The sequence below is a fragment of the Massilia sp. UYP32 genome (assembly GCF_050434365.1).
GTDB classification, from domain to species: Bacteria; Pseudomonadota; Gammaproteobacteria; order Burkholderiales; family Burkholderiaceae_D; genus Telluria; species Telluria timonae.
The window spans coordinates 1-54,829 of sequence record NZ_JBNDIK010000004.1 but is presented as its reverse complement, the minus strand read 5'-3'; the positions used below and the strand labels follow the sequence as shown (position 1 = coordinate 54,829).

Here is a 54,829-nt window from a genome sequence, read left to right as displayed (position 1 = left end):
AAGCCGGCCGCCATGATCGAAGCGGCCAAGACCGCCTCGGCCACCACCAACACCAAATAAGGAGCGCATCATGAACAAACTGATGCTCGCACTTGCCGTTTCTCTCGCATTCGCGCCGGCGGCCTACTCCGCCGACGTCAAGACGCCGTCCGGCATGCCGGCCTATGGCCAGGAAAAATCGATCCCGGCGCCGAAGATCGCCAAGCAGACCCTCTCCAATGGCCTGACCGTGTGGGTCGTGCCGCGCGAGGGCCTGCCGCGCGTGGACTACGTGCTGGCGCTGCGCGGCGCCGGCTTCGCGGCCGACGCGCCGAACCAGAGCGGCTTTGCCGCCATGCTGGCCGGCATGCTCAACGAAGGCACCGCCAAGCGCGACTCGCGCGCCATCGCCGAAGCGGCCCAGGGCATGGGCGGCGAAATGGCGGCCAGCCCGGCCGCCGACGGCATCATCCTGTCCGCCAACGCCCTCGCCTCGCAGGCGCCGGCCATGCTGAACCTGATGGCCGAGATCGCGCGCCAGCCATCCTTCCCCGAGAACGAAGTGGCGCTGGCCAAGGCCAATGCGCTGCAATCGCTGCGCGTGTCCGAGACCCAGCCGGGATTCCGCGCCGAGCGCGCGATCAAGAAGGCCGTGTATGCCGACCACCCGTATGGCCGCACCGACCCGACGGTCGAGTCGATCAACGCCGTCAGCGCCGAAATGCTGCGCGCCGAGCACGCGAAGCGCTTCCGTCCCGACCGTGCGCTGCTGGTGGTCACCGGCCGCATCAGCGAGGCTGAGGCCATGAAGCTTGCCAGGGCTGCCTTCGGCGACTGGAAGGCCAGCGGCGCAGCCCTGCCCGACACCCCGGCAGCCAGCGCCGGCGTCAAGCCGGCGCGCATCCTGCTCAAGCGCGACGGCAGCGTGCAGTCGACCTTGCGCCTGGGCAGCCCCGGCATCGCGGCCAGCGCGGCGGACCAGATCCCGCTGCGCCTGACCAGCACCATCCTGGGCGGCGGGTTCTCGAGCCGCATTAACACCAATCTGCGCGAGGAAAAGGGCTATACCTATGGCGCCTCGGCCGGCGCGCGCATGAGCCGCGCGGGCGGCATGATGGTGGGCGGCGCCGACGTGCGCAATGAAGTCACCGGCGCTTCGCTGGAAGAGTACTTCAAGGAATACAAGCGCCTGGGCGCCGAGCTGGTGCCGGCCAAGGAAATGGACATGAACAAGCGCTACGTCGCGGGCGGCTACCTGCTCAGCAACCAGCTGCAGCGTTCGGTCGCCAGTACCCTGGCCGCCAACTGGCTGGTCGGCCTGCCGCCGGAATTTTTGGGCGAATACGTGCCGCAGATCCAGAAGGTCACGCCGGAGCAGGTGCGCACCGTGGCGCGCAAGTATTTCGCGCCCGAGAACCAGTCGATCGTGGTGGTCGGCGATCCGTCCAAGCTCGAGGAACAGCTCAAGCCGTATGGCGCGTTCACCGTGACGGACAAGTAATCCAAAGGCACATCCTGGCCCGAAGGCCCCGCGACCCTCGCGGGGCCTTTTTTATGGGTTGTCAAGACCGGGACCCGGGTCCATCCTTATGCTGCAGCCTTGCATACAAGGAGTGAGACATGGCAACGCGCTACTACATCACGCTTGGCGCCTCGACCACGGCCGGCGGCACCGTGACCTCGGCCAGCTCGCTGCTGGCGCTCGATGGCGTGAAGGTCGCGCTCGAAGGCGACCAGGTGTCCTGCCCCGTCTGCGGCACGACCGGCATCATCGGCCTCGACGGTCCGCGCCTGCCGGCGCGCCACGACGGCCGGCAATACGCCCTCGACGGCGACCTGTGCCTGTGCCGCTGCGATCCGCCGCCGCGGCTGGTCGCGGTGCAGCACCTGTGCGGCCAGTAACCGACGCTAGTCCGGCACGCCCAGGATCACGCTCGAAGCCTTGAACAGGGCGGTCGCCGCCGCGCCCTCGGCCAGCTCGAGCGCATCCACGCTTTCATTGGTGATGGTGGCCGCCACGCTGCCGCCGCCCGCCAGCGCGATCACGACCTCGGAGTTGACCGCGCCGCGCATCAGCCGCGTGACCTGGCCCTGCAGCCGGTTGCGCGCCGACAGCCGCGCGCCGTCGCCGGCCGTCATCACGATCACCGACGACGATTTGATCAGCGCGAAGGCCTGCCGGCCCGGCGCCAGCCCGAGATTCTCCGCGCTCTCGCGCGTGACGATGGCGACGATCGTCTGCCCGCCCGCGATCTCGAGCTCGACCTCGTCGTTGACGGCGCCGCGCGCCACCCGGGCCACCGTGCCGAAGAACTGGTTGCGTGCGCTGGTCCTCATCTTGAACCTCGTAAACAGTGCCAGGTCGTCGGCCACGTCGCCGGCCTGGCGGTTGAGTCGGTCGAGAAAGTCATGGTGCACCTGCTCGATCATCCTGAAATTGTCCACCAGCTGCCGGCCACGCGCCGTGAGCCGCGTGCCGCCGCCTCCCTTGCCGCCGGTGACGCGCTCCACCAGCGCCTCGCCCGCGAGATTGTTCATCGTGTCGATCGCATCCCAGGCAGCCTTGTAGCTCAGGCCGACCGCCCTGGCCGCACCGGTGATGGAGCCGAGCTGCCCGATCGCCGCCAGCAGTTCGACCCGGTTGCCGCCGCCGAGGTTCTCGCCGCCGACCGTCATCCAGACCTTGCCATCGAGGCCGATGCGCTTGTCATCTGTGCTCATCTATTGTCGCCTGCCGCTTCGTTATATACTTAAGTAAATAGCGCTTGCTCATCAGACCAGCAGGCTACCACGATGTTCCCATCCTCATCTGGAGAAATGACATGAAACGCCTTGCCAGCCTGATCGCCGTACTGACCGTCGTGGGGACGGCGCACGCCGGCGAGGTGCAGGTCGCGGTCGCCGCCAACTTCGCCGGCCCGATGGAAAAGCTGGCCGCCGAGTTCCAGCGCGACACCGGCCACAAGGCCGTCGTCGCCACCGGCGCCACCGGCAAGTTCTACGCCCAGATCCGCAACGGCGCGCCGTTCGAGGTGCTGCTGGCGGCCGACGACGACACCCCGGCCAGGCTGGAAACCGAGGGCCACGTCGCGGCCGGCAGCCGCTTCACCTACGCGGTCGGCCGCCTGGTGCTGTGGTCGGCCAGGGGCGGCGTCGTGGATGCCGGCGGCAATGTGCTCAAGACCGGCAGCTACCAGCACCTGGCGATCGCCAATCCGAAGACCGCGCCGTACGGCGCCGCGGCGGTCGCCACCCTGCAGAAGCTCGGCCTGTACGAGAGCGTGCAGTCGCGCATCGTCCAGGGCGAGAACATCGCCCAGGCCTGGCAGTTCGCCAGCACCGGCAATGCCGAACTGGGCTTCGTGGCCCAGGCCCAGGTCTGGCGCGACGGCAAGTTCACGTCGGGTTCGGGCTGGATCGTCCCGGCCACCATGCACGCGCCGATCCGCCAGGACGCGGCGCTGCTGGCCAAGGGCGCCGGCAACCCGGCGGCCCGGGCGCTGCTGCAATACCTGCGCACCGACAAGGCGAAAGCCCTGATCCGCACCTTCGGCTACGAAGTCTGAACGGATGCTGGATGGTTCGGATCTCGCCGCGATCTGGCTGACGCTCAGGCTGGCCACGGTCGTCACCCTGCTGTTGCTGGTCTTCGGCACGCCGCTGGCCTGGTGGCTGGCGCGCACCCAGTCCAGGCTGCGGCACGCGGTCGGGGCGGTGGTCGCGCTGCCGCTGGTGCTGCCGCCGACCGTGATCGGCTTCTACCTGCTGCTGGCGATGGGCCCCGACGGTCCGCTCGGCCAGTTGACCACGGCGCTGGGCCTGGGCACGCTGTCCTTCACCTTCACCGGCCTCGTCATCGGTTCGGTGTTCTATTCGCTGCCCTTCGTGGTGCAGCCGCTGCAGAATGCCTTCGAGGCGGTCGGCACGCGCCCGCTGGAAGTGGCGGCCACGCTGGGCGCCACGCCCTGGGACGCCTTCTGGTCGGTGGTGGTGCCGCTGGCGCGGCCCGGCTTCGTCACCGGCGCCATCCTCGGCTTCGCCCACACCATCGGCGAGTTCGGGGTGGTGCTCATGATCGGCGGGAACATCCCCGACAAGACGCGCGTGGTCTCGACCCAGATCTACGACCACGTGGAAGCGATGGAATACGCGCAGGCCCACTGGCTGGCCGGCGGCATGCTGGTGTTCTCGTTCGTGGTGCTGCTGGTGTTGTACACGCTGTATCCGCAATCTGTCAGGGGGACGCGCCGATGAGCGGCATCCGCATCAAGGCAAGAATCGATCGGGGCGCTTTCACCCTCGACGCCGACCTCGACCTGCCGGACCACGGCGTGAGCGCGCTGTTCGGCCATTCCGGCTCGGGCAAGACCACGCTGCTGCGCATCCTGGCCGGACTGGAACGGGCGCCCGGCGCCGTCATCGCCGTGGGCGACGAAACCTGGCAGGACGATGCGCGCGGCGTGTACGTGCCGACCCACCGGCGCGGCATCGGCTACGTGTTCCAGGAGGCGAGCCTGTTCGACCATCTCGACGTGCGCGCCAACCTGGAGTTCGGCCTCAAGCGCCTGGCGCCGGGCGCGCGCCGCTTCGAGCTCGGGCCCGTGACCGAACTGCTCGGCATCGGACACCTGCTGGACCAGCGCCCGGCCACGCTGTCGGGCGGCGAACGCCAGCGCGCCGCGATCGCGCGCACCCTGCTCGCCTCGCCGCGCCTGCTGCTGATGGACGAGCCGCTGGCGGCGCTGGACATGAAGCGCAAGCAGGAAATCCTGCCCTATCTCGAGCGCCTGCACGACGAGCTGGCGCTGCCGGTGGTCTATGTCAGCCACTCGGCCGACGAAGTGGCGCGCCTGGCCGACTACCTGGTGGTGCTGGAGCAGGGACGGGTGCTGGCCAGCGGACCGCTGGCCGACACGCTCGCGCGGCTCGACCTGGCGGCGAACTTCGAGGACGATGCCGGCGTGATGATCGAGACCGTGCTCGCCGAACGCGACGCCGACGGCCTGTCGCACCTGGCGTTTCCCGGCGGCGTGCTGCTGGTCGGTCGGCGCGACGCCGCCATCGGCAGCCGGGTGCGCTGCCGCATCCATGCGCGCGACGTCAGCCTGGCGCTCGAGCGCCCGCGCGGCAGCAGCATCACCAACATCCTGCCGGCCGTCGTCGATGCGGTGGGTCCGTCCACGACGCCGGGCCAGGTGCTGGTGCGTTTGAAGATCGGCGCGACCGTGCTGCTGGCGCGCATCACCGAGCGCTCGCGGCGCGAGCTGGCGGTGGAGCCGGGATGTGCGCTGTGGGCGCAGGTGAAGGCGGTGGCGCTGCTGGCGTGATCGTCGTTCCCTGCGTGGCGGATCAGCCGCCCCGCAGCGCCGCTTCGAGGTCCGACAACTCGGCCGGCTTGACCAGGTGCGCGTCGAAGCCCGCCTCCTGGGCGCGGCGCCGGTCTTCGGGCGAGCCGTAGCCGGTGTGCGCCACCAGGCGGATGTGCGCCAGCGCCGGATTGCCCTTGATGCGGCGCGCGACCTGGTAGCCGTCCACGCCCGGCAGGCCGATGTCGAGCACGATCACCTGCGGCTTGTGGCGCAGCGCCAGCGTCTCGATCTCGCCGGCGTCGGCCGTGGTGACCGGCTGGTAGCCCATCTCGGCCAGCAGGAAGCCCATCATCTCCATGGCGTCGACGTTATCGTCCACCAGCAGCACGCGCATGCCGGATGCGTTGGCGTCTTCGGCTTCCTGCGGCGCGGCCACGGGCGCGCCGGACGCGGCGCGCAACAGCGGCAGTTCGATCGTGAAGGTGCTGCCCTGGCCGACGCCCGGGCTGGCCGCTTCCAGCCGGCCGCCATGCAGCTCGGCCAGGTGCGACACCAGCGACAGGCCGATGCCCAGCCCCTCCGGCGCGCGGTCCGGCGGCACCGCGGCCTGGGCGAACATGCCGAAGATGCGCGGCAAGTTGTCGGCATCGATGCCGATCCCGTTGTCGCGCACCGAGATGCGCACGCGCTGGCCAGCTCCCTCGCCGCTCACTTCCACGCCCAGGATGATCGCGCCGCCGGCCGGCGTGAACTTGGCCGCATTGTGCAGCAGGTTGCCGACCGACTGGGCCAGGCGCACCGGGTCGCCCGTCACCCACAGGTCTTCCTGCGGCTGGCGCACGTCCAGGCTGTGCTCGCGCGCGGCGATCAGCGGCGCCGCGGTCTCGATCGCCTGCGCGATCACGCCCTTCAGGTCGACCTCTTCGTTGCGCAGCACGATCTTGCCTTCGGAGATGCGCGCCACGTCCAGCAAGTCGTCCACCAGGTGTGCCAGGTGGTCGACCTGGCGCGTGATCACGTCACGCGCGCGCGCCTGGCGCTCGGCCGCGCCTTCGCCGCTCGCGCCCAGCAGGGCCGCCGCGTTGCGGATCGGGCTCAGGGGATTGCGCAGCTCGTGCGCCAGGGTGGCCAGGAACTGGTTCTTGTTGCTGTCGGCGGTGCGCAGCAGCGCTTCCATTTCCTTGCGCGCCGTGATGTCGCTGCTCATGCGCGCCACCCGGTACACCTGGCCGCGGACGTCACGCACCGGGAACAGGCGGTCGCGCACCCAGCGCAGCTGGCCGTCGGCGCCATGGATGCGGAATTCCTCGTCGTAGTGGGGTTCCTCTGCCAGCCGCTCCCAGCGGCCGGCCAGGCGCGCGCGGTCGTCGGCATGCACGGCGTGGAGCCAGCCGGTCGGCTCCTCGCGCAGCGCCTCGGCGCTGCTGCCCCACACCGCGGCATAGGCCGGGCTGACGTAGACCAGCCGGCGGCCCGGCACCGAAAACATCCAGAACACGTCGTCGATATTGTCGGTCAGCTGGCGGAAGCGCTCTTCGCTGTCGCGCAGGTCGACCTGGATGCGGCGCATGCGCAGCAGCGCGTTGACGTTGGCGATCAGTTCATCCGCCTCGATCGGCGCCGCCAGGTAGTTGTCGGCGCCGCCCTCCAGGCCGCGGATCTTGTCGGCGCGGCCGGTCAGCGCGGCCGAGGTCTGCAGCACCAGCACGCTGCTGCTGTCCGATTCGGCCTTGATGCGGCGGCACACCTCGATGCCGTTGATGTCGGGGAGCTTGACGTCGAGCAGCACCAGCGCCGGCATGTGGCGCTTGACCATCTCGAGCGCGTCGGTGCCGTTGGCGGCTTCGATGACGTCGAAGCCGGCGCTCTGCAGGATGCGGGTCTTGGCGTAGCGGGCACCGTCGTTGTCGTCGACGTTGAGAATCTGGGTCGGATGACTATTCATGATGCGGTTCCATCAGGATCCATGGTCGGTTGCGGCGATGTGTGTGGCGGCGTGCGCGGCAGGGTCAGCGTGAACGTCGTGCCCACGCCCAGCGTGCTCGATACGTCGACCCGGCCACCTAACAGGTCGGCCAGCTTGCGGCACAGGGGGAGGCCAAGGCCGGTGCCCTTGCTGCGGCGCTGCAAGGGGTGCTCGATCTGGCTGAACTCCTCGAAGATCAGCTGCAGGTTGTCGGGGCTGATGCCGATGCCGGTGTCGGCCACCGCGAAGGCGATGGTGTCGGCTTCCGGATCGTGCGCGGCGAACACCAGCACCGAGCCCTGCTCGGTGAACTTCAGCGCGTTCGAGATGAAGTTGCGCAGGATCTGCGAGATCTTGCCTTCGTCCGAATGGAACGGCTCGTCGATGCCGGACGGCTCGAAGATCAGCTCCACGCGCGCCTCGTCCACCAGCGGGCGCAGCATGCCCTTGAGGGCGCGGAACAGGTTCTCGACCACCACCGGCTCGACGTGGGTCTCGACCCGCCCGGCCTCGATCTTGGCCAGGTCGAGCAGGTCGTTGACCAGTTCGGACAGGTCGCTGGCGGCATCGGCGATGAATTTCACCTGCCGTTCCTGTTCCTCGGTCAGGTCGCCGTCCATGCGGTCGAGCAGCAGCTGGGCCAGCGCGCGGATCGACGACAAAGGCGTCCTCAATTCGTGGCTGGTGTTGGACAGGAAGCGCGATTTCATCTCGTCGGCGCGGCGCAGGCGCTCGGCCTTGTCCTCGATCTCGGCGTACAGCGCCACGATGCCGCGGTTGGTGTCTTCCAGTTCGCGCGTCAGCGACAGCAGGTCGTCCTGGCGTTCGCGCAGCTCGGCCAGGGTGGCCAGCAATTCCTGGTTCTGCAGCTGCAGCTCGTGCACCGGGTTCGACACCGGGCTGTCGGCCAGGCGCGCGCCGATCTCGGCCAGGCGGGCCGAAGTGACGTGTTCGTGGCGCGGCAGCGCCTTGCGCACCGTGATGGTGGAGGCGCCGGCATCGCCCGGATCGACCTCGCAGGCATCCATCAGGCGGTGCGCGGTGATGATCGCCAGTTCGCGCAGCGACTCGGTTTCCGGTCCGCCGGCGCCGGCCGGGCGCGCTCCGCCGCTGACCAGCACCTCGAGGTGCTGGCGGCCATCGTTCTCGCGCAGCTGGAACAGTGCGCGTCCGCCCGGGCCCTGGTGGCAGGCGCCGCGCGCCACTTCCGAGACGGCGGTGCCGATGCGCACCTGGTCCTGCTGCGAAAAGCCCAGCAGCGCCGAGATCTGGCGCGCGCGCTGGCGCACCAGCACCACGTCCTGGTCGCTGTCCAGGCCGACGCTCAGGATGCGCATGGCGCGGCTCATGCGCGCCCCGCCAGACGGCGCACCACCAGCACCATCGCGTCGTCGCGGCCGCGGATGTAGTCGCGCATCAGGATCGCCGCGATCAGGGCCGGGCTGCGGCCCTGCAGGCCCGGGTATTTGTCCAGGTCCCACCGGGTTTCGATGCCGTCCGAATGCAGGATGCACAGCGCGCCGGGGCCGAACGGCACCGCGAACTCCTGCACCTTGCGCACGTTGTGGCCGACGATGCCGTTGTGCGACACCAGCGCGCGGCGCGTCTCGTCGATCGCCACCGCGCCGATATTGCCGACGCCGGCGAAGCGCAGCTCGTCGGCCGCGAAATCGATGCGGGCGACCGCCAGCGCCGCGCCGCGCGTGGGCCGCAGGGCCTCATGCGCCGCATGCACCAGCTCTCCCGCCGCGACCGGGCCGCGCTCGTCCAGTGCCCCGATTGCCGCATTGGCCGCGCGCGCCGCGTCCGGACCGTGGCCCAGGCCGTCGGCCGCGAGCAGGGTCGCGCCGCCGCCGGCGCAGGCGACCGCCCAGCCGTCGCCGCACACGTCCTCGCCCCGGATCGGACTCCACAGCGCGCCGACTTCGACCCCGCACGGGTCGGGGCTGGGCACGTCACGCCACAGGCGCATGAAGAAGGCGGCGCCGTCGCCGCGCGTCGAATACACGTCGAATTCGTCGGACAGGCGGTGCAGCGCGCCCAGGCCGGTGCCGGCGGTGCCGGCGGTCGAGACGCCGTCGACCAGGCTGCTGGCCAGGTCGACAATCCCGGGACCCTTGTCGAGCGCCAGCACGTCGACCCCGATGCCGGCGGGCGACTGCGCCGGGCCGACGTGGATCTGGCCTTCGCCGGCGTGCTTGAGGATATTGGTGGCTGCTTCGGTGATGATCAGGGCCAGCTGGCCGGCGCGGGTCTCGTTGAAACCCAGCGACTCGGCCAGCTTCTGTCCGGCGCGGCGCACGGCGGCGACGTCGCTGGCGTGGGATACGGCGAACACGTGCTGCGGTGACTGGGAACTGATCAGCGCTTCCATTTGACGATCAGCACCGCGGTGCCCTCCTTCGCACGGCTGTCGATGTCGAACTCGTCGACCAGGCGCTTGGAGCCGCCCAGGCCCAGGCCCAAACCGCCTCCGGTAGTAAAGCCATCGCGCAGGGCGCTGTCGATATCGGGAATGCCCTGCCCGGCATCGACGAACAGCAGGCCGATGCCCTTGCGCAGGCCGTCGTCGAGCGCGTCGAGGTGGACTTCGCCGCCGCCGCCGTACTTGATGGTGTTGCGCGCCAGTTCGCTGGCGGCCGTCACCAGCTTGGTCTGGTCGACCAGCGACAGCGCGAGCGCCACGGCGCGTTCGCGCACCTGCTTGCGCAGGCCCACCACGTCCTCGTCCGAACGCAGCGGCAGGGTCAACCGGCCGGTGCGCTGCTGGCGGTGATGGTCGAGCAGATGCGTCTCGAACAGGACGGCATCGGTATGCGCGTCGACCATTATCTGTAGCTCTTTCCGAGCAGGGCCATGCCCTTCTCGACGTTCAGCGCGGTCTTCACGCCATGCAGCGTCAGGCCCAGCTCGACCAGGGTGATCGCCACCGCCGGCTGCATGCCGACCACCACGGTGCGGGCGTCGAGCACGCGCGCCATGGCGGCGGTGTTGCTGATCATGCGGCCGATGAAGGAGTCGACCAGGTCGAGCGCCGAGATGTCGATCAGGACCCCCTTGGCGCCGTCGCTCACGATGCGCTCGGTCAGGTCGTCCTGCAGCTGCATGGCGAGACGGTCATGCATGTCGACCTGGATCGTCACCAGGAGCAGGTCGCCCATGCGCAGGATCGGAATGCGTTCCATGGCGCTGGCCTCAGGCGTGCTTGATGGTGATCGAGGCGCCGGTGCGCTCGAGCGCCACCAGGAAGGCGTCGGCCAGGGTGGCCTTGGTGATCACGTCTTCCAGGTTCACGCCCAGGTGCACGATGGTCTGCGCGATCTGCGGGCGGATGCCGCTGATGATGCAGTCGGCGCCCATCAGGCGCGCGGCGGCGATGGTCTTCATCAGGTGCTGGGCCACCAGGGTGTCGACGGTCGGCACGCCGGTGATGTCGATGATGGCGATCATGGCGCCGGTGTCGACGATCTTTTGCAGGATGTTTTCCATCACCACCTGGGTGCGGGCCGAGTCCAGGGTGCCGATCAGCGGCAGCGCCAGGATGCCGTTCCACAGCTTGACCACCGGCGTGGACAGCTCCAGCAGCTCCTGCTGCTGGCGCACGATGATCTGGTCCTTGGTCTTCTGGAACACCTCGATGGTGTACAGGCCCAGCTTGTCGAGCAGGGTGTTGACGATCCACGATGCCGCGGCCAGGCCTTCGGCGTCGCCGGCGAATGCCGCCTGCAGGCGCGCGAACAGCGGCTGCTTGAGCGAGAACACGAAGGTGGCGGTCTCGCTCGGGGTCGAGCCCGACTTGGCGCGGGTCGACGAGATCTCGGCCAGCAGGTCGCGCAGTTCGTCCCACGAACGGTGGTCGATGTTTTCGAGTTCGCCGCTGCGGGTGGCAGTGGCGAAGGCTTTCAGGAAGTGGTTGCAGTGCGAACGCAGTTGTTCGCGCGCGGCGGCGTTGCTGCGCACGCTCAGCGCTTCGAGCTGGGAGAGCCATTCGGCGCCGATCGCGGCCTCCTGGTCCAGGATTGTCTGGCTGATGCGATCCGCGTAATCCTTCATGCTCATCTGTCTTATCCCTTGAAATGGTGATTGGCGCCGCGCCTGGGGCCGCTTTCCGCCGCCGGCGCGGACAAATTTCTGTTAAACATCCAACTATACCATTTTCATATAGAGCAATACGTGGCGCACGGTTGTCTATGGGATATTTTCACTGTTTCGGCGAAAAAACGCGCGCACGAATGGCAAAGAAGCCCGCGCGGGTCGCGCGCGATGCGTCCATTCATATAAAACCGGCAACAAAAGCAGCGTCAGGACGGTCGACGACAATACCCCGCCAATCACCACCGTGGCCAACGGCCGCTGGACCTCGGCCCCGGTGCCGACCGCCAGCGCCATCGGCACGAAGCCGAGCGAGGCGACCAGCGCCGTCATCAAGACCGGCCGCAGGCGCGCCAGCGCCCCCTGGCGCACCGCGTCCGGCAGCGCCATGCCGTCCTGGCGCAGGCTGCGGATGAAGGAAATCAGCACCAGGCCGTTGAGCACGGCCACTCCGGACAAGGCGATGAAGCCGACCGCCGCCGAAATCGACAACGGGATGCCGCGCGCCCACAGGGCCGCCACGCCGCCGGCCAGGGCGAACGGGATGCCGGTGAACACCAGCAAGCCGTCGCGCACATTGTTGAACACCAGGTAAAGGAGCACGAAAACCAGCAGCAGCGAGGCGGGCACGATCAGGCGCAGGCGCTCGGCGGCCTTGGCGAGGTGCTCGAACTGGCCGCCCCAGGCGATCCAGTAGCCGGGCGCGATGCGCACCTCCCGCGCGATGCGCTCCCGCGCATCGGCGACAAAGGAGCCGATGTCGCGCCCGCGCACGTTGGCGCTGACCACCACCCGGCGCTTGCCCTGCTCGCGACTGAGCTGGTTGGGGCCGGGCGCCACCTCGAAGCTGGCGATCTCGCCCAGGGCGATGAAGCTGCGCATGCCTTCAGCACTGCCGGGCAGCGCCACCGGCAGCCGGCGCAGCGCGTCGATATCTCCGCGCACGGCTTCCGGCAGGCGCACCACGATGTCGAAGCGGCGGTCGCCCTCGAACAGGGTGCCGGCGGCGCGGCCGGCGGTGGCGGTGGCGATCATTTCCTGGACGTCGCCGATGTTCAAGCCCATCCTCGCGGCGCGCTCGCGGTCGACCCGGATCTGCAGCATGGGCAGGCCGCTGGTCTGCTCCACCTGCACCTCGCTGGCGCCCGGCACCCGGCGCAGGGCGGCGGCGATCTCGCTGGCGGTGGCGCCGAGCACGCCCAGGCCGTCGCCGAACAATTTGACGGCGACGTCGCTGCGCACGCCCGAGATCAGTTCGTTCACGCGCAGCTGGATCGGCTGGCTGAATTCGTAGTTGTTGCCGGGCAGGCCTTCGAGCGTCGCGCGGATCGCGCTTTCGACTTCGGCGCGCGAACGCCTCGCGCCTTTTCCAACCCTTGGCCACTCCTTCTCGGGCTTGAAAATGATGTAGCTGTCGGCCACGCTGGGCGGCATCGGATCGGACGCGATCTCGGCGGTGCCGATGCGGGCGAACACGCGCGCGATCTCGGGGAATTCGCGCATCAAGACGGTCTCGATCTGCTGCTGCATCCTGACCGACTGGGTCAGGCTCGTGCCGGGCACGCGCATCGTCAGCACCGCCATGTCGCCCTCGTCGAGATTCGGCGCGAACTCCGTGCCCAGGCGCGTGGCCATCAGGGCGGCAAGCGCGATCACCACCGCCGCGAACACCAGCATCACGGCGCGGTTGGCCAGCGCATAGTCGAGCGCCGGCGCATACCAGCGCCGTGCCGCGCCCATCACCCGGCTTTCCTTTTCCGTCACCGAGCGGCCGATGAACAGCGCCACGGCGGCCGGCACGAAGGTCACCGACAGGATCATCGCGCCCAGCAGCGCGAACACCACGGTGAAGGCCATCGGGTGGAACATCTTGCCCTCGATGCCGGTCAGGGCGAAGATCGGCAGGTAGACGATCATGATGATCAGCTGGCCGTAGATCAGCGGCCGGCGCGCCTCGCGCGCCGCCTCGAACACCTCCGCAAAGCGCTCCTCGCGCGTGAGGATGCGCCCCAGCCGGTGCTGGGCGGCGGCCAGGCGCCGCACGCAGTTCTCGACGATCACCACGGCGCCGTCGACGATGATGCCGAAGTCCAATGCCCCCAGGCTGAGCAGGTTGGCGCTGACCTGGTTAGCCACCATGCCGCTGAAGGTGAACAGCATCGACAAGGGGATCACCATGGCGGTGAGCAGCGCCGCGCGCAAGTTCCCAAGAAAGAAGAACAGCACCGCCACCACCAGGATCGCGCCCTCGACCAGGTTCTTGCGCACCGTGGCGATGGCCCGCTCGACCAGGACGGTTCTATCGTAGACCGTGACGGCCTTGACGCCCTTCGGCAGGCTGCGGTTGATCTCGAGCATGCGCGCGTCGACCGCTTTCGACACCGCGCGGCTGTTCTCGCCGATCAGCATCACCACGGTGCCGAGCACCACCTCCACGCCATTCTCGGTGGCGGCGCCGGTGCGCAGCTCCTGACCGATCGTCACCTCGGCCACGTCGCGCACCCGCACCGGGATGCCGCGGATGCTGGTGACGACGATATTGCCGATGTCGTCGATCGACGCGGCCTGGCCCGGCGCGCGCACCAGGTACTGCTCGCCTTCGCGCTCGATGTAGCCGGCGCCGACGTTGCTGTTGTTGCGCTCCAAAGCGTTCACGATATTGGCCAGTTCAAGGCCATACGACGACAGCGTGGCCGTGTTCGGGGCCACCAGGTATTCCTTGTCGAAGCCGCCGATCGAATTGATCTCGGTGACGCCCGGCACGGTGCGCAGCTGCGGCTTGATGATCCAGTCCTGGATCTCGCGCAGGTCAGTGGGCGTATAGGGCGTGCCGTCCGGCTTCTTCGCGCCCGGTTCGGTCTCCACGGTCCACTGGTAGATCTCGGACAGGCCGGTCGCGATCGGACCCAGGGTCGGGACGACCCCGGCGGGCAGCCCTTCGCGCGCATCCTGCAGGCGCTGGCTGACCAGCTGGCGCGCGAAGTGGATGTCGGTGCCCTCCTCGAACACCACCGTCACCTGCGACAGGCCGTAGCGCGACAGCGAGCGGAACTGTTCAAGATTCGGCAGGCCCGACAGCACCGCCTCGACCGGATAGGTGATGCGCTGCTCGGTTTCGAGCGGCGAGTAGCCCGGCGCCGCGGTATTGATCTGGACCTGGACGTTGGTCACGTCCGGCACCGCGTCGATCGGCAGCCGGCCATAGTTGTAGACGCCGATGCCGGCCATCGCCAGCACGGCCAGCATCACCAGCCAGCGGCGCGCGATCGCAGTCGCGATCAGGCGGTCGAACAGGGTCGATGGTTTGATCAAAGGTTTGGTCGAGTTCTCAATGTTCATGGCTGCCCTCCGCCTTGCCCTGCTCCGCCTTGACCGCGAAGCTGTCGGCGCCCGCGTAAGCCTCGCCCGCACGCAGGCCGGCCGTGATTTCGACGAAGCGCCCATCCGAGCGGCCGGTGGCCACCGGCTGCGCGACAAAGCCTGCCTTGACCCGCTTGTAGACGACTTGCCGCCCGTCCGCCGTTTGGATTGCCTCACGCGCCACCGCCACCGGCACGTCGCTCGACCCGGTGACGATGTCGATGTTCACCGCCAGCCCCGGCCGCCAGGCCGCGCCCGGGTTGTCGAGCACCACCCGCGCCTTGGCCGAGCGCGATTCCTCGCCCACCAGCGAGCTGACGTAGGACACCTTGCCCGGCGCCGTCGTGTTGGAGGCAATCGAGCGAATGACGGCATCGGTGCCGACCCGGACGATCTCGAGGTCGCGCGCCGGCACCACCACGTCGGCCCATACGGTCGACAGGTCGGTGAGGGTGAACACGCGGGTGTCGGCGCCGACGACTTCACCCATCGTGATGTGTTTTTCGACGATCACGCCGTCGAACGGCGCCCGGATTCTGAGGAGGTTGGACGAGCCGGCGTCAACGGCGCCGAGCGCCTGCAGCTGCTGGCGCGCGCTCTGGACGGCGATCCGCGCTTCGCTGAGTTCCTGTTCGGCGCGCAGCAAGTCCTGGCGGGCCGAAATCTGTTCTTCCCACAGCATTTTTTCGGACGCATGGACCTTGCGCGCATAGTCCAGCCGGCGCTCGGCCGCCGCCAGCGCGCCGCGCTGGGCCGCGACCTCGGCGCTGGCGACGCTGGCCAGCACCTGGTCCTTGCGCACCTGCTGGCCGAGCGTGGCATTGACCTCGCTGACCACCCCGGCGGCGCGCGGCGTCACGTGGGCGGTGCGGTCTTCGTTGAGCGCGATCTGGCCCGGCATGCGGATGAAGGTGTCCAGGTGGACCGGGCCGGCGGTGGCGATCGTGATGCCGGCCACGCCGACCTGCTGGTCGGTGAAGCGGATCACGCCGTCGTCCGCGTGCCCTTCTTGACCGTGCTCGTCCGCGTGTTCCCGTTCCTCTTGATGACCGTGTTCCTCGACACCGGCTGGGGAGCGGTCGCGCACCAGCACGATGGCGGCGATCAGAATGGCGATCGCCAGCATGATGGCGATGACCTTGCTTTGCTGCTTGTTCATGGATTCTCCTGGACGGCTGCGTGTCCCAGCAGCCGTGCGATATCGGCCGCCGCGCGATGAGCGTCAAGCGCGGCGTTCAGGTATTGGTTCTTCGATTGCGCCAGCACGCGCTGGGCGTCCAGCACGTCGATCAGGCCGAACTTGCCGAGCTCGAAGCCGCGGTTGGCGGCGCGCTCGGCGTCTTCTGCGCCGGACAATATCTCGGTCGAGATCAGCGCGCATTCGGCCAGCGCCGCCGTGAGCCGCGCATGGGCCTGCGCCAGCTCGGCGCGCAGGCGCACGCCTTCGGCGTCCCGCTGGTCGCGCGCCTTGTCGACCCGGCGCAGCGCATCGAGCACGGCGCCGTCGTTGCGGTTGAACAGCGGCAGCGGTACCGACAGGCCGAGCACTGCGCGGTTGCGGGTGTCCGGCCCTTCGCGCTGGGCGCCGACGATCACGTTGACGTCGGGCGTGCGACGCGCGCGCTCGAGCCGGGCCAGCGCCTCGCGCTGGCCGACCTGGGCGCGCGCATGGCGCATCGCCGGCGATCGGTCGAGTTGCGCCAGCAGCTGGTCCAGCGGCGGCGCCGGGGGCAACGCGGCGGCCTGCGGCGCATGGATGCTCAACTGGCGCGCGTCGCCGCCCCACAGGGCGGCCAGGCGGATGCGCGCGCCTTCCAGGTCGCGCCCTGCCTGCAGCGCCTCGATCCGGGCGCTGCCCTGGGCCACGCGGGCGCGGGTCTCCTCGACCGGAGACAAGGTCCCGGCCTCGACCCGCTTGCCGGCGGCGGCCAGCGCGCGGCCGGCAAGCGCCACCAGTTCGCGGGCCATGCGCTCGCGCTCCTGCGCCGCGACGACGTCGTGGAAGGCGACGGCGGTATCGGCGCGGACCTTGTCCCGTTCCGCTTCCAGTGCGATGGCGGCAAGCGCGCCTTCCTGGCGCGCCGCCTCGACCCGCGCGGCGCGCTTGCCGCCCAGTTCGATGGGAATGTTCAGGGTGGCGGTCGTGGTGCGGCTATCACCGCCCTCGCCTTCGCGCAGCAGCTCGAGCTCGGGATTGGGCAGCGCCCCGGCCTGGGCCAGCGCGCCCTCTTGCGCCGCCACTTCGCTGCCGGCCGCGCGCAGGGTCGGATTGGCGCGCAGCGCCAGGTCGATGGCCGCTTCCAGGGTCAATGGCGCTGACCATGCCGCGGCCGAAGCGCTGGCAAACCCGCAGGCGAGCGCGAGCGCCGCCAGCAGCGGTGTCAAACGATGTTTCATGATGATGCTCCGAACGGGTGGATGTCCGGCGGGGCAAGCGATGCGCCGCGCGAGGCGACGCCGATGAGGTTCCCGCCGCCTTAGGCGCGGCGCGGCCGGTCTGGCGGAGGAATCAGGTCGGGAACGTGGGAGACGTAGCGCCGCAATTCGCCGCGCATGTGCGGGGCGCCCTTGGGCAAGGGGAGATTCGGTTGCGCGGACAGCACGGCGCTGGCCGACAGGTGGTGGCAGGCGTCGCAATCGTCGCAATGCTCGTCCCGGGTTCCATCATCCTGATCCTGGTTGCTCGATGGCGGATGCTTGTGGACGTGGTGCCCCGGATGCATGGTCTGTTCGTCATGACTGCAATACGGAGCGCCGGCGGCCCAGGCGGCCTGGAGTGGCATCATGAGCAGCAGGAGGATCAGGATCAGGCGTCGCATTGCGTCAGGGTGGTCGGGTAGCGCAGGGCCGGTCGGCCAATTTTTGCTACCAGCTATTAAATACCCTGTAGCCGCTACAGGGTCAAGCACATTCGTGCAGTTCGCTGCGATTCCCGCACATCGCATAAGGAATTCGGTCCGAAACTCACGCCGGTGCGTACACCTCTTGCAGCACCTCGATGAAGGCGCGCAGCGCCGCCGGCACATGGCGATGACCGGGATAGTACATCGCCAGCTCGGACGAGGGCTGGCACCAGTCCTGCAGCAAGGGCACCAGGCGACCTTCCTGCAAATGATCGCGCACGGTCGTGTCCGGCACATAGGCGATCCCTCGTCCCGCCAGCGCGGCTTCGGCCATCAGCCCGACCTGGTTCAGGATCAAGGCGCCCGGCACGTCCAGCGCGAAGGCCTGGCCATGGCGCGCGAATTCCCAGCGATAGATCTTCCCGCTCTGCATGCGCATGCGGATGCACTGGTGCTGCCGCAGATCGTCGGGCGTCTGCGGCGTGCCGCGCGCCGCCAGGTAAGCGGGCGATGCGACCGGCATGAAACGCACCGGCGCGCCGAATGGCGCGACATGCATGTCGTGCTTCGTCGGCCGCCTTGCGAAAGCTGCGGCGATGGACGATGGCCACGAAGGCGTGCAGGCTGTCGAGGTCGGGCTGGGGCATTGATGGCGATCCTTCACTAATGCATACGGGATTGGAGTCGTCAGCAATGCGGCCTATGGCCTGTTCGGTGCGGCCGAAGAGCTGACCGACGCGCAGGTGGAGCGCCAGCTCGACACCAATCTGCTCGGATCGATCGGGCTGATCCGCGCCGCCCTGCCCCATCTGCGCAAGCAAGGCGGCGGCCGGGTGATCCAGGTTTCGTCGGAAGGCGGCCAGATGGCTTATCCGAACTTCAGCGTCTATCACGCGACCAAGTGGGGGATCGAAGGGTTCGTGGAATCTGTGGCGCAGGAAGTCGCGCCGTTCGGGATCGAATTCATCCTGGCCGAACCGGGGCCGACGCCGACCAATTTCGCGGCCGGTCTCGACGCCGCGCCGGCGATGGACGAGTATGCCGATACGCCGTCGGGTGGGGTGCGGCGCGCGCTGGCGGACGGCAGTTTCAAGCTCACGGGCGACCCGGTGCGGATGGTGGAGATCATGATCGACTCGGCTGATCAGGCGCCGGCGCCGCGCAGAATTACCTTGGGGTCGACTGCGTACGAGTCGATTCATGCGGCGCTGACCGATCGTCTGGCGCGGCTGACGGCGCAGAAGGAGCTGGCCGTGAGTGCAAATCTGGACACATGACGATGCGGTATCCTATGCGATGGCCCGCTGACGCATGCACGCCTGGCCAGTCACTCTTCGACGGACGGGACCAATCGCAGCTGTTGAATACGGCCTGTCTTCTTGTCCGTCACGAATATCAGCAAGTATCCCTTGCCGTATTCGCTCTCGACATTGGACGGGCCAACGAAATAGGCGAGGTTTTCGTCATAATCGGCATACCCCGTCGATTGCCCCAGCAGTGCCCTGACTTGGTCTGCGCTGAGTTCTTTCACCGGGTGCTGGCGCAGGAAGGAAGCCAGCATCCGGCCACGCCCCAGCCGATCCGCGGCGGCCCATGCCTTCGGCGTGAACTCATCATTGCCGAAGGCCCGGCTTTGTTCTTCCACAGACCTTTGCGTGCAACCTTGCAGGAAAAGGATGGTCAGCACGAGGACGGCTGGGGTTCGCATCGTCACTTCACCTGCAGGGTCTTGAGTTGGCCAGTTTTCAACGCTGCCATACAGCGCCGGCTGAGCGCCTCGTTCGTTTGCTTCGACGCACCAATGTTCAAGCCGATGCTGTTGTTATGCAAATCCATCGCACGTTCCTTCGGCGGGTTCCTTAGGGACGATTCATGCGCCGTCGTGTAAAGGCGCGCTTTGGTAATTCCGATATCGCGTGCCAGTTGTGCAGACCACAAGCAATGGCGAAAAGCGTCCGAATGGTCGTTATGGCCGCTGATCGAAAACAGCCGCCTGGCCTCACTCTGTGCAAATTCGCGCGCCCTCATGATGACAGGCACGTGATGCGGATGCGATCGCAAGTAAGCTCGCTCTTGCTCCGTGAGCTGATTGAACAACGCAAGGGCTGACTGTATCGGCATGGTTTCTCCGGAAGCAGAAAAAATCAGGTTCCATTATTCTCGGGTCCGCATGTTGCAGATTGGGCGTGCGCAATACTGAACGCTGAATGAAAAAACCGCCAGGCTCACGCACTGGCGGTTTTTTCATCGAGCGGCGAACCGCTCACTCGCTTGCAGCTTTATTACTGCGCCGCGCCTTCAACCGGATCAGCCGCCTTCATCGACAGCTTCAGACGACCGCGCTCGTCGGTCTCCAGGACCTTCACGCGCACTTGCTGGCCTTCCTTCAGGTAGTCGGCAACGGCGTTGACACGCTCGTTGGCGATCTGCGAGATGTGCAGCAGGCCGTCTTTACCAGGCATGACTTGCACGATCGCGCCGAAGTCCAGCAGCTTGAGCACGGTGCCGTCGTAGGTCTTGCCCACTTCGACCGATGCGGTCAGTTCTTCGATGCGGCGCTTGGCTTCCTGGCCGGCGGCGGCGTCGACCGACGCGATGGTCACGATGCCTTCGTCGGTGATGTCGATCTGGGTGCCGGTTTCTTCGGTCAGCGCGCGGATCACGGCGCCGCCCTTGCCGATCACGTCACGGATCTTTTCCGGGTTGATGCGGATGGTGATCAGGCGCGGCGCGAAGTCCGACAGCTCGGTCTTCACGGTCGGCATGGCCTTCTGCATCTCGGCCAGGATGTGCTGGCGGCCGTCTTTTGCCTGGGCCAGCGCCACCTGCATGATTTCCTTGGTGATGCCCTGGATCTTGATGTCCATCTGCAGCGCGGTGATGCCCTGCGCGGTGCCGGCCACCTTGAAGTCCATGTCGCCCAGGTGGTCTTCGTCACCCAGGATGTCGGTCAGGACCGCGAACTTGCCGCCTTCCTTGATCAGGCCCATGGCGATGCCGGCCACGTGCGCTTTCATCGGCACGCCGGCGTCCATCAGCGCCAGGCAGCCGCCGCAGACCGACGCCATCGACGACGAACCGTTCGATTCGGTGATTTCCGACACCAGGCGCACCGAGTAGCTGAAGTCTTCTGGGTTGGGCAGTGCGGCGACCAGCGCGCGCTTGGCCAGGCGGCCGTGGCCGACTTCGCGGCGCTTCGGGGTGCCCACGCGACCGGTTTCGCCGGTGGCGAACGGAGGCATGTTGTAGTGCATCATGAAGTCGTCGGTGTACTCGCCCATCAGCGCGTCGATCTTCTGGCTGTCGCGGGCGGTGCCGAGGGTGGCGACCACCAGTGCCTGGGTTTCGCCACGGGTGAACAGGGCCGAGCCGTGGGTGCGCGGCAGGACGCTCGAGCGGATCGAGATCGGACGCACGGTGCGGGTGTCGCGGCCGTCGATGCGTGGCTCGCCGTCCAGGATCTGCGAACGCACGACCTTGGCTTCCATGTCGAACAGGATGTTGCCGACGTCGCCAGCATCGGCGGCGATGCCTTGCGCCGACAGCTCGGCCATCACTTCCGACGACAGCGACTTCAGCTTCTGCTGGCGGGCCGACTTTTCGCGGGTCTGGTAGGCGTCACGGATCTTGGCGCCGGCCAGTTCGCCGACGCGGGCGATCAGTTCTTCGTTCTTTGGCGCCGGCGCCCATTCGACTTCCGGCTTGCCGCCTTCGGCGACCAGGTCGTGGATCGCGTCGATCACGGCCTTCATTTGCTCGTGGCCGAACACGACCGCGCCGAGCATGACTTCTTCGGACAGTTGCTGGGCTTCCGATTCCACCATCAGGACGGCGGTTTCGGTGCCTGCCACGACCAGGTCCATCTGCGAGGTCTTCAGCTCGGTGGTGGTCGGGTTCAGGATGTACTGGCCGTTCGCGTAGCCGACGCGCGCGGCGCCGATCGGACCGGCGAACGGGATGCCGGCGATGCACAGGGCGGCCGAGGCGCCGATCATCGATGGGATGTCCGGATCGATTTCAGGGTTGACCGACAGCACGTGGATGATGACCTGGACTTCGTTCAGGTAGCCTTCCGGGAACAGCGGGCGGATCGGACGGTCGATCAGGCGCGAGGTCAGCGTTTCTTTTTCGGAAGGACGGCCTTCACGCTTGAAGAAACCGCCAGGGATCTTACCCGCAGCGTACGTTTTCTCCATGTAGTCGACGGTCAGCGGGAAGAAATCCTGGCCCGGCTTGGCGTCTTTTTTGGCAACGACGGTTGCCAGGATGACGGTATCCTCGACCGACACGACGACGGCGCCGCTGGCCTGGCGCGCGATTTCACCCGTCTCCAGGGTGACCGTGTGTTGACCGTACTGGAAGGTTTTCGTAACTTTATTAAACATTGGGTAATCCCTTTCATTTTACCGACAGATTTTCAGGAGCTGTCGTTCACCTCTCACCACGGGCCATCAAGAAATGGCCTTGTAACAAACAACAAGACAGCAAAAACGAAAAATGCCCGCGTCAGACAACTGGCGCAGGCATTTTTGACTAAACCGTCTGAAGCAAGAACTTGCGATTACTTACGCAGGCCCAGCTTGGCGATCAGGTCGCGATAACGATTCAGGTCCTTGTTCTTCAGGTAAGCCAGCAGGCTCTTACGGCGGTTGACCATCATGATCAGGCCACGACGCGAGTGGTGATCCTTCTGGTGTGCCTTGAAGTGGCCGTTCAGTTCGTTGATGCGTGCGGTCAGCAGTGCGACCTGGACTTCCGGCGAACCGGTATCGTTCTGGCCACGTGCATTGTCCGCGATGATCGCGGCTTTGTTGATGTTTTCAACCGACATGATGTTACCTTTCACATGCGGTGCAAGAGTCGGAACCCCAGGCACCGTGATTTATCAAATAGCTGTCCGGATTGGACAGACCCGCCAGTATAGTGCAAAACGGCGGCTCGAACCAGTGTTTGCTATCCTTCTTCCGCAGTTGGACAGGCCGTCGCCCAGCTGGCAAGCTCGACACAGGTGACAATCATGAACAAGATGAATACATTTACAACACTGACCGCCATCCTGCTGCTGGCCGGCTGCGCCATGCGCACGGCGCCGACTCCCGGCGACCCGCTGGATGTCGTCCAGTCCAAGATGGGCACCCCCACCGCGGTGTATACCGACGGCGCGGCGCGCACCCTCGAATACGCCACCGGCCCGATGGGCCAGTACACCTGGATGGCGCACCTGGGCCCGGATGGCCGCCTGACCTCGTATGAACAAGTCCTGACGAGCGAGAAGTTCGCCACTGTCAGGATCGACCAGGCGACCAAGGATGACATGCTGCGTACTTTCGGCCATCCGGCCGAGGTTTCGCGCGTCGCCATGCGCGACTACGAGGTGTGGTCGTATCGCTACAAGGAAGCCGGCGTGTGGAACTCGTTGATGCACGTCCACTTCGACGGGCAAGGCGTGGTGCGCCAGATGATGAATGCGTCGGATCCCATGTACAACCCACAGGATCGCGGCATCTGGTGAACACGATGATCAAATTAACTCCACTCATCGCCGCACTGCTGCTGACGGCATGCGCCATGCGCACGCCGCCAAACCCGGGCGACACGCAGGACGTGGTCCAGGCCAAGCTGGGGATGCCAACCGCGGTGTATGCCGATGGCGCGTCCCGTACTCTCGAGTACGCCACCGGCCCCATGGGCCAGTTCACCTGGATGGCGCACCTCGGCCCGGATGGGCGCCTGCTCTCCTACGAGCAGGTGCTCACGAGCGAAAAATTTGCCACGATTAAAATTGATCGAGCGACCAAGGACCAGGTGCTGCGCACCATCGGCCGCCCCGCCGAGCGATCGCAGGTCGCCATGAAGAATTATGAAGTCTGGTCCTATCGCTACAAGGAAGCCGGCGTCTGGAATTCGCTCATGCACGTCCACTTCGACGGGCAAGGCGTCGTGCGCCAGATGATGAATGCGCCCGATCCGATGTACGAACCGCGCGACCGCTTCGGTTTTTAGGCCTTACCTTGCCGGCGCGGCACGGCGGCCACCGTCGCTGCGCACGAAATCCTCGACCGCGTCCAGGCTCGGCGCCAGACGCCGCAGCGTGGCCGAGAGCGTGGCGACCAGGGTGGCGTGGTTGACGTTGTCGTAGTACTCCTCGCGCACGGGCACGCCGGCGTTGCGCATCCTGGCCGCGAGCACGCCGGTATTGCGTTCCGGGTTCACCCTCGTGTCGTTGCGGGCGGCGATCAGCAGCGCCGGGGGCGCCCCGGCCGTGACGTGGGCGACCGGCTGCGAGTCGGCCGGCGTATCGGGATAGTGGAACACCGGACGCGTGGTCTCATTCTCGACGGGCAAGAAGTTATACGGACCCGCCATGCCGATCCAGCCGCGCAGGATGCCCGGGCTGCCCCCCTGTTCGCGCAGCCAGCGTGGATCGAGCGCCAGCATCGCCGCGTTATAGGCGCCCGCGCTATGCCCCATGACGAACAGGCGTTTCGGATCGCCGCCATAGGCCGCGATCCGGCGTTCGGTCCAGACGACGGCGCGCGCGCCATCATGCAAAAAGTCGGGATAGCTGGCCTGCGGATACAGGCGATAATCGGGAATCACCACCACGAATCCGCGCTGGGCCAGCGAACGGCCAACGAACGCATAATCGTCGCGCTCTCCACTGACCCAATTGCCGCCGTAGAAGAAGACGATCACCGGCGCCTTGCCTGCGCCAGACGCGGGCCGGTAGATGGACAGCACGTGGCGCGGGTCGGGGCCGAAGGCGGCCGTCGCGACCGAACGCGCCGTCCCGCCGGGCGACACCACATTGACCAGGGTGAGCGGCGAACAGGCGCTCAGGGCGCCGGCCAGGACCAGGACGGCCAGCGCCAGCGCCGCGCCAGCGAGCGTCTTCGTCGAAAGAAAACGGCCGCTATGCACCGGCATGTCAGCGACGGATATCGTCCGGCTCGTCGTCGAGCGGGATGATGCTGACCGGCTTGCCCTTCGCCTTGCGCCAGACATACACGGCATAGCCCGAGAGGCCATACACCACGAAAATCGGCCACAGCACCTTGGGCGGATCGATCGCCAGCAGCGCCAGCACCAGCGCGATCAGGAACACCGCGATGAACGGCACCGACTTCCTGAAGTTGATGTCCTTGAAGCTGTAGAACGGCACGTTGGACACCATGGTCAGGCCGGCGAACACGGCGATACACCACGACACCCAATCCACCTTGCGCGCGCTGACGCTGATGTCGGGGTCGATCATCATCATGATGAAGCCGATCACCAGCGCCGCGGCGGCCGGGCTCGGCAAGCCCTGGAAGAAGCGCTTGTCCACCACCTGGATATTGGTGTTGAAGCGCGCCAGGCGCAACGCCGCGCAGGCGCAGTAGATGAAGGCCGCGATCCAGCCCAGCTTGCCCAGGCCGCGCAGCGACCATTCATAGATTACCAGCGCCGGCGCGGCGCCGAACGAGACCATGTCGGCCAGGCTGTCGAACTGCGCGCCGAACTCGGACTGGGTATTGGTCAGGCGCGCGATGCGCCCGTCCAGGCCGTCGAGGATCATGGCGATGAACACGGCCCAGCAGGCATGCTCGAAACGCTGGTTCATCGCCATGACGATGGCATAGAAGCCGCAGAACAGGGCCGCGGTGGTGAAGGCGTTGGGCAGGAGATAAATGCCGCGGCCACGTTCGCCGACCTGGCGGTCTTCCGCGCGGCGGCCGAAACGCTTTTTCAGGCGGGAGAATCGTGGACCCTTTGGCGTTGTCCCTGGTGTTCTTCTTCGTGGAAAGGTTGGCATAAGGAATCGTATTCAAGGTAGTCGCCGAGCGACAGTTCCCCCACATTATAGAGGTGGGGACACGTGTTAGCGAAACACTACGCTAACCCGACTGGCGATTGCCTGGCGCTTACTTGAACTCAGCCGTCCTTTACTTGAACTTGACCTTGCCCACGACGCGCATCTGCAGTGTGGTTTCGCCCGGTTCGAAGCTCGGTTCGGACATCTCGTCGGCCATCTCGCGCTTAGCGCTGCGCATCATCATGGCCTGCGGCGCGGCGGCATCGCCCGCGTAGTTGCCCGAGCCTTCGAAGTCGACCGTGTCGAGCACGGCGTCGGTCGGCTGGCGGCCCATGGCCTTGGCGATCGAGACGATGCGCTCGTTCAGGTTGCGGTAGGTCGCAGCGATGCGCTGGTCGTCCAGGCGCTTCTCGAGCTCGGGGCTCAAACCGAAGTTGACGCCATTGATCTGCAGCACCTTCTGGGCGGCGGCGGCGGTCTTCGGCAGCGCGGCCAGGTTGGTGGTCTTCACTTCCAGGTACTGGCCGACGCGCCAGGCGATCGGCACCGGCTTGACCGGTTGCTGCGTGGTGCGGCCGACCGGCTGCGGCGGCACTTCCGGATAGACCGGGTAGGTGTAGTAGCCCTGGGTCTTGAGTTCGGCATTCGGATCGGCGCGGCGCACGATCTCGGTGCCCTCCTTCATCTTGCGGTTGACGCGATCGGCGGCGGCGTTCTTGTCCTTGTCATGCTCTTCGACGGCGAAGACGACGGTGGCCTGGTCGTTGGCGTGCTTGACTTCGCCAAAGGCGGGGACCACGACCATGGTGCCGCTGGTAGCCGGCGACGGCAGGTTTTGCGCGTGGGCGGCGCTGAAGGCGAGGACCAGGGCGGCGACGACGAGGGATTTAGAAACGGCCATTTATTGTTCTCCTATAAGTTGCGACAGATGTCTGACAGCACTTATACGATACCAATCGCCAGGATTCCATCGTGATTTTGTAATGGACAGTTGCAAATAAGTAGGTTTGGGGAAGGATTTGTAACAGCCGCAGCCAAAATAAAAGCGGGGTCAGGTCTGACATTCAGACACGACCCCAGCCATGGAAACGCTTAAAGTCGAGACCGTGTCCGAATGTCAGACCTGACCCTCGCTTTACTCCAGGAACATCAGTTCTTCGACTGATCCACCAGCTTGTTCTTGGCGATCCACGGCATCATGCCGCGCAGCTTGGCGCCGACTTCTTCGATCTGGTGCTCCGCGGTCAGGCGGCGGCGCGAGATCAGGGTCGGGGCGCCGGCCTTGTTTTCCAGGATGAAGCTCTTGGCGTATTCGCCGGTCTGGATGTCCTTCAGGCACTGGCGCATGGCGTTCTTGGTATCTTCGGTCACGATGCGCGGGCCGGTCACGTACTCGCCATATTCCGCGTTGTTCGAGATCGAGTAGTTCATGTTGGCGATGCCGCCTTCGTAGATCAGGTCGACGATCAGCTTCAGCTCGTGCAGGCACTCGAAATACGCCATTTCGGGCGCGTAGCCGGCTTCGGTCAGGGTTTCGAAGCCAGCCTTGATCAGCTCGACGGCGCCGCCGCACAGCACGGCCTGCTCGCCGAACAGGTCGGTCTCGGTCTCTTCGCGGAAGTTGGTCTCGATGATGCCGGCACGGCCGCCGCCGTTGGCCATGGCGTACGACAACGCGATGTCGCGCGCCGCGCCCGATTTGTCCTGGTAGACGGCGACCAGGTGCGGCACGCCGCCACCTTGCGTATAGGTGCCGCGCACGGTGTGGCCCGGGGCCTTCGGCGCGACCATGATCACGTCGAGGTCGGCGCGCGGCACCACTTGGCCGTAGTGCACGTTGAAACCGTGGGCGAAGGCCAGCACGGCGCCCTGCTTGGCGTTCGGCGCGACGTTCTTGTTGTAGACCTCGGCGATGTTTTCGTCCGGCAGCAGGATCATGATGACGTCGGCGGCCTTGACTGCCTCGTCGACCTCGGCGACCTTCAGGCCGGCCTGCTCGACCTTGTTCCACGATGCGCCGCCGCGGCGCAGGCCGACGGTGACGTTGACGCCGGACTCACTCAGGTTCTGGGCGTGGGCGTGGCCTTGCGAGCCGTAGCCGATGATGGCGACGTTCTTGCCTTTGATGAGGGAGAGGTCGCAGTCTTTGTCGTAGAAAACTTTCATTTGGGTATCCTGTATATAAGTAATGTAGTGGTGTTCGGGCGTAACGCGTCGGCGGCCGAGCCGCCAACCCTACGTCGTTTATTCAGCGTTTTTCTTGTCAGACTTTGAGGATGCGTTCGCCGCGTCCGATGCCCGAGCCGCCGGTACGGACCGTCTCGAGGATGGAAGCCCGGTCGATCGAGTCGATGAAGGCGTCCAGCTTCGACTTGGCGCCGGTGAGCTCGATCGTGTAGGTCTTTTCGGTGACGTCGATGATGCGGCCGCGGAAGATGTCGGCGGTGCGCTTCATTTCTTCGCGCTCCTTGCCGACCGCGCGCACCTTGATCAGCATGAGCTCGCGCTCGATGTGCTGGCCTTCGGTCAGGTCGACCACCTTCACCACCTCGATCAGGCGGTTCAGGTGCTTGGTGATCTGCTCGATGATGTCGTCCGAACCCGAAGTGACGATCGTCATGCGCGACAGGGTCGCGTCTTCGGTCGGGGCCACGGTCAGCGTTTCGATGTTGTAGCCGCGCGCCGAGAACAGGCCGACCACGCGCGACAGCGCGCCGGCTTCGTTCTCCAGGAGGACTGAGATAATGTGTCGCATCACAGGTCCTCCGAGCCGAGCAGCATTTCGTTCAGGCCACGGCCCGCCTTGACCATCGGCCAGACGTTCTCGCTCTGGTCGGTGATGAAGTTCATGAAGACCAGGCGGTCCTTCATGGCGAACGCTTCGCGCAGCGAACCCTCGACGTCGCCCGGCTTTTCGATGCGCATGCCGACGTGGCCATAGGCCTCGGCCAGCTTCTCGAAATCGGGCAGCGAATCCATGTACGACTCGGAATAGCGCGAACCGTAGTCGATCTGCTGCCACTGGCGCACCATGCCCAGGAAGCGGTTGTTGAGCAGGATGATCTTCGGCGTCAGGTGGTATTGCTTGCAGGTGGCGAGCTCCTGGATGCACATCTGGATCGAACCCTCGCCGGTGACGCAGGCCACCGTCGCATCCGGATTGGCCATCTGCACGCCCATCGCATACGGCAAGCCGACGCCCATCGTGCCCAGGCCGCCGGAGTTGATCCAGCGCCGCGGCTTGTCGAACTGATAGTACTGCGCGGCCCACATCTGGTGCTGGCCCACGTCCGAGGTGATGAAGGCGTCGCCATCCGTCACGCGGTGCAGCTGCTCGATCACCGCCTGCGGCTTGATGACCGTATCGGAGGTCGGATACTTGAGGCAGTCGCGGCCGCGCCATTCGGCGATCTGTTTCCACCAGCCCTGCAAGGCATTGGTATTGGTCTGGACATTGCCGGCGTCGAGCTGCGACAGCAGTTCGACCAGCACGTCCTTGACGTTGCCGACGATCGGGATGTCGACCCGCACCCGCTTCGAGATCGACGAAGGATCGATGTCGATGTGGATGATCTTGCGCGGATTCGAGGCGAAATGCTTCGGATTGCCGATCACGCGGTCGTCGAAGCGGGAACCGATGGCGATCAGGACGTCGCAGTGCTGCATCGCCATGTTCGCTTCATAGGTGCCGTGCATGCCCGGCATGCCGACGAAATGCGGATCGGACGAACGCGATCCGCCCAGGCCCATCAGCGTGTTCGTGATCGGGAAGCCGGTTTTCTCGACCAGGCGGTTCAGCTCGTCCGAGGCATTGGCCAGGATCACGCCGCCGCCCGCATAGATCATCGGGCGCTCGGCGTTCTGCAGCAGCTGGACCGCCTTGCGGATCTGGCCGGCATGGCCCTTGTCGACCGGACGGTACGAGCGCATCTCGATCTCGCGCGGGTACTCGTACAGGCATTTGTTGACCGTGATGTCCTTCGGAATATCGACCAGCACGGGTCCGGGACGTCCGGTGCGGGCGATGAAGAAGGCTTTCTTGATGGTCGAGGCCAGCTCGCGCACGTCCTTGACCAGGAAGTTGTGCTTGACCACCGGACGCGTGATGCCGACGGTATCGCATTCCTGGAAGGCATCCTGGCCGATCGCGTGGCTGGGCACCTGGCCCGAGATCACGACCATCGGAATCGAATCCATATACGCGGTGGACAGGCCGGTGACGGCATTGGTGACGCCGGGGCCGGAGGTGACCAGGGCGACGCCCACGGTGTTCGAGCTGCGCGAATAGGCGTCGGCGGCGTGCACCGCGGCCTGTTCGTGGCGAACGAGGACGTGCTGGAATTTATCCTGGTTGAAGATGGCGTCGTAGATATAGAGGACCGCGCCGCCCGGGTAACCGAAGACGTGCTTGACGCCCTCTTCTGCCAGACAACGGACCACTATCTCAGCGCCCGTGATCGGGACTGCTGAATCGTTACTCATGTACATTCCTTTCAAAACCCAATGGGAGATTGATCGGATGCCCGTTCCTAACGATATGCGTCTTTGCGCGACAACCCTCAGGCTTGACTACTTTCTGCGTGCACGTCGATGTTTCGGACACCGTAGGGTCCTTACGCACCGGCGCTGGGCGCAACTCGTTGAGCGTGAGTGTTTGTAGCGGTCTTACGCATCTCTCGCGCTTGTGGCGCGGGTCGGAGCAAACTGCCTACAAATGAAAGCGTGTCACAACCGGACTGGGCCTTGTGTGCCGACTCCGGATGACGTAAAAGCCTTGGGGATGCAAAGCGTGAGAGACACCTTACCGCGCCGCACCATTTTGGTCAAGAAGGAAAGATAAAAATCGCTGCATTCCCAAAAGTGGTGCAACAAATTCGGCGAAATCCAAATAATGTGCGCCGTTTTTGCGTGGCGGGTGTGTATCGTAGGGTGGAGGGCGACGCCGCCCACGCATTCAGCGCTGCATGCCCCAGCGCCGCACTGTCACGCGTTCCAATGCCTGGAACACGAAGTGCTCGATCGCCAGCCCGATGAGGATCACGGTCGCCAGCCCCGCGAACACCTTGTCGGTGAACAGCTCATTACGGCTCTGGAAGATATACCACCCCAGCCCGCCCTGCCCCGAGGTGCTGCCGAACACCAGCTCGGCGGCGATCAGGGTGCGCCAGGCGAACGCCCAGCCGATTTTCAGGCCCGACAGGATGGCCGGCAGCGCGGCCGGGATCAGGATCTGCAGCACCATGCGCAAGCCGCCCAGGCCATAGTTGCGGCCGGCCATGCGCAGGGTTTCGGGCACGGCCCGGAAACCCGCGCTGGCATTCAGGGTCAGCGGCCACACCACCGAGTGCACCAGCACCATCAGCAGGCTGCCCTTGCCGAGCCCGAACCACAGCAGCGCCAGCGGCAGCAGCGCGATGGCCGGCAGCGGATTGAACATCGAGGTCAGGGTATCGATCAGCGCGCGGCCGAAGCGGTTCGACACCGCCAGCCAGGTCAGCAGGAATGACCCGGCCACGCCCAGCAGGAAGCCCTGGCTCAGGATCGCCAGCGACACCGACACATAGCCGACCAGCTCGCCCGACAGCATGCCGTCCACGAAGGCGCGACCGGTCTGCAGCGCGCCCGGCAGCAGCAGGTCGTTGTCGAACCAGCGCGCGAGCAGTTCCCACACGACGGCCAGCGCCAGCAGGATGGCGGGTTTTCTCAACCAGCCGAAGCGGTCCAGCGCGAAGGAGACGGAGGGCGCCGCGCCGGGCGCCGGCACGGCAAGGGCCGGCTTGAGCGGCAACACGTATTCGGGACGGATCGGCGGTTCGCGCAAGGTCGTCATCAATGCGCCTCCGCCATGCGATCTGCATCCCGGCGCCCATCCGGCGCTGCATCGCCATCGAACAGCAGGGCATGGATGCGCTGGGTGGCGGCCTGGAATTCCGGGCTGCCGGCGCTTTGCAGGCTGAACTGGTGGCTATTGAGCTCGGCCCGCACCCGGCCCGGATGGGGCGACAGCAGCAGGATGCGGTTGCCCACCACCAGCGCCTCCTCGATCGAGTGGGTCACGAACAGCATGGTGAAGCCGATTTCATCCCACAGCGCCTGCAGCTCTTCCTGCATGCTGCGCCGGGTCAGCGCATCGAGCGCGGCGAACGGCTCGTCCATCAGCAGCACCGCCGGCTGCATCGCCAGCGCGCGGGCAATGGCCACCCGCGCCTTCATGCCGCCCGACAGCGTGTGCGGATAGGCGTCGGCAAAGCGCGCCAGCCCGACCTTGCCCAGCCAGTGACGGGCACGCCGGTCGGCCTCGCCACGCGATACGCCGCCCGCCAGCAGCGGGAACATCACGTTCTGCCGCACCGTCTTCCAGGGCGGCAGCTGGTCGAATTCCTGGAACACGACGATGCGGTCCGGCCCCGGCCCCGTGATCGGCTTGCCGGACAAGCCGAGGCTGCCGGCGCGCGGCGCGATGAAGCCGCCGATCGCTTTCAACAAGGTCGACTTGCCGCAGCCGGACGGCCCCAGCAGCACGAAGCGGTCGCCGCGGTGGACGTCGAAGCTGACGTCGTCCGTGGCGCGCACGATGCCGCGTTCGCTGGCGTACTCGAGCGTGACGTGCTCGGCGCGCAGCAGCGGTTCCTGGGGAACGAGGTTCAGCGGTATGACGGGGGTAATCATGTCAGCTCCCGTTGGCGATGACCGGATGCTCGAAGAAGTAATCCTTCCACGAAGCCGGCTTGTTCCTGATGGCGCCGACCTGGTGCAGGAACTGCGCCAGGCCCAGCGTATTCTGCGGCGCCACGCGGAACTGTGTCTTCGGGTCCTTGATCACCTTCAGCAGCAGCGCCCGGTCGATATTGCCCTTGTTGACGCGCAGGTAGGCATCGGCCGCGCCTTCTGGATTGGTCGCAATGTACCGGGACGCCTCGGCCAGCGCATCGAGGAAGGCGCGATACGTTTTTGGATTTTCCTTCACATATTTTTCGGTGGCATACAGCACCGTGCTTGACGCCGGCCCACCCAGCACCTGGTAGGAATCGAGCACGATCTTCGCGTTCGGGTTACCGGCAAGTTCTTGCTCCTGGAATGGCGGCCCGCCGAAGTGGGCGTTCAGTTCGGTCTTGCCGGCGATCAGGGCCGCGGCGGCGTCCGGGTGCGGCACGGTCTGGGTGATCGGGTCGAGTTTCTTGGATTGGGCATTGCCCCACTGCTTGGCGGCGGCCATCTGCAGGATGCGGGCCTGCACCGACACCGTCACCGCCGGCAAGGCGATGCGGTCTTTCGGGCCGAAGTCGGCAATCGTCTTGACCGCCGGATTGGTGCTGACCAGGTAATAGGGGAAGCTGCCCAGCGAGGCCACGCCGCGCACGTTCTGGCGGCCCTTGGTGCGGTCCCAGATCGTCATCAGGGGGCCGACGCCGGCCCCGGCGATATCGATCGAGCCCGACAGCAGCGCATCGTTGATCACGGCGCCGCCGGACAGCTTGACCCAGTCGACGTCGACGTCGACGCCCTGCTTCTTGCCATGCTTTTCGATGAGTTTCTGGTCTTGCGCCACGTTCAGCAGCAGGTAGACCACGCCGAACTGCTCGGCGATGCGGATCTTGCCCTCGGCCTGGGCGAATGATGGTAGCGCCAGGGCCAGCGCCGCGCCGACGGCAAGGAACTTCTTGTGGAGTGTCATGGGTTTCCCGGATTGAGTCAGAACGGAACGTCGCCTTCGATGGTCGTGCGGTACAGCTTGCGGCGCAGGTGGTCGGGACAGCCGGCCGCCAGGTGCATCAGCGAGCGGTTGTCCCAGAACACCATGTCGTGAGGCCGCCACTGATGGCGATAGACATGTTGCGGGCGCGTGCCATGGTCGAACAGCGCGTCGAGCAGTGCGCGGCTGCGCCGCTCGGGCACGCCCAGGATGCGGGTGGTGAAGTGCTCGCTGACGAACAGGGCCTTGCGGCCGGTCTCGGGATGGGTGCGCACCACCGGGTGATTGACCGGCTTGACCTCGTCGATCTGGGCCTGGGTGAGCTGCGGGCGGAACGGGTTTTTCTGGCGCAGCGCTTCATACTTGGCCAGATACCAGTGCTCGGCCTGCAAGCCTTCGACTTCGCGCTTCAGGTCGTCGGGCAAGGCTTCCCAGGCCGTGTGCTGGTTGGCGAACAGGGTGTCGCCGCCTTCGGCCGGCAGCTCTTGCGCATGCAGCATCGAGCCCAGGCTCGGCGTTTCCTTGTACGACAGGTCGGAATGCCAGAAGTGGCCGGCATCGCCCAGGCCGATCGGCTGGCCGTTCTCGCGGATGTTCGAGACGATCAGCACTTCGGGGTGGCCCGTCAGCTGGAAATTGCGCAGCACGTGGATCTGCAACTGGCCGAAGCGGCGGCTGAACGCCACCTGCTGGGCCGGCGTGATGTGCTGGTCGCGGAATACCAGCACGTGGTGGTCGAGGTGGGCGCGGTGCAGGCGGCTGAAATCTTCCGCGCCGAGCGGACGCGACAGGTCGAGGCCGACGACTTCGGCGCCCAGCGGAGCGCCGATGATGGGGTGGACAGCAAATGCTTGACGAGGAATATCGAGCGGCATGATGGCGGAGGCGGGATGATCGTGTTGACAGCCTAACCACGCTTCCATAGGCGAACAACGAATGATTTCGCGTATCTTCATGCAGTTTTTGAACGTTATGTAAATAGCATTGCCGCCTCCCGGCCCTGCGCGTTTACGGTGCAGGCGAGGACGTTTTTTGCTAGGATGCGAAAGTTTTCCCTAAAGCACGAGCAAGACGAGCGCTTCCTTGAACCCGCATGGCCACAGATAAAGAACTCAACGACTTCCTTGCGAATGTCGAACGGCGTGCGTTCAAGCAGGCGGTGTATGCGGTGCGCAAGGACGAGTCGGCGCTGGACATCGTCCAGGACGCCATGATCAAGCTGGCCGAAAAGTATGGCGACAAGCCGGCCGCCGAATTGCCGATGCTGTTCCAGCGCATCCTGCAGACGACCATCCTCGATTACTTCCGCCGCGAAAAAGTGCGCAACACCTGGGTCAGCCTGTTTTCGGGCTTCAGCCGCGGAGAGGGAGGTGACGATGACGACTTTGATATACTTGCCTCATACGAGGCCGAAGAAGGATCGGCCGCCGCAGAGTCGAGTGCGGACCAGATTGAGCGTGAACAAACCTTGCGCTTGATCGAAGAAGAAGTACAAAAGCTCCCAACGCGTCAACGGGAAGCCTTCCTCATGCGTTACTGGCAGGATATGGACGTGGCCGAAACGGCCGAAGCGATGGGATGCTCCGAAGGCAGCGTCAAGACACATTGCTCCCGTGCCACCCACGCCCTCGCCGCAGCGCTCAAGGCCAAGGGAATCACATTATGAATACCGACGACATCAACCTGGCGTACAAAATCCGCCATGCACTGAACGAACAGCTCGACACCTTGCCGGCCTCGACGACCGACCGGCTCGCCGCCGCGCGCGCCGCCGCGCTCGCGCGCAAGAAGGCGGACGCGCCGGTCGAGTATTTCAAGCCAGCCCCTTCCGGCTGGCGCGAGATGCTGGCCGGCTTCGGCAATCTCGTGACGGGTCCGGCCATGTCGCGCCTGGCGGTCGCCGTGCCGATCCTGGCGCTGGTGATCGGCATGGGCGGCGTCTACCAGCACGAACAGCAACAGCAGATCGCCGAGCTGGCCGACATCGACGCGGCCGTGTTGTCCGATGAACTGCCGCTCAATGCGTATCTCGACCCGGGCTTCAGCGCTTACCTGGAGTCGCAGCAGCGCCGGCAATGACGAAGAACGACGCTTCACAGTCTCGCGCATCGAAGCCCGGCGCCGCGAAATCACGGTTCCCCGTCCTGAAAACGGTGGCCGGGGTCCTGGTGGCGGGTGCAATCGCCTGGGTCATCGTCGACCGTTTCGACACCCCGTCCGTCCTGCCGTCGGTGGCCGATGCCGTCGATGGCGAACGCGCGTCGCCCAAAAGCTTCGACAAGCCCCTGTGGAACGAACTGAGCAGCGCCCAGCAAGTGGCGCTGGCGCCGCTGGAACCCGAGTGGAACCAGATGGAAGGACCGCGCAAGCGCAAGTGGATCCAGATGTCGGCCCGCTTCGCCTCGATGCCCGCGTCCGAGCAGCAGCGCGTGCACGAACGCATGCGCCAGTGGATGAAGCTCACCCCCGCGCAGCGCGAACTCGCGCGCGAGAACTACAGCCGCACCAGCCGCCTGGCCCAGGGCGGCGACAAGGCGGCCGACTGGGAAAACTACAAGCAGCTGTCGGCCGAACAGAAACGCCAGCTGGCGAACAGCCCGGCGGCGACGCGCCACAAGAGCATCCCGGTGGCGCTGCCTGAAGCGCCGATGCTGGTCACGCCGACGCCCTGCCCGCCGAACACCACCCGCCGCGGCGCCGAATGCATCCTGATCGGCACGGACACCGTGGTGCCGACCGCGACCGCCAGCGTGCCGCCGCCAGCGCAGCCCGGCGGCGCCGGCCCCGGCCCTGCTCCCGTTGTGACGCCGGGTCCGGTGGCCAGCTCCCCTGGCGCCGATGGCGGCGCGATCGCCGCGCCTGGCGGCCAGCAGGCACCCGCGCAGGCCGCCAATGCAAGCAACTGAGCCGGCCGCCACCAGTCCGGTGCACGCGCCGCCCCAGCCGGCGCCGACCATCAAGCGCCGCGTGACGGTGATGGTCTATGAATTCTTCCTGCTGTTCGCCGTCGAGATGCTGGCAGTGCTGGTCTACCTCCTCCTCACCGGCAACCGCCAGGAGCCGCTGTTCCAGCATGGGCTGAAGCTCTGGCTGTTCCTGGTGACGGGCCTGTACTTCACCTGGTGCTGGCGCGACAGCGGCCACACGCTGGCCATGAAGACCTGGCGCATCAAGGTGGTCCAGGCCGGGCACGCGCGCCTGCCATGGCGCACCGCCATCGCGCGCTACCTGCTGGCCTGGGGCTGGTTCGCGCCGGCGCTGCTCGTGTGCGCCGCGTTCGGCCTGCACGCCAGGGGCGAGATCGCCATCGCGCTGGCGCTCGGCATCGTCCTGTGGGCGCTCACCGCCCTCCTCGACAAGGACCGCCAGTTCCTGCACGACCGCCTGGCCGGCACCCGCCTGGTCCAGCTCCCCAAGATCAAGCGCTGACCGGGCGCGAGCTTGCTGCGCGGCATTCGAACGCGGCGACATCCTGAATCGCGGAATAATCGGCCTTTTCACTGTGAATGAAAGGTCAACGATGAAGCGATCGAATCTCCGCGTGGTGATCATGGGCGCCTCGAGCGGCATCGGCGCCGCGACCGCTGTCGCCTTTGCCCGCGAGGGCGCCGACCTGGTGCTCGGCGCGCGCGGCAAGGAAGGCCTCGACGATGTCGCCCGCCGCTGCTTCCAGGCCGGCGGCCGGGCCGAAACGGTGGTGGTCGACGCGACCGACGCCAGGGCGGTGGACGCCTTCGCGCGCGAAGCGCGGTCCATCCTGGGACAGATCGACCTGTGGTTCAGCAATGTCGGCGCCGGCGTGGTCGGCAAGTACCACGACGTGCCGATGGCCGACCACCGCCAGGTGATCGAGACCAACCTGCTCACCCACATGAACGACGCGCACGCGGTGCTGCCGATCTTCCTGGAGCAGGACCACGGCATCTGGGTCAACATGATCTCGTCCGGCGGCTACGTCGCCGCGCCCTACGCCGCGGCCTACTCGGCCAGCAAGTTCGGCCTGCGCGGCTTTTCCGAAGCCCTGCGCGCGGAGCTCGGCAAGCGGCGCCGCATCCACGTCTGCGACGTGTATCCCACGTTCGTCGACACGCCCGGCTTCAGCCACGCGGCCAACTACACGGGCGCCCACCTCTCCTATCCGCCGGGTGCGCTGGCGCCGGAAACGGTGGCCGATGCCGTCGTCAAGCTGGCCCGCAGCCCGCGCGACACGACCGCGGTCGGCGCGCCCGCCGCCGCCATGAAGGCCACCCGGCTGGCGCCGAACCTCGTCGCGGCCGGCATGAACCGCTTCATGGATGCGTGGGCAAAACGGGCCGAGCGCACGGGCGACACGCGCGGCGCGCTGTACGAACCGCCGCACGGCGCCAGTGGCGTGCATGCGGATGCAAGCCGACTCAATCAGCCACGACCTCAGCCAAAAGCGCAGCCAAGCCAGCCGGCCAACAAGGCGCTGGTGGCCGGCGCGGCGGTGGTCGCCGCCGCGATCGGCATGCAGTTGCTGAGAAAGCGCGCGGATCAGTAAGTCAGGTTGATCTGCATGACGGCGGTGGTGCCGCTGACTTCGTTACCGACGATCAGCAGCGGCTTGCCGTTCGGCGACTTGTACGCCGGGATCAGGGTCAGTCCTTCCGGACCCAGGTCGCCCTTGTCGCCGTCGCGCGTGTTGAGGTAGGTGACGAAGGAAGCCTGGGCCGGCTTGCTCACGTCATACACCATCACGCCGCCGACGCGCTCCAGGCCGATGAAGGCATAGTGCTTGCTGCCGAACTTGCCGACCACGGCGCCTTCCGGCTCCGGGCCCTTCGAAGCGCTGCGGTCTTCCAGGTCGTCGTTGTCGTTGCTGGCGTTGAACCTGACGTTCGGCAGCGCCTTGGTGCGCTGTTCGAATTCGTCGCCCGAGTCGTAGACGCGCTTGATGTCGGTGTCCCAGATCGAGAACGAACGGCCGCCGAAGGTGTACAGCTCGGTGCATTGCCCGGCGGCGTTCTTGCCCGTGATGCCGCCGTTCGGCGTGGTCGTGATGCGCAGGCGGCCCAGGTTCGAGTCGAAGATCCGGTTGGCGGCGTCGGGGAACACGGCGGGGTCCAGCCCTGCCGTGCAGTGCGCACGCACGCGGCTCTCTTCGTTGAAGCCCGGCCAGTCGGCGCGCGCGTCTCCCTCGTTGGCGGTGATCAGGTAATGCTTGCCGTCCACCGAGTAGCTGGCGATGGCGTCCGGCAGGTACATGCCTTTCACCGGCTGCGGGCCGATCTTGATGGCAGGCGAACCGCTGTTGGTGTTGGCGCCGCCATCTTCGTCCGACGCATCCAGCCCGAAGCCGGCCACACTGTGGTCCTTGAAGCCGAGCGGCTTGACCGCCGTGACCTTGGCCGTCGCCACGTCGACGATGGCGATCGCATTGTTTTCCTGCAGGGTCACCCAGGCGGTGCGGCCGTCGTCGCTGACGGTGATGTATTCCGGCTCGAAGTCCTGGGCGGCGCTGGCGTTCGGCCCATAGATGCGGATGCCCTGCGCGCGCAGCGCGGCTTCCTGGCCATTGAAGGCGCGGAAGTCGGCGGTCGCCACCGAGGGCGCGCCGCCGCGGTTGACGGTGATGACGCTGACCGAGCCTTCCGGGTCCGTCGTGCCGGCCACGCCATAGCCGCTCGGCTCGCCCTCGTTCGCGACCAGCACCTTGCTGCCGTCGGGGGTGAAGGTCAGCATGTCGGGCAGCGCGCCGACCTTCACGCTATTGATCAGTTTCAGGTCGGCCGCATTGTAGAAGGCGACGGTGCCCGGCTGGGTCTTGGGATCCGATTCGATCGCCAGCGCCACCAGGCCGTCGTGCACGGCGACGCTGTTGACCGCCTTGCCCATGCTCGCCACATTGATGGTGCCGATCAGCTTCGGCGTGCCTGGCGCCGCCAGGTCCAGCACATCGACCGTGCCGTTGGCGCCGTTGACGACGAACAGGCGCCGGCTGCCGGCATCGTAGGCCGTGATCTCGGCCGCGCCCACCGCCCCGCCGCTATAGCTGCCGATTTTCTCCAGCGCGAGCGTGGTCGGGGTCGGATCGTCGTCGTCGCCACCGCAGGCCGCGAGCGTGCAGGCCAGCGCGATCGCGCTCAGCATCGGGAGGTAACCCGGAAGGTAACGGGAAGGTGTGGCGGGACGGCGCAGGAACATGGTTGTCGATTTTCCAAAAGTAGAAAATCGACAGCATATGGACGCAAGATGACAGCCGTATGACTTCTCAAGCCCGTTCGACGGCGCGCTGCATCAGCTTGCGCGACCAGGGCAGTAGCTGGAACAGGACGCCGCAGGCCAGCGCCGGCAGGATGAACAGCTCGATCACCATATAGGCGCGGATGATCTTCCATGGATCCGGGTTGTTCGGATCCATCCCGCCCAGCAGGTCGCCGTAGGAATGGCGCGCGATGTAGAGCGTGAGCGCGGTCATCGCCAGCCCGCACAGCAGCGCCGCGCCCGCCCCCAGCAGCACGCGGCGCGGCGTGGTCTGCAGGCGCCGGCGCAGCGGCTCCAGCTTGACGGCCAGCGCCACCAGCAAGCCATGCGCCAGGCCGAGCGCGCCCGCGATCAGGGCGCCGAACAGCAGCGCCGCCAGGTAGAAGGACGGCATGAGCTCGATGCGGCCCTTGGTGAACAGGGTGGCCAGGGTAAATTCGATCACCGGGATCACGGGCCCGAGCAACAGGAAGAACAGGACGCTGGTCGCGACCAGACGGAAAGAACTTGGCATGGCAGGAATGACTCAGAAGCGCTCGACGTCGCGCAGGTAACGCCAGCCGCCCGGCGGCAGGCTGCCCATGGAAATACGGCCGATGCGCAGGCGGCGCAGCGCGGTGACCTTCAGGCCGACGTCGCCGCACAGGCGCTCGATCTGGCCGCGCTGGATGTTCTTGCCGGCGATGCGCAGGCGGGCCTCGCTTTGCCAGCTGGCGCGGAACATGCGACCCAGTTTATCGAGGCCGCCGTCGGCGATCTTTCCTTCGACTTCGGCCACGTATTCGTACTCGTTGCGCGGCGCGTCCTCGACGAGTTTGCGCATCACGCGCCAGTCCTGGCTGAACACGACCAGGCCCGAGGCCATCGTCTCGAGCGGCGTCGCCAGCGCGATCTTGAACAGGTGCCGGCGCAGGAACGGCTTGCCGAAACCATTGTCCAGCACTTGCGTGTCGGCGCCGATCGCGGCCAGCAGCGCGTCATGTTCGACGCCGGCCGGCTTGTGCAGCAGGATGGTGACCGGTTCCGGCTCGACCGGGGTCGCGCCGGGCAGCAGCGCGACGGCTTGCGCCGGCGTCACGCGGATGGCCGGGTCCTCGGCCAGCGCGCCATCGACGCTGACCCAGCCGCCGGCGATATAGCGTTCAGCTTCGGCGCGCGAGCACCCCGCCACTTCGGCGACGCGCTTGGCCAGGCGAATACCTTCTTCACTCATCAGGCCCGCCAATCCGCGAAGAACGCCGTGAACACCTCGACCGTGCGCTTCACGTCGGCGTTCGAGATGTCGAGGTGGGTCACCAGGCGCATTTTCGGGCCGACCGTGGCGCGGATGCCGGCGCGCGCCAGCGCCTGGCGCAGCGGCGCGCAGGCGGCTGCGGGCACGTCCATCCAGAAGATGTTCGTCTGCGGCGTGCCGACCTTCAGCTGTTCGATCTTCGCCAGGCCCTGCGCCAGTTCCGCCGCGTTGTCATGGTCGTTGGCCAGCAGCGCGACGTTGTGCTCGAGCGCGTAGTGGGCCGCGGCGGCGATCACGCCGGCCTGGCGCATGCCGCCGCCCAGCATCTTGCGCCAGCGCTTGCCCTGCTCGATGAAGGACTTCGGTCCCAGCAGGACCGAGCCGACCGGCGCGCCCAGGCCCTTGGACAGGCAGACCGACACGGTATCGAAGCCTTTTACCGCATCGACCAGGCTGATGCCCTGCTTGACGGCGGCGTTGCAGATGCGCGCGCCGTCGAGGTGGGTCGCCAGGCCCTTGTCGTGGGCGAGCGTGGTCGCGGCGGCGACGTATTCCTGGCTCAGCACGCGGCCACCGATGGTGTTTTCCAGCGCCAGCAGACGGGTGCGCGCGAAGTGCATATCGTCCGGCTTGATATAGGCCTCGATATCGGCCAGGGCGATCGAGCCGTCCGGCTGGTTCGCGATCGGCTGCGGCTGGATGCTGCCCAGCACCGCGGCGCCGCCGCCTTCGTACTTGTAGGTGTGCGCTTCCTGGCCGACCAGGTATTCGTCGCCGCGACCGCAATGGGTCATCAGGGCGATCAGGTTGGTCTGGGTGCCGCTCGGCGCGAACATGCCCGCTTCGAAGCCGAACAGCTCGGCCGCGTAGTCCTGCAGGCGGTTGACGGTCGGGTCGTCGCCGTAGACGTCGTCGCCGACCGGGGCGGCGACCATGGTGGCGCGCATCGCGGCGCTCGGCTGGGTCACGGTGTCGCTGCGCAGGTCGATCCAGCGCTGTTGGTCTTGGCTCATCATCTTATTCCGTGGTCTCGGCCTGGGTATAAAAACGGCTCTTCATTTCGTCGAGGCCGACCTCGTGCAGCACTTCGTGCAGGCGTTCGCTGGGCCGGCGGCGCGGCAGGTTCTTGTAGGTGGCGACGATCAGCTCGTTCTTCATCGAGTGTTCCCAGCCCACCAGTTCGGTGACCGTCACCTGGTAGCCGTGGGCCTCGAGCTGCAGGCAACGCAGCACATTGGTGATCTGGCTGCCGAATTCGCGGGTGTGGATCGGGTGCCGCCAGATCTCGGTCAGCGCGCTGCGCTTGATGTCCTTGCCCTTGTTCTTGCGCAGCACGGACGCGACTTCGGCCTGGCAGCACGGCACCAGCACCATGTGCTTCGCCTTCTTCTTGAGGGCGAAGTCGATGGCGTCGTCGGTGGCGGTATTGCAGGCGTGCAGCGCGGTGACGATGTCGATCGTCTCGGGCAGCTTGCTCGATGTGGTCGACTCGGCGACCGACAGCGGCAGGAACGACATGCCGCTGAATCCGAGGCGCGCGGCCAGATCAAGCGATTTGCTGACCAGCTCTTCGCGGGTCTCGATGCCGTAGATGTGGCTGCCCTCGCCCTCGGCCTTGACGAACAGGTCGTACAGGATGAAGCCGAGATAGGACTTGCCGGCGCCGTGGTCGACCAGCGAGACGCTGCCTTTTTCGCTCTTGACGTCGCGCAGCAGCGGCTCGATGAAGTTGTACAGGTGGTAGACCTGCTTGAGCTTGCGGCGGCTGTCCTGGTTCAACTTGCCGTCGCGGGTCAGGATGTGCAGCTCCTTGAGCAGCTCGATCGATTGGCCGGGACGAACCTCCGGCGGCAGTTCCTGTGGTGCCGGGACTTTCCTGGCTTGCTCAAGACGCTTCATGGACGGCTCAGTGATTCTTTTCGGCGGCGTGGTTGATCGTGTATTTCGGGATCTCGACCACCAGGTCTTCTTCCGCGACGATCGCCTGGCACGACAGGCGCGAATTCGGCTCCAGGCCCCAGGCCTTGTCGAGCATGTCTTCTTCCTTCTCTTCCTGCTCGTTCAGCGATTCGAAGCCTTCGCGCACGATCACGTGGCAGGTGGTGCAGGCGCAGACGCGGTCGCAGGCGTGCTCGATCTCGATGTCGTTGTCGAGCAGGACGTCGCAGACCGACTTGCCGGCTGGGGCTTCGAGCACGGCGCCGTCCGGGCAGAACACCGGGTGTGGGAGGATGACGATTTGTGGCACTTGGGTTACCTCGGTTGATTGGATAATCCGATTATCCGTTGTTCTTGATATTGCGTACGCGAGCCGTCGGGGGAGGCTCAGACCTCGTCCAGCGACTTGCCCGCCAGCGCCTTGCGCACGCTCTTGTCCATGCGGCGGGCGGCGAATTCCTCGGTGCCCTTGGCCAGCGCCTGCACGGCGGCGTGCAGGGCGTCCTGGCGCTGGCCAGGCGCGGTCGACGCGTCGTTCGACGCCGTCACCGCGTCGCGCACCGCCTGCAGCTGCTGGCCAATCGCGGCCTGCTCTTCCTGCGACAGCAACTCGACGTCAGCGTCCAGCGCCGACTGGGTGGCCAGCAGGATACGCTCGGCCTCGACCTGTTCTTCGCGCAGCGCGCGCATCTGCATGTCGCTGGAGGCCGAGCTGTACGACTCCTGCAGCATGCGCGCCACGTCGTCGTCGCCCAGGCCATAGGATGGCTTGACCGTGATCGACGCTTCCACGCCCGAACGCATCTCGCGCGCCGCCACCGACAGCAGGCCGTCGGCGTCGACCTGGTACGTGACGCGGATGCGCGCCGCGCCGGCCGCCATCGGCGGAATGCCGCGCAGCTCGAAGCGCGCCAGCGAACGGCAGTCGGACACCAGCTCGCGCTCGCCCTGCACCACGTGCACCGCCAGCGCGGTCTGGCCGTCCTTGAAGGTCGTGAATTCCTGGGCGCGCGCCACGGGAATCGTCGAATTGCGCGGGATGATCTTCTCGACCAGGCCGCCCATCGTCTCGATGCCCAGCGACAGCGGAGTCACGTCCAGCAACAGCCAGTCGTCACCCTCGGCGCGGTTGCCGGCCAGCAGATTGGCCTGGATCGCGGCGCCCAGCGCCACCACGCGGTCAGGGTCGATATTGGCGTGCGGGATGGTCTGGAAGAATTCCGAGACCGCGCGGCGCACGTGCGGCATGCGCGTCGCGCCGCCGACCATCACGACGCCGTCGACGTCCTCGACAGTCACGCTCGCATCGCGCATCGCCTTGCGGATCGCGTTCATGGTCTTGCCGACCAGGTGCTTGGTGATCTCGGAGAACACCGCGGCGGTGACCGTCACCTGCACGATCTCGCCCGACTTGAGGATTGCCTCGACCGTCGTTTCTTCATTGGTCGACAGCAGTTCCTTGGCCTGGCGCGCCTTGACCATCAGGGTCGCGGTGTCGTGTTCCGACAGCGGCGCCAGCTTGGCCTGCTCGGTGATCCAGCAGAACAGACGGTGGTCGAAGTCGTCGCCGCCCAGGGCCGAATCGCCGCCGGTCGACAGCACCTCGAACACGCCCTTCGAGAGCTTGAGGATCGAGATGTCGAAAGTGCCGCCGCCCAGGTCATACACGGCATACACCCCCTCCTTGCCATGGTCGAGGCCATAGGCGATGGCGGCGGCGGTCGGCTCGGACAGCAGGCGCAGCACGTTCAGGCCGGCCAGCTGGGCCGCGTCCTTGGTGGCCTGGCGCTGGGCGTCGTCGAAATACGCCGGCACCGTGATCACGGCGCCGACCAGGTCGTCGCCCAGCGAATCCTCGGCGCGCTGGCGCAGGGTGGCCAGGATCTGGGCCGACACCTCGACCGGGCTTTTCACGCCGGCGACGGTGTTCAGCTGGACCATGCCCTCGCCCTCGACGAAGTCGTAGGGCAGGTTCTCGGCGTGGGCGATGTCCTTGAGGCCGCGCCCCATGAAGCGCTTGACCGAGACGATGGTGTTCTTCGGGTCGGTCGTCTGGTGCACGCGCGCCTTGTGGCCGATATTGGCGTGGCCATTCGGCAGGTACCGGACGATCGACGGCAGCAGCGAACGGCCCTCCTCGTCGCTCAGCACTTCGGGGCTGCCGCTACGGACGGTGGCGACGAGCGAGTTGGTGGTGCCCAGGTCGATGCCCACGGCCAGGCGGTGCTGGTGCGGGGCGGTGGACATGCCGGGTTCGGCGATTTGGAGGAGTGCCATAGTCGTGATACCAGTGTTATTTTTGTGTGCCCCGGATGATACGCCCGTTTGCGTTCATCCGTCGGCCAAACCATCCCGCCTCGCGCGGGACGTTACGCCTCGATCGCTTCGAAGGCGTACTGCACTTCGTCGCCGAATTTATCGAGGAACATCAGGCCGCGCACGCCTTGCGCGGCGCCGCTGAAGTCGCCGGCGTCCAGCTGGCTCGCAACGGCGGCCAGCATGTTCTTGCGCTCGGCGCGCAGCTGCGCTTCGAGCCGGTCGAGTGCGATGGCGTCCTTGGCCGCACGCGCGTCCTCGAGCTCTTCGCGCCACTCCATCTGCTGCATCAGGAAGCTTGGCGGCATGGCCGTATTCGATTCGGTCTGCAGGTCGACCCCGTTCAGCTCGCACAGGTATTGCGCGCGCTTCTGCGGGTTGCGCAGGGTCTGGTAGGCCTCGTTGGCGCGGGTCGCCCACTGCATCGCGACGCGCTTTTCGGCGTCGGTCGCGTTGACGAAACGGTCAGGGTGCACGCGGCCCTGGACTTCGCGGTAGGCCGCATCGAGGGCGTCCTGGTCGATCTCGAAACGGGCCGGCAGCTGGAACAGGTCGAAGTGATTCTGCATCGCTTAGATACGGAAGCTTTCGCCGCAGCCGCAGTTGTCCTTGACGTTCGGGTTGTTGAAGCGGAAGCCTTCGTTGAGCCCTTCGCGGGCGAAATCGAGCTCGGTGCCGTCGATATAGGCCAGGCTTTTCGGGTCGACGAAGACCTTGACGCCGTGCGACTCGAACACCGCGTCTTCGGCGGCGCTCTCGTCGACGTACTCGAGCTTGTAGGCCAGGCCGGAGCAGCCGGTGGTGCGCACACCGAAGCGCAAGCCGATGCCCTTGCCCCGGCGTTCGAGGTAACGGTTAACGTGTTTCGCGGCTTTTTCGGTCAGGGTGATTGCCATGTGCTTCTCCAGCTCTGTTCTAAAAATGCTTACGCTGCTGCCTTCTCGTGCTTCGCCTTGTAGTCGGCGACGGCGGCCTTGATCGCGTCTTCGGCCAGGATCGAGCAGTGAATCTTGACTGGCGGCAGGGCCAGTTCTTCGGCGATCTGCGTGTTCTTGATCGCCAGCGCTTCGTCCAGGCTCTTGCCCTTCACCCATTCGGTGATGAGCGAGCTCGATGCGATGGCCGAACCGCAGCCATAGGTCTTGAACTTCGCGTCTTCGATCAGACCCTGGTCGTTGACCTTGATCTGCAGTTTCATGACGTCGCCGCAGGCCGGCGCGCCGACCATGCCGGTGCCGACTGCATCGTCGCCCTTGTCGAAAGCGCCGACGTTGCGCGGGTTTTCGTAGTGGTCCAGTACTTTGTCCGAATATGCCATGGTATTGCTCCCTTGTTGGCTAAGTGCGTTCAGTGTGCGTTGTGTATCAGTGGGCTGCCCATTGGATCGAATTGAGGTCGATCCCTTCCTTGAACATGTCCCACAGCGGCGACAGTTCGCGCAGTTTGCCAACCTTCGATTTCAGCAGGTCGACGGCGAAGTCGATCTCTTCTTCGGTCGTGAAACGGCCGATGGTGAAGCGGATCGAGCTGTGCGCCAGTTCGTCGCTGCGGCCCAGGGCGCGCAGCACGTACGATGGTTCCAGGCTGGCCGAGGTGCAGGCCGAACCGGACGACACGGCGATGTCCTTGACCGCCATGATCAGCGACTCGCCTTCGACATAGTTGAACGAGACGTTCAGGTTGTGCGGCACGCGGTGGTCCATGTCGCCGTTGATGTAAACTTCTTCGATCTCGAGCAGGCCCTTGGCCAGGCGGTCGCGCAGCGCGCGGATACGCACCAGCTCACCTTCCATCTCTTCCTTCGCCAGGCGGAACGCTTCGCCCATGCCCACCAGCTGGTGGGTCGGCAGGGTGCCCGAGCGCAGGCCGCGCTCGTGGCCGCCGCCGTGCATCTGCGCTTCGAGGCGCACGCGCGGCTTGCGGCGCACGTACAGGGCGCCGACGCCTTTCGGGCCATACACCTTGTGCGCGGTGAAGGTCATCAGGTCGACCTTCGATTTCTCGAGGTCGATGACCACCTTGCCGACGGCTTGCGCGGCGTCGCAGTGGAAGATGATGCCCTTCGAGCGGCACAGCGCGGCCAGCTCTTCGATCGGCTGGACCACGCCGATCTCGTTATTGACCAGCATGACCGAGACCAGGATGGTGTCCGGACGCAGCGCGGCTTCCAGCTGCTCTACGGTGATGAGGCCGTTGTCTTGCGGCTCGAGGTAGGTGGCGTCGAAACCGACGCGCTCGAGTTCGCGCACGGTGTCGAGCACCGACTTGTGCTCGGTCTTGACCGTGATGATGTGCTTGCCCTTGGTCTTGTAGAACTGGGCCGCGCCCTTGAGCGCCAGGTTGTTGCTCTCGGTCGCGCCCGAGGTCCAGATGATCTCGCGCGGGTCGGCGCCGACCATGTTCGCGACGTTCTGGCGCGCTTCTTCGACCGCGGCTTCGGCGCTCCAGCCATAGGCGTGGCTGCGCGAGGCCGGGTTGCCGAACTGCTCGCGCAGGAACGGGATCATGGCATCCGCGACGCGTGGATCGACCGGCGTGGTGGCCGAGTAGTCCAGGTAGATCGGGAAATGGGGCGCAGTCGCGAAGCTCTGCTCGGTTTTCTTGTCCAAAGGCGCGTTCATCAATTCACTCCAGTAAGCTTCAGTTTGTTCCGACGGCGGCCGGGGCGCCGCGGTGCACATGCACGACGTTCTGTTCTTTATGGCGCTGCTGGTCGACCAGGTCTTGCAGCGACACCGAATCGAGGTAGTCGACCATTTTTTCGTTCAGCGTGGTCCACAGTTCGTGGGTCATGCAGCGGGCGCCATCGGTATGGGCGCCGTGGCAATTCTCTTTGCCACCGCACTGGGTCGCATCCAGCGGCTCGTCGACGGCGATGATGATGTCGGCCACCGTCACCTTGCCCGCCGGACGGGCCAGGCTGTAGCCGCCTCCCGGGCCGCGGATCGATTCGACGATCTCGTGGCGGCGCAGCTTGCCGAACAGCTGCTCCAGGTAGGACAGCGAAATGGCCTGGCGCTGGCTGATGCCCGACAGCGTGACCGGACCATTGCCTTGACGCATGGCAAGATCGATCATCGCGGTAACAGCAAAACGGCCTTTGGTGGTCAGACGCATTACAACCCCGGTTAATGTTAAAATATTCCTCTTGCTCAACTCCCTCGCACCACTCTGCAACTTCTCTTGCGGGACCGGCTAAAAACCGGATTAGTTGAACGATTTAGTCAAGTATAGCAAATCGCGGACATCTTGTCTTGGCGGCCCCCAAAAACGGCGGCCGCCCCACTCCCCCTGTCGTTTGAACGCCGCCGCGGCGGCCGTTATCGCTTGCGCAACAACTCCATGGGGCCGAACAGCTGCTGCATCCCCTGGTGACCGATGAAGCTCAGGTTGTAGGGATGCTCGGCCAGCGCCTGCGGGAAGGCGGCCGTCTCGGGCAGCTTTTTCAGTTGTTCGGCGATCTTGCCCCACAGGACCAGGGTCGGCGGTTGCGGCCGTTCGGCCAGCGCCGCCAGCACGGTTTGCAGGAAAGGCAGCCAGGCGCGCGCATCGATCGCCGGGGCGACGTGCTTGCGGAACACCAGCGCCGCGTTCAGCAGCAGGAAGCCATGGCCGTGCAAATTGTCCTGCAGCTCGGCCAGGGTCTGGATCGTGCCGTCGCGTCCAGCCGCCTGCGCGATCGGCGCCAGCGCCGCACTGCCGGTCGCATCAAGCTGCAAGCGGCCGCTGGCCACCAGCAGCATCTTCATGAAGTTGCGCAGCGAGGTCGCGCGGTTGACCGGTTTCGACAAGCCGCTCTCGCACCACAACTCCCCTACCGCGCCATCCATGAAACAGACGCCGGTCGCGCTCGCGGCGCGCGGATAAGGGCCTTCGCCGACCAGCACATGGCGAACCTTGTCCAGTGGCTGGGCGAAGGCGGCGAACAGGCGATGTTCGGTGGGCAGGTAGTCGTCGACCGCCAGGGCCGGCAGGTAGCCGGGATTGGCGCGGGCGACGGCCGCGAGACCGGCCTCCAAAATGGGGCGCCACGAGGCGTCGGCCAGGTCGAGGGCGTGCAGGATCGGAGCGGGGATGGGCGCAGGAGCGGCGGTCGAGGTCATGGCGTACTGGTAAAAGAGACGAGGCCGGATTGTATCCCGCCCCGTCGATCCGGCCCGCCAGCCTGTGGTCAAGCCATCGGCATATGGCGCGAGCGGCGGCGCGCCATCCAGCCCAGCATGCCGAGACCGCCGAACATCAGCGCGACGCTCGACGGCTCCGGCACCTCGGCCGCACCGGCGCTGACCGAAATATTGTCGATCGCGATATCGAAATCGGTGAAGCCGTAGAACCAGCCGGGAACGAGGGTACTGAATACCAGTTCGTCCACGCTCGACAGCACGTCGGCGAAGGTACGGCCGGGCGGCAGGCCCGGTCCCTGGGCGTCATCCGTCGTCCCGTATCCACCCCAACCGGCCGGCAGGGCCGCCATGGTGGTGTCGGCGATCGTCACCGACAGGTGCTGCCAGCCGAGGGTGGCGTCAATGACGCCCAGGTCGAACCAGACGCTGGAGTAAGGCATGCCCGCCGGCGTATTGTCGTAATCGCGCAATTCGACGACCAGGTTGCGCGAAACCTCCTGGCCAACGTAGCGAATCGAATTGGCGATGATATCCAGGCCGATGGTCACGCTGCCCAGCTTTGAATAATCCCCCACGTAATTCTGATTGCGGTTGCTGAAACCGACGCCGAAGTTTTCCATCACGGTGTGCAGCGCGGGAGCGCCATTCCCCAGGCTGGTGTCGATCCATGACCCGCCCACGCCATTGGCAGGCTGCGATCCTTCCCATCCCTGGGCGCCATTGGAAAAGTCGACGAATGAGCTTGCCGGTGCGGCCTTGACGACGGTCGCAGCCAGAGAAAGCGCCAACACAAACATTAATTTATGCAAGGTCATGATCTTCCCTATGAATATTAAAGAAAAAGGCGAATATCCACCCCTTCCAGCCAGAACCGGAATTGATTTTCAGTGCGCCGAATTAAATGCAGGGGGAATGGATGAGTGATTCTAGAGCCGCCATATTCCTCGGTCTACGGCATCTCGGCACTAAATTGTCATAATTATGTAGCAAATTTACTATTGGAAATTTAATTATTCCCCATAGAAATCATTACTGTGATCGGGAATCGATTAATAAAGTTCGGGCGAATAAAGCGTCTTTGTTTAGTAAAATTAATTGGACGTTTAGCGCGTTTATTAAATGAATTGGCGATCCCGAATATGGACAATCCGAAATGTCATGAATATCTGGCGGGGAGAGATGCGGCGATGTGATGGGCGGCGCCGATACCGGGCAGCGTGGCTGCCCGGCGCGATTTACTCGGTATCCGGCTGGTGCGACGGATGCGCCGCCCTGAACGCCGGCAGCTCGATGCACAGCGAGTTGATGCGGTCGATGTTCGGATAGGCCGAGACGTCGATATTGAAGCGCTGCGCATTGAAGACCTGCGGCACCAGGTAGCAGTCGGCGATGGTCGGATGGTCGCCATGGCAGAACGGCCCGGCGCCCGGATCGCGCGCCAGGTGCGCTTCGAGCGACTGGAAGCCTTCGATGATCCAGTGGCGGTACCACTCGGTCTTGGCCTGGTCGGACAAGCCCATGTGCTTGACCAGGTAGTTCAGCACGCGCAGGTTGTTGATCGGATGGATGTCGCAGCCGATGATCTGGGCCAGCTCGCGCACCCGGCCGCGGCCCGGCGCGTCCTTCGGCAGCAGCGGCGGCTCGGGATGGATCTCGTCGAGGTATTCGATGATCGCCATCGACTGGGTGAGCGTGATGCGGTCGTCCTGGAACGACGGCACCAGCCCGCTCGGGTTGATCTTGCGGTAGTCGTCCTGCAGGTGCTGGCCGCCGTCCTTCAGCAGGTGCACCGGCACCGCGTCGTAGGCCAAGCCCTTCAGGTTGAGCGCAATACGCACCCGGTATGCGGCCGAGCTGCGAAAATAGGTGTAGAGCTTCATCGCTGCCTCACTTGCTGTCTCATTTGCTGTCTCACTTGCTGCCTCATTTGCGCTTTTCCTGATAACGCATCACTTCCTGGTCGATCGCCCCGAAGATGCTGGCGCCATCGCCATCCAGCATCTCGATGCGCACCGTGTCGCCGAATCTTAGGTATGGCGTTTTCGGCTTGCCCTCTTCGATGGTCTCGTACATGCGCACCTCGGCCAGGCAGCAGTAGCCGACGCCGCCGTTCTCGACGCTCGAACCGTGCAGGCTGCCCTGCTTGTTCGACACCGTGCCCGAACCGATGATGCTGCCGGCGCACAGCTCGCGCGTTGCCGCAGCGTGCGCGACCAGCTGGGCGAAGCTGAAGGTCATGTCTTCGCCGGCGTTCGGACGGCCGAAGGCGGCGCCGTTGAGCGTCACCAGCAGCGGCAGGTGAAGCTTGCTGCCCTGCCAGGCGTCGCCCAGCTCGTCCGGCGTGACCGCGACCGGCGAGAAGGCGCTGGCCGGCTTGGACTGGTAGAACCCGAAGCCCTTGGCCAGTTCGTTCGGGATCAGGTTGCGCAGCGAGACGTCGTTGACCAGCATGACCAGGCGGATCGCGCTCGCCGCCCGCTCCACGCTGGCGCCCATCGGCACGTCGCCCGTGACCACCGCCACCTCGGCCTCGAGATCGATGCCCCAATCTTCGGACAGGGCCGCGATCGGATCGCAGGGGCCGACGAAGGAATCGCCGCCGCCCTGGTACATCAGCGGATCGGTATAGAACGAGGCCGGCACCTCGGCATTGCGCGCCTTGCGCACCAGCTCGACGTGGTTGATGTAGGCCGAGCCGTCGGCCCACTGGTAGGCGCGCGGCAGCGGCGAGTGGCATTCCTGTTCGATGAAGGATTCGGCGCCGTCCGCATTACCATCGTTGAGCTGCTCGTAGACCTTTGCCAGGTGCGGCGCGACCGCGTCCCAGTCGTCCAGCGCGGCCTGCATGGTGCGCGCGATGTCTGGCACGGCTTGATACGTGACCAGGTCGCGGCTGACGACGACCAGGGCGCCGTCGCGGGCGCCGGATTTGAGGGTGGCGAGTTTCATGGGCGTTTCCTTATTGCTGAGTAGCCACCATTACAAATCAAAAGCCACTATCATACAAACAGTATTTTCAACCCGATTTATCAGGTTTTCTTATGAATCCCACCCTGCGCCAGATGCGCGCCTTCGTCGCCCTGGCCAAGACCGGCAATTTCACCCTTGCGGCGCAGGCGATCCACGTGACGCAGTCGGCGCTGTCCGGGCTCATCAAGGAGCTCGAACAGACCCTCGGGGCGCGCGTGGTCGACCGCAGCACGCGCCGTATCGTCTTGACCGACATCGGGCGCGAACTGTTCCCCTTATTTAGCCAGATGATCGATGACCTGGACGGTGCGCTGGCTAACGTGGCCGATCACACGCGACTCAAGAAGGGGCTGGTGCGCGTCGCGGCGCCGCAACTGATGTCGTGCACCCTGCTGCCGCAGGCGATCGCCGCCTACCGCGCCGAGCATCCCGCGATCGAGGTGCGCCTGAGCGATACCGAGGTGGAGGGCGTGATCGCGCGCGTATTGTCGGGCGAGGCGGACGTCGGCATCGGCCCCGAGCGGGTGCCGGCGCCGCCGCTGGAGGCGCGCGAACTGTTCGAGATGCCGTTCGCGCTGGTGTTTCCGGAGAATCACCCGCTGGCCGCGCTGCCGCGCCTGACCTGGCAGGACGTGGCGCACCACCCCTTCATTTCGCTGCAGGGTCAGTTCACCGAGCGGCTGCTCGATGACATGCATACGTCGCTGCGCGAGACGCCCATCAAGCCGGCGCACGAGGTGACCTTCATGACCACGGCGCTGGCGATGGTGAGCGCCGGGCTCGGGGTGACGGTCTGCCTGCCGTATGCCGAGCCGCTGGTGAAGCTGCACGGCCTGGTGCTGCGGCCACTGGACGAACCGGTGCTGACGCGGCGTTTCTTCATCTACACCCGCCCCGGCCGCTCGCTGTCGCCGGCGGCCGAGAGTTATATCAATTTCCTGTTTGGATATGTAAAACGGTCGCAACGCTGATGGCGCCTGGCGCGCTACAATGAACGGCATCTGTCTTTTCCCTGCCCTCACGATGTCCCACAATACGATCGCGATCAACCAGCGCATGAACAAGTTCGACGGCCACAAGAGCGTGTGGCTGTTCGGTTACGGTTCGCTGATCTTCAAGGCCGATTTTCCCTATCTCGACCGGCGCCCGGCCCATATCGGCGGCTGGTCGCGGCGTTTCTGGCAAGGTTCGCACGACCATCGCGGCACCGAAACGGCGCCGGGGCGCGTCGTCACCCTGGTGCCCGACGCCGGCGCGCTGTGCCACGGCATGGCCTATCTGGTGACGCCGGAAGAATTCGCGCACCTGGATCACCGCGAAAAGAACGGCTACCTGCGCCTGGCGACCGAGATGCACTTCGACGACGGCAGCAGCGACGAGGGGATCGTGTACATCGCCACGCACGAGAACGAGGCTTATCTCGGTCCGGCCGATGAAATCGACATCGCACGCCAGATCGCAACGGCGCGCGGACCGAGCGGGCCGAACAGCGAATACCTGCTCGGCCTGGCGCAAGCCTTGCGCGAACTCGGCAAGCCCGATCCGCATGTGTTCGCGCTCGAGCGGCACCTTGCGGATTTCGGGGTTACGCAGCTGCGCGCTTGAGCTGCCGGTCCTGTTCGATCCGGGACAGGACTTCCATCACCTTCGCGGCGCGCGCTTCCAGCGTGCCCGTCAATACCGTGTATGCAATGCCGCGGCGGTCGAGGTCTTCCAGCACCAGCGTCTGGATGTGAGTGCGCCAGGCGGCGTTCTCGCGCACGCCGGGCTCTTCTTCATACGGGATGTCGTCGGCGCAGACGAAATGGTGCAGGTAGCGCGTGCGGCAATCGTCGGCGTAGCGCAGCAGCGCGGGCGGCGCCGGCTCGGTGACCTGGCCGAAGCACAGGCCGAGCAGCAGCGTGGTGAGCGCATTGGTGTCGACGAAGACCCAGCGGCCGGATGCCTGTCTCACCGCCTCGTCTTCGGCATCGCGGTGGCGTTCGGCGATCTCGACGTAATCGTCGGCAGTGAGCTGGCCCTGTTTTTCTTCCCAGATGAAGCGGCCGATTTCGGGGACGAAGCCAGCGTTGGACTGGCTCGCCAGATGCAGCGCCAACGTCGACTTTCCGGTCGACTCAGCACCGACGAATACCACCTTATTGACTTCCATCGATTTCATATTCCGACGTTCATCTATTCTTCTCGTCTGACGAAAAATCCGTATCTCCGCTACAGATAATGTAGTCTCAACACAACGAATAGGTCAGTGATAGCATGATCCGCAGCCCCCTTGGGTTGCTTAGTGCGGAACATTACGTTGAGAAACCCCTTAACATTCTAACTTGGAAGCTGAGTCATGCGAGTCGATTTACTTGTGCCCTTCTCTGAAAAAGACGATGCCAAGAAGCTCGGTGCACGCTGGGACGTAGCCAACAAAGTTTGGTATGTACCTGACGGCATAAACGCCGAATTATTTTCCCGTTGGATTCCTCAAGCTCCGCAATGGGGTATCCGTTCGAACCGCTATTTCATAGGTCAGACGAAGGAGGCTTGCTGGAAATGCGGCGATCTAACACACGTCTATTGTTTTGTGTTGCCCGAAGGGCATGAGACATTCGAGCCTGACATGGAGGAGGAACTTGGAACACCGTGGCTGAGACACGACTACAGTGCAATTCTTTCCTATGTCAGTGACCTTATTCCAACGGCAACAAGGCACATGCTGTCATTCACATCAAACTTCAGACGCGACTTCAGCAAGACTACCAACAGCTCGTACTGGATGAACCATTGCGAGCACTGCGGCATGAAGCAGGGGGATTTCAATATGTTCTCCGAGCCAGGAGGCGCTTTCTTCCCCGTCGATGAACGAAGCGCTTCTTCGATCACGCTATATGCGATTAACTGCTTAGTTCCGTGCGATCATTTTCCTCGTCGTAGCTGGCCTTTGTTCCGTGCAAAGGCTATGCTCGACGACTTGATTGCTGGATTCAGCAGTCCCGG

60 protein-coding genes (1 of these 60 cut by a window edge) are annotated in these 54,829 nt (G+C 65.6%); 17 read left to right on the top strand and 43 right to left on the bottom strand.

The annotated features are described in order from the left end of the window. The 3 genes from ABIB42_RS04260 to ABIB42_RS04250 all read left to right on the top strand — a co-directional run. Positions 1-60, top strand: partial view of a M16 family metallopeptidase gene (locus ABIB42_RS04260; RefSeq protein ID WP_229409780.1) — the 3' end only. It extends 1,326 nt beyond the left edge of the window; the window shows 60 of its 1,386 coding nt (coding positions 1,327-1,386); the start codon falls outside the window, past its left edge; it ends in the stop codon at positions 58-60. A gap of 10 nt (positions 61-70) precedes the next feature. Continuing rightward, positions 71-1,480 carry a M16 family metallopeptidase gene (locus tag ABIB42_RS04255; protein ID WP_429247936.1) on the top strand — a complete coding sequence of 470 codons (1,410 nt, stop codon included), beginning with the start codon at positions 71-73 and terminating at the stop codon, positions 1,478-1,480. Between the two features lie 119 nt (positions 1,481-1,599). Continuing rightward, complete coding sequence (locus ABIB42_RS04250) at positions 1,600-1,881, top strand: PAAR domain-containing protein (RefSeq protein WP_005666401.1); 282 nt, start codon at positions 1,600-1,602, stop codon at positions 1,879-1,881. A 6-nt stretch (positions 1,882-1,887) separates the two neighbouring features. Here ABIB42_RS04250 and ABIB42_RS04245 read toward each other — a convergent pair whose 3' ends face one another. Continuing rightward, on the bottom strand, positions 1,888-2,700 hold the full coding sequence (locus ABIB42_RS04245) for a TOBE domain-containing protein (protein ID WP_184239401.1): 813 nt from the start codon (positions 2,698-2,700) through the stop codon (positions 1,888-1,890). Between the two features lie 101 nt (positions 2,701-2,801). On the opposite strand from ABIB42_RS04245, the gene modA reads away from it, so the two are divergent. From modA to modC, 3 genes are read left to right on the top strand one after another with little or no spacing between them, the layout of a single operon-like run. Next, positions 2,802-3,545 (top strand): molybdate ABC transporter substrate-binding protein, encoded by a 744-nt coding sequence (gene modA, locus ABIB42_RS04240; protein ID WP_184239403.1) that lies wholly within the window; start codon positions 2,802-2,804, stop codon positions 3,543-3,545. A gap of 4 nt (positions 3,546-3,549) precedes the next feature. After that, positions 3,550-4,233: a molybdate ABC transporter permease subunit gene (gene modB, locus ABIB42_RS04235; protein WP_005666396.1), complete on the top strand. Its 684-nt coding sequence runs from the start codon at positions 3,550-3,552 to the stop codon at positions 4,231-4,233. Then, a complete protein-coding gene (modC, locus tag ABIB42_RS04230) occupies positions 4,230-5,306 on the top strand; it encodes a molybdenum ABC transporter ATP-binding protein (RefSeq protein WP_005666394.1) in 1,077 nt (358 codons plus the stop codon). The genes modB and modC overlap by 4 nt, the downstream gene beginning before the upstream one ends. Before the next feature lie 22 nt (positions 5,307-5,328). Here the strand turns inward: modC and ABIB42_RS04225 are convergent, their stop codons facing one another. The 11 genes from ABIB42_RS04225 to ABIB42_RS04175 form a co-directional block, all read right to left on the bottom strand. Continuing rightward, positions 5,329-7,233, bottom strand: coding sequence for a response regulator (locus tag ABIB42_RS04225; RefSeq protein ID WP_184239405.1), 1,905 nt, complete (start codon positions 7,231-7,233; stop codon positions 5,329-5,331). Continuing rightward, positions 7,230-8,591 carry an ATP-binding protein gene (locus ABIB42_RS04220; protein WP_429247935.1) on the bottom strand — a complete coding sequence of 454 codons (1,362 nt, stop codon included), beginning with the start codon at positions 8,589-8,591 and terminating at the stop codon, positions 7,230-7,232. Before ABIB42_RS04220 ends, ABIB42_RS04225 begins: the two co-directional genes overlap by 4 nt. Positions 8,592-8,599: 8 nt before the next feature. Continuing rightward, complete coding sequence (locus ABIB42_RS04215; protein ID WP_184239409.1) at positions 8,600-9,628, bottom strand: ATP-binding protein; 1,029 nt, start codon at positions 9,626-9,628, stop codon at positions 8,600-8,602. Beyond that, positions 9,616-10,083 carry an anti-sigma regulatory factor gene (locus tag ABIB42_RS04210; RefSeq protein ID WP_184239411.1) on the bottom strand — a complete coding sequence of 156 codons (468 nt, stop codon included), beginning with the start codon at positions 10,081-10,083 and terminating at the stop codon, positions 9,616-9,618. Before ABIB42_RS04210 ends, ABIB42_RS04215 begins: the two co-directional genes overlap by 13 nt. After that, on the bottom strand, positions 10,083-10,439 hold the full coding sequence (locus tag ABIB42_RS04205; protein ID WP_005666383.1) for an STAS domain-containing protein: 357 nt from the start codon (positions 10,437-10,439) through the stop codon (positions 10,083-10,085). Before ABIB42_RS04205 ends, ABIB42_RS04210 begins: the two co-directional genes overlap by 1 nt. A gap of 10 nt (positions 10,440-10,449) precedes the next feature. Continuing rightward, the gene (locus ABIB42_RS04200) at positions 10,450-11,313 is read right to left on the bottom strand and encodes an STAS domain-containing protein (RefSeq protein ID WP_429247934.1); all 864 of its coding nucleotides are present in this window, start codon (positions 11,311-11,313) and stop codon (positions 10,450-10,452) included. Positions 11,314-11,442: 129 nt separating this feature from the next. Further along, on the bottom strand, positions 11,443-14,640 hold the full coding sequence (locus ABIB42_RS04195; RefSeq protein ID WP_429247986.1) for an efflux RND transporter permease subunit: 3,198 nt from the start codon (positions 14,638-14,640) through the stop codon (positions 11,443-11,445). Between the two features lie 34 nt (positions 14,641-14,674). Continuing rightward, positions 14,675-15,865: an efflux RND transporter periplasmic adaptor subunit gene (locus ABIB42_RS04190; RefSeq protein ID WP_429247933.1), complete on the bottom strand. Its 1,191-nt coding sequence runs from the start codon at positions 15,863-15,865 to the stop codon at positions 14,675-14,677. Continuing rightward, the gene (locus ABIB42_RS04185; RefSeq protein ID WP_429247932.1) at positions 15,862-17,103 is read right to left on the bottom strand and encodes a TolC family protein; all 1,242 of its coding nucleotides are present in this window, start codon (positions 17,101-17,103) and stop codon (positions 15,862-15,864) included. Before ABIB42_RS04185 ends, ABIB42_RS04190 begins: the two co-directional genes overlap by 4 nt. An 80-nt stretch (positions 17,104-17,183) precedes the next feature. Beyond that, a complete protein-coding gene (locus ABIB42_RS04180; RefSeq protein WP_005666373.1) occupies positions 17,184-17,525 on the bottom strand; it encodes a DUF2946 family protein in 342 nt (113 codons plus the stop codon). A 145-nt stretch (positions 17,526-17,670) separates the two neighbouring features. Continuing rightward, positions 17,671-18,108, bottom strand: coding sequence for a LysR substrate-binding domain-containing protein (locus ABIB42_RS04175; RefSeq protein ID WP_005666372.1), 438 nt, complete (start codon positions 18,106-18,108; stop codon positions 17,671-17,673). A gap of 118 nt (positions 18,109-18,226) precedes the next feature. Here ABIB42_RS04175 and ABIB42_RS04170 point away from each other — a divergent pair, with 118 nt between their 5' ends. Further along, positions 18,227-18,826, top strand: coding sequence for an SDR family oxidoreductase (locus ABIB42_RS04170; protein ID WP_081589895.1), 600 nt, complete (start codon positions 18,227-18,229; stop codon positions 18,824-18,826). Between the two features lie 50 nt (positions 18,827-18,876). On the opposite strand, the gene ABIB42_RS04165 is transcribed toward ABIB42_RS04170, so the two are convergent. The 4 genes from ABIB42_RS04165 to rpsO form a co-directional block, all read right to left on the bottom strand. Next, positions 18,877-19,257: a hypothetical protein gene (locus tag ABIB42_RS04165; RefSeq protein WP_005666368.1), complete on the bottom strand. Its 381-nt coding sequence runs from the start codon at positions 19,255-19,257 to the stop codon at positions 18,877-18,879. 2 nt (positions 19,258-19,259) lie between these two features. Next, positions 19,260-19,670: a DUF6973 domain-containing protein gene (locus tag ABIB42_RS04160; RefSeq protein ID WP_005666367.1), complete on the bottom strand. Its 411-nt coding sequence runs from the start codon at positions 19,668-19,670 to the stop codon at positions 19,260-19,262. Between the two features lie 161 nt (positions 19,671-19,831). After that, positions 19,832-21,934 (bottom strand): polyribonucleotide nucleotidyltransferase, encoded by a 2,103-nt coding sequence (pnp, locus tag ABIB42_RS04155; protein WP_005666366.1) that lies wholly within the window; start codon positions 21,932-21,934, stop codon positions 19,832-19,834. A gap of 176 nt (positions 21,935-22,110) precedes the next feature. After that, a complete protein-coding gene (gene rpsO, locus ABIB42_RS04150) occupies positions 22,111-22,380 on the bottom strand; it encodes a 30S ribosomal protein S15 (RefSeq protein WP_005666365.1) in 270 nt (89 codons plus the stop codon). Positions 22,381-22,566: 186 nt separating this feature from the next. Here rpsO and ABIB42_RS04145 point away from each other — a divergent pair, with 186 nt between their 5' ends. Together ABIB42_RS04145 and bamE are read left to right on the top strand one after the other, a co-directional pair. Continuing rightward, positions 22,567-23,061, top strand: coding sequence for a hypothetical protein (locus tag ABIB42_RS04145; RefSeq protein ID WP_005666363.1), 495 nt, complete (start codon positions 22,567-22,569; stop codon positions 23,059-23,061). Positions 23,062-23,066: 5 nt separating this feature from the next. After that, positions 23,067-23,552: an outer membrane protein assembly factor BamE domain-containing protein gene (gene bamE, locus ABIB42_RS04140; protein WP_005666362.1), complete on the top strand. Its 486-nt coding sequence runs from the start codon at positions 23,067-23,069 to the stop codon at positions 23,550-23,552. Between the two features lie 3 nt (positions 23,553-23,555). Here bamE and ABIB42_RS04135 read toward each other — a convergent pair whose 3' ends face one another. From ABIB42_RS04135 to ABIB42_RS04090, 10 genes are all read right to left on the bottom strand, one after another. Then, positions 23,556-24,476 (bottom strand): alpha/beta hydrolase, encoded by a 921-nt coding sequence (locus tag ABIB42_RS04135; protein ID WP_429247931.1) that lies wholly within the window; start codon positions 24,474-24,476, stop codon positions 23,556-23,558. A gap of 1 nt (position 24,477) precedes the next feature. Beyond that, on the bottom strand, positions 24,478-25,344 hold the full coding sequence (gene pssA, locus ABIB42_RS04130; protein WP_005666359.1) for a CDP-diacylglycerol--serine O-phosphatidyltransferase: 867 nt from the start codon (positions 25,342-25,344) through the stop codon (positions 24,478-24,480). Positions 25,345-25,474: 130 nt separating this feature from the next. Further along, positions 25,475-26,245 (bottom strand): SIMPL domain-containing protein, encoded by a 771-nt coding sequence (locus ABIB42_RS04125; protein ID WP_005666357.1) that lies wholly within the window; start codon positions 26,243-26,245, stop codon positions 25,475-25,477. A 248-nt stretch (positions 26,246-26,493) separates the two neighbouring features. Continuing rightward, positions 26,494-27,510 (bottom strand): ketol-acid reductoisomerase, encoded by a 1,017-nt coding sequence (gene ilvC, locus ABIB42_RS04120; RefSeq protein WP_005666356.1) that lies wholly within the window; start codon positions 27,508-27,510, stop codon positions 26,494-26,496. 97 nt (positions 27,511-27,607) lie between these two features. Then, positions 27,608-28,099, bottom strand: a complete 492-nt coding sequence (ilvN, locus tag ABIB42_RS04115; protein ID WP_005666354.1) for an acetolactate synthase small subunit — start codon at positions 28,097-28,099, stop codon at positions 27,608-27,610. Further along, positions 28,099-29,826 carry an acetolactate synthase 3 catalytic subunit gene (locus tag ABIB42_RS04110; protein WP_005666352.1) on the bottom strand — a complete coding sequence of 576 codons (1,728 nt, stop codon included), beginning with the start codon at positions 29,824-29,826 and terminating at the stop codon, positions 28,099-28,101. The genes ilvN and ABIB42_RS04110 overlap by 1 nt, the downstream gene beginning before the upstream one ends. Positions 29,827-30,298: 472 nt before the next feature. Further along, complete coding sequence (locus ABIB42_RS04105; protein WP_005666350.1) at positions 30,299-31,174, bottom strand: ABC transporter permease; 876 nt, start codon at positions 31,172-31,174, stop codon at positions 30,299-30,301. After that, entirely contained in the window at positions 31,174-32,013 is an 840-nt protein-coding gene (locus ABIB42_RS04100; protein ID WP_184239426.1) for an ABC transporter ATP-binding protein, read from the bottom strand. The genes ABIB42_RS04105 and ABIB42_RS04100 overlap by 1 nt, the downstream gene beginning before the upstream one ends. A gap of 1 nt (position 32,014) precedes the next feature. Beyond that, complete coding sequence (locus ABIB42_RS04095; RefSeq protein WP_184239428.1) at positions 32,015-33,019, bottom strand: ABC transporter substrate-binding protein; 1,005 nt, start codon at positions 33,017-33,019, stop codon at positions 32,015-32,017. A 17-nt stretch (positions 33,020-33,036) separates the two neighbouring features. Continuing rightward, the gene (locus ABIB42_RS04090) at positions 33,037-33,912 is read right to left on the bottom strand and encodes a TauD/TfdA dioxygenase family protein (protein ID WP_071361982.1); all 876 of its coding nucleotides are present in this window, start codon (positions 33,910-33,912) and stop codon (positions 33,037-33,039) included. 218 nt (positions 33,913-34,130) lie between these two features. Here ABIB42_RS04090 and ABIB42_RS04085 point away from each other — a divergent pair, with 218 nt between their 5' ends. From ABIB42_RS04085 to ABIB42_RS04065, 5 genes are all read left to right on the top strand, one after another. Continuing rightward, entirely contained in the window at positions 34,131-34,703 is a 573-nt protein-coding gene (locus ABIB42_RS04085) for an RNA polymerase sigma factor (protein ID WP_005666345.1), read from the top strand. Continuing rightward, positions 34,700-35,116, top strand: a complete 417-nt coding sequence (locus ABIB42_RS04080) for a DUF3619 family protein (protein WP_005666344.1) — start codon at positions 34,700-34,702, stop codon at positions 35,114-35,116. Before ABIB42_RS04085 ends, ABIB42_RS04080 begins: the two co-directional genes overlap by 4 nt. Next, complete coding sequence (locus ABIB42_RS04075) at positions 35,113-35,943, top strand: DUF3106 domain-containing protein (RefSeq protein WP_429247930.1); 831 nt, start codon at positions 35,113-35,115, stop codon at positions 35,941-35,943. Before ABIB42_RS04080 ends, ABIB42_RS04075 begins: the two co-directional genes overlap by 4 nt. Further along, complete coding sequence (locus tag ABIB42_RS04070) at positions 35,930-36,466, top strand: RDD family protein (protein WP_005666341.1); 537 nt, start codon at positions 35,930-35,932, stop codon at positions 36,464-36,466. The genes ABIB42_RS04075 and ABIB42_RS04070 overlap by 14 nt, the downstream gene beginning before the upstream one ends. 91 nt (positions 36,467-36,557) lie before the next feature. Next, positions 36,558-37,559, top strand: coding sequence for an SDR family oxidoreductase (locus ABIB42_RS04065; RefSeq protein ID WP_005666340.1), 1,002 nt, complete (start codon positions 36,558-36,560; stop codon positions 37,557-37,559). On the opposite strand, the gene ABIB42_RS04060 is transcribed toward ABIB42_RS04065, so the two are convergent. The 16 genes from ABIB42_RS04060 to ABIB42_RS03985 all read right to left on the bottom strand — a co-directional run bounded on the left by ABIB42_RS04060 (position 37,553) and on the right by ABIB42_RS03985 (position 51,823). Then, positions 37,553-39,202 carry a choice-of-anchor I family protein gene (locus tag ABIB42_RS04060; protein ID WP_429247929.1) on the bottom strand — a complete coding sequence of 550 codons (1,650 nt, stop codon included), beginning with the start codon at positions 39,200-39,202 and terminating at the stop codon, positions 37,553-37,555. The genes ABIB42_RS04065 and ABIB42_RS04060 overlap by 7 nt on opposite strands. A 67-nt stretch (positions 39,203-39,269) precedes the next feature. Then, positions 39,270-39,776 (bottom strand): hypothetical protein, encoded by a 507-nt coding sequence (locus ABIB42_RS04055; RefSeq protein ID WP_005666338.1) that lies wholly within the window; start codon positions 39,774-39,776, stop codon positions 39,270-39,272. Positions 39,777-39,788: 12 nt separating this feature from the next. Continuing rightward, entirely contained in the window at positions 39,789-40,475 is a 687-nt protein-coding gene (locus ABIB42_RS04050) for an RNA pseudouridine synthase (protein WP_184239439.1), read from the bottom strand. Further along, positions 40,475-41,509, bottom strand: a complete 1,035-nt coding sequence (gene ltaE, locus ABIB42_RS04045) for a low-specificity L-threonine aldolase (protein ID WP_040776425.1) — start codon at positions 41,507-41,509, stop codon at positions 40,475-40,477. Before ltaE ends, ABIB42_RS04050 begins: the two co-directional genes overlap by 1 nt. 4 nt (positions 41,510-41,513) lie before the next feature. After that, positions 41,514-42,395, bottom strand: a complete 882-nt coding sequence (locus ABIB42_RS04040) for a class I SAM-dependent methyltransferase (RefSeq protein ID WP_184239442.1) — start codon at positions 42,393-42,395, stop codon at positions 41,514-41,516. Between the two features lie 7 nt (positions 42,396-42,402). After that, positions 42,403-42,744 carry an ISC system 2Fe-2S type ferredoxin gene (gene fdx, locus ABIB42_RS04035; protein WP_005666331.1) on the bottom strand — a complete coding sequence of 114 codons (342 nt, stop codon included), beginning with the start codon at positions 42,742-42,744 and terminating at the stop codon, positions 42,403-42,405. 77 nt (positions 42,745-42,821) lie between these two features. Then, entirely contained in the window at positions 42,822-44,711 is a 1,890-nt protein-coding gene (hscA, locus tag ABIB42_RS04030; RefSeq protein ID WP_184239444.1) for a Fe-S protein assembly chaperone HscA, read from the bottom strand. 92 nt (positions 44,712-44,803) lie between these two features. After that, the gene (hscB, locus tag ABIB42_RS04025; RefSeq protein ID WP_429247928.1) at positions 44,804-45,319 is read right to left on the bottom strand and encodes a Fe-S protein assembly co-chaperone HscB; all 516 of its coding nucleotides are present in this window, start codon (positions 45,317-45,319) and stop codon (positions 44,804-44,806) included. A gap of 3 nt (positions 45,320-45,322) precedes the next feature. Further along, positions 45,323-45,646, bottom strand: coding sequence for an iron-sulfur cluster assembly protein IscA (iscA, locus tag ABIB42_RS04020; RefSeq protein ID WP_005666326.1), 324 nt, complete (start codon positions 45,644-45,646; stop codon positions 45,323-45,325). Positions 45,647-45,675: 29 nt separating this feature from the next. Next, the gene (gene iscU, locus ABIB42_RS04015; protein ID WP_005666324.1) at positions 45,676-46,068 is read right to left on the bottom strand and encodes a Fe-S cluster assembly scaffold IscU; all 393 of its coding nucleotides are present in this window, start codon (positions 46,066-46,068) and stop codon (positions 45,676-45,678) included. A gap of 46 nt (positions 46,069-46,114) precedes the next feature. Then, the gene (locus tag ABIB42_RS04010; protein WP_071361973.1) at positions 46,115-47,371 is read right to left on the bottom strand and encodes an IscS subfamily cysteine desulfurase; all 1,257 of its coding nucleotides are present in this window, start codon (positions 47,369-47,371) and stop codon (positions 46,115-46,117) included. A gap of 19 nt (positions 47,372-47,390) precedes the next feature. Beyond that, entirely contained in the window at positions 47,391-47,867 is a 477-nt protein-coding gene (iscR, locus tag ABIB42_RS04005; RefSeq protein ID WP_005666320.1) for a Fe-S cluster assembly transcriptional regulator IscR, read from the bottom strand. A 203-nt stretch (positions 47,868-48,070) separates the two neighbouring features. Then, positions 48,071-48,853, bottom strand: a complete 783-nt coding sequence (locus tag ABIB42_RS04000) for a uracil-DNA glycosylase (RefSeq protein ID WP_273027674.1) — start codon at positions 48,851-48,853, stop codon at positions 48,071-48,073. Positions 48,854-48,921: 68 nt separating this feature from the next. Next, positions 48,922-49,689 carry a PEP-CTERM sorting domain-containing protein gene (locus tag ABIB42_RS03995; RefSeq protein ID WP_312488217.1) on the bottom strand — a complete coding sequence of 256 codons (768 nt, stop codon included), beginning with the start codon at positions 49,687-49,689 and terminating at the stop codon, positions 48,922-48,924. 420 nt (positions 49,690-50,109) lie between these two features. Next, positions 50,110-50,754 carry a maleylacetoacetate isomerase gene (gene maiA, locus ABIB42_RS03990; RefSeq protein WP_184239448.1) on the bottom strand — a complete coding sequence of 215 codons (645 nt, stop codon included), beginning with the start codon at positions 50,752-50,754 and terminating at the stop codon, positions 50,110-50,112. Between the two features lie 43 nt (positions 50,755-50,797). Beyond that, positions 50,798-51,823, bottom strand: a complete 1,026-nt coding sequence (locus ABIB42_RS03985) for a fumarylacetoacetate hydrolase family protein (RefSeq protein ID WP_005666314.1) — start codon at positions 51,821-51,823, stop codon at positions 50,798-50,800. 92 nt (positions 51,824-51,915) lie between these two features. On the opposite strand from ABIB42_RS03985, the gene ABIB42_RS03980 reads away from it, so the two are divergent. Together ABIB42_RS03980 and ABIB42_RS03975 are read left to right on the top strand one after the other, a co-directional pair. Further along, entirely contained in the window at positions 51,916-52,815 is a 900-nt protein-coding gene (locus ABIB42_RS03980) for a LysR family transcriptional regulator (protein WP_005666313.1), read from the top strand. Between the two features lie 52 nt (positions 52,816-52,867). After that, a complete protein-coding gene (locus ABIB42_RS03975; protein ID WP_005666311.1) occupies positions 52,868-53,449 on the top strand; it encodes a gamma-glutamylcyclotransferase in 582 nt (193 codons plus the stop codon). On the opposite strand, the gene ABIB42_RS03970 is transcribed toward ABIB42_RS03975, so the two are convergent. Beyond that, complete coding sequence (locus ABIB42_RS03970; protein ID WP_273027676.1) at positions 53,430-53,996, bottom strand: ATP-binding protein; 567 nt, start codon at positions 53,994-53,996, stop codon at positions 53,430-53,432. The genes ABIB42_RS03975 and ABIB42_RS03970 overlap by 20 nt on opposite strands. A 186-nt stretch (positions 53,997-54,182) precedes the next feature. On the opposite strand from ABIB42_RS03970, the gene ABIB42_RS03965 reads away from it, so the two are divergent. Further along, the coding region (locus tag ABIB42_RS03965) for a DUF5710 domain-containing protein (protein WP_429247927.1) at positions 54,183-54,829 on the top strand (647 nt) is incomplete at its 3' end.

Bases quoted from the DNA above. Each gene is read 5' to 3' on its own strand.
- ABIB42_RS04050 (WP_184239439.1), bottom strand. From the start codon at position 40,475: ATGAGTGAAGAAGGTATTCGCCTGGCCAAGCGCGTCGCCGAAGTGGCG.
- pssA (WP_005666359.1), bottom strand. From the start codon at position 25,344: ATGCCAACCTTTCCACGAAGAAGAACACCAGGGACAACGCCAAAGGGT.
- pnp (WP_005666366.1), bottom strand. From the start codon at position 21,934: ATGTTTAATAAAGTTACGAAAACCTTCCAGTACGGTCAACACACGGTC.
- ABIB42_RS04215 (WP_184239409.1), bottom strand. From the start codon at position 9,628: ATGGAAGCGCTGATCAGTTCCCAGTCACCGCAGCACGTGTTCGCCGTA.
- ABIB42_RS04110 (WP_005666352.1), bottom strand. From the start codon at position 29,826: ATGAGTAACGATTCAGCAGTCCCGATCACGGGCGCTGAGATAGTGGTC.
- ABIB42_RS04135 (WP_429247931.1), bottom strand. From the start codon at position 24,476: ATGCCGGTGCATAGCGGCCGTTTTCTTTCGACGAAGACGCTCGCTGGC.
- ABIB42_RS04095 (WP_184239428.1), bottom strand. From the start codon at position 33,019: ATGACACTCCACAAGAAGTTCCTTGCCGTCGGCGCGGCGCTGGCCCTG.
- ABIB42_RS04210 (WP_184239411.1), bottom strand. From the start codon at position 10,083: ATGGTCGACGCGCATACCGATGCCGTCCTGTTCGAGACGCATCTGCTC.
- ABIB42_RS04100 (WP_184239426.1), bottom strand. From the start codon at position 32,013: ATGATTACCCCCGTCATACCGCTGAACCTCGTTCCCCAGGAACCGCTG.
- ABIB42_RS04070 (WP_005666341.1), top strand. From the start codon at position 35,930: ATGCAAGCAACTGAGCCGGCCGCCACCAGTCCGGTGCACGCGCCGCCC.
- ABIB42_RS04180 (WP_005666373.1), bottom strand. From the start codon at position 17,525: ATGCGACGCCTGATCCTGATCCTCCTGCTGCTCATGATGCCACTCCAG.
- bamE (WP_005666362.1), top strand. From the start codon at position 23,067: ATGATCAAATTAACTCCACTCATCGCCGCACTGCTGCTGACGGCATGC.
- ABIB42_RS03985 (WP_005666314.1), bottom strand. From the start codon at position 51,823: ATGAAACTCGCCACCCTCAAATCCGGCGCCCGCGACGGCGCCCTGGTC.
- ABIB42_RS04000 (WP_273027674.1), bottom strand. From the start codon at position 48,853: ATGACCTCGACCGCCGCTCCTGCGCCCATCCCCGCTCCGATCCTGCAC.
- ilvC (WP_005666356.1), bottom strand. From the start codon at position 27,510: ATGAAAGTTTTCTACGACAAAGACTGCGACCTCTCCCTCATCAAAGGC.
- ABIB42_RS04125 (WP_005666357.1), bottom strand. From the start codon at position 26,245: ATGGCCGTTTCTAAATCCCTCGTCGTCGCCGCCCTGGTCCTCGCCTTC.
- ABIB42_RS04165 (WP_005666368.1), bottom strand. From the start codon at position 19,257: ATGCGAACCCCAGCCGTCCTCGTGCTGACCATCCTTTTCCTGCAAGGT.
- ABIB42_RS04185 (WP_429247932.1), bottom strand. From the start codon at position 17,103: ATGAAACATCGTTTGACACCGCTGCTGGCGGCGCTCGCGCTCGCCTGC.
- ABIB42_RS03975 (WP_005666311.1), top strand. From the start codon at position 52,868: ATGTCCCACAATACGATCGCGATCAACCAGCGCATGAACAAGTTCGAC.
- ABIB42_RS04105 (WP_005666350.1), bottom strand. From the start codon at position 31,174: ATGACGACCTTGCGCGAACCGCCGATCCGTCCCGAATACGTGTTGCCG.
- ltaE (WP_040776425.1), bottom strand. From the start codon at position 41,509: ATGAGCCAAGACCAACAGCGCTGGATCGACCTGCGCAGCGACACCGTG.
- modA (WP_184239403.1), top strand. From the start codon at position 2,802: ATGAAACGCCTTGCCAGCCTGATCGCCGTACTGACCGTCGTGGGGACG.
- ABIB42_RS04205 (WP_005666383.1), bottom strand. From the start codon at position 10,439: ATGGAACGCATTCCGATCCTGCGCATGGGCGACCTGCTCCTGGTGACG.
- iscA (WP_005666326.1), bottom strand. From the start codon at position 45,646: ATGGCAATCACCCTGACCGAAAAAGCCGCGAAACACGTTAACCGTTAC.
- ABIB42_RS03970 (WP_273027676.1), bottom strand. From the start codon at position 53,996: ATGGAAGTCAATAAGGTGGTATTCGTCGGTGCTGAGTCGACCGGAAAG.
- ilvN (WP_005666354.1), bottom strand. From the start codon at position 28,099: ATGCGACACATTATCTCAGTCCTCCTGGAGAACGAAGCCGGCGCGCTG.
- ABIB42_RS04200 (WP_429247934.1), bottom strand. From the start codon at position 11,313: ATGAGCATGAAGGATTACGCGGATCGCATCAGCCAGACAATCCTGGAC.
- ABIB42_RS04040 (WP_184239442.1), bottom strand. From the start codon at position 42,395: ATGAAGCGTCTTGAGCAAGCCAGGAAAGTCCCGGCACCACAGGAACTG.
- ABIB42_RS04245 (WP_184239401.1), bottom strand. From the start codon at position 2,700: ATGAGCACAGATGACAAGCGCATCGGCCTCGATGGCAAGGTCTGGATG.
- hscB (WP_429247928.1), bottom strand. From the start codon at position 45,319: ATGCAGAATCACTTCGACCTGTTCCAGCTGCCGGCCCGTTTCGAGATC.
- modB (WP_005666396.1), top strand. From the start codon at position 3,550: ATGCTGGATGGTTCGGATCTCGCCGCGATCTGGCTGACGCTCAGGCTG.
- ABIB42_RS04075 (WP_429247930.1), top strand. From the start codon at position 35,113: ATGACGAAGAACGACGCTTCACAGTCTCGCGCATCGAAGCCCGGCGCC.
- ABIB42_RS04250 (WP_005666401.1), top strand. From the start codon at position 1,600: ATGGCAACGCGCTACTACATCACGCTTGGCGCCTCGACCACGGCCGGC.
- maiA (WP_184239448.1), bottom strand. From the start codon at position 50,754: ATGAAGCTCTACACCTATTTTCGCAGCTCGGCCGCATACCGGGTGCGT.
- ABIB42_RS04190 (WP_429247933.1), bottom strand. From the start codon at position 15,865: ATGAACAAGCAGCAAAGCAAGGTCATCGCCATCATGCTGGCGATCGCC.
- ABIB42_RS04175 (WP_005666372.1), bottom strand. From the start codon at position 18,108: ATGCATGTCGCGCCATTCGGCGCGCCGGTGCGTTTCATGCCGGTCGCA.
- ABIB42_RS04220 (WP_429247935.1), bottom strand. From the start codon at position 8,591: ATGCGCATCCTGAGCGTCGGCCTGGACAGCGACCAGGACGTGGTGCTG.
- iscU (WP_005666324.1), bottom strand. From the start codon at position 46,068: ATGGCATATTCGGACAAAGTACTGGACCACTACGAAAACCCGCGCAAC.
- ABIB42_RS04085 (WP_005666345.1), top strand. From the start codon at position 34,131: ATGGCCACAGATAAAGAACTCAACGACTTCCTTGCGAATGTCGAACGG.
- rpsO (WP_005666365.1), bottom strand. From the start codon at position 22,380: ATGTCGGTTGAAAACATCAACAAAGCCGCGATCATCGCGGACAATGCA.
- ABIB42_RS03980 (WP_005666313.1), top strand. From the start codon at position 51,916: ATGAATCCCACCCTGCGCCAGATGCGCGCCTTCGTCGCCCTGGCCAAG.
- ABIB42_RS04065 (WP_005666340.1), top strand. From the start codon at position 36,558: ATGAAGCGATCGAATCTCCGCGTGGTGATCATGGGCGCCTCGAGCGGC.
- iscR (WP_005666320.1), bottom strand. From the start codon at position 47,867: ATGCGTCTGACCACCAAAGGCCGTTTTGCTGTTACCGCGATGATCGAT.
- ABIB42_RS04225 (WP_184239405.1), bottom strand. From the start codon at position 7,233: ATGAATAGTCATCCGACCCAGATTCTCAACGTCGACGACAACGACGGT.
- ABIB42_RS04010 (WP_071361973.1), bottom strand. From the start codon at position 47,371: ATGAACGCGCCTTTGGACAAGAAAACCGAGCAGAGCTTCGCGACTGCG.
- ABIB42_RS04145 (WP_005666363.1), top strand. From the start codon at position 22,567: ATGAACAAGATGAATACATTTACAACACTGACCGCCATCCTGCTGCTG.
- ABIB42_RS04060 (WP_429247929.1), bottom strand. From the start codon at position 39,202: ATGTTCCTGCGCCGTCCCGCCACACCTTCCCGTTACCTTCCGGGTTAC.
- ABIB42_RS04090 (WP_071361982.1), bottom strand. From the start codon at position 33,912: ATGCCGCTCGATATTCCTCGTCAAGCATTTGCTGTCCACCCCATCATC.
- ABIB42_RS04080 (WP_005666344.1), top strand. From the start codon at position 34,700: ATGAATACCGACGACATCAACCTGGCGTACAAAATCCGCCATGCACTG.
- ABIB42_RS04255 (WP_429247936.1), top strand. From the start codon at position 71: ATGAACAAACTGATGCTCGCACTTGCCGTTTCTCTCGCATTCGCGCCG.
- ABIB42_RS04055 (WP_005666338.1), bottom strand. From the start codon at position 39,776: ATGCCAAGTTCTTTCCGTCTGGTCGCGACCAGCGTCCTGTTCTTCCTG.
- ABIB42_RS03995 (WP_312488217.1), bottom strand. From the start codon at position 49,689: ATGACCTTGCATAAATTAATGTTTGTGTTGGCGCTTTCTCTGGCTGCG.
- ABIB42_RS04160 (WP_005666367.1), bottom strand. From the start codon at position 19,670: ATGCCGATACAGTCAGCCCTTGCGTTGTTCAATCAGCTCACGGAGCAA.
- modC (WP_005666394.1), top strand. From the start codon at position 4,230: ATGAGCGGCATCCGCATCAAGGCAAGAATCGATCGGGGCGCTTTCACC.
- hscA (WP_184239444.1), bottom strand. From the start codon at position 44,711: ATGGCACTCCTCCAAATCGCCGAACCCGGCATGTCCACCGCCCCGCAC.